Source organism: Methylobacterium sp. GC_Met_2, assembly GCF_026540795.1.
GTDB lineage: Bacteria > Pseudomonadota > Alphaproteobacteria > Rhizobiales > Beijerinckiaceae > Methylobacterium.
The window spans coordinates 1-56,573 of sequence record NZ_JALNUM010000023.1 but is presented as its reverse complement, the minus strand read 5'-3'; the positions used below and the strand labels follow the sequence as shown (position 1 = coordinate 56,573).

At 68.6% G+C, this 56,573-nt stretch carries 53 protein-coding genes (1 of these 53 running past the window's edge); 19 read left to right on the top strand and 34 right to left on the bottom strand.

Annotated elements, in window-relative coordinates; all coding sequences use genetic code 11:
- From OXS49_RS10935 to OXS49_RS10920, 4 genes are all read right to left on the bottom strand, one after another.
- A protein-coding gene (locus OXS49_RS10935) for a YoaK family protein (protein WP_267424083.1) crosses the window boundary here: on the bottom strand, positions 1–106 show its start. It extends 593 nt beyond the left edge of the window; only the first 106 of its 699 coding nucleotides appear in the window; its start codon is at positions 104–106; the stop codon falls past the left edge of the window.
- Between the two features lie 181 nt (positions 107–287).
- A complete protein-coding gene (locus OXS49_RS10930) occupies positions 288–677 on the bottom strand; it encodes a hypothetical protein (RefSeq protein ID WP_267424082.1) in 390 nt (129 codons plus the stop codon).
- A gap of 105 nt (positions 678–782) precedes the next feature.
- Positions 783–1,016, bottom strand: coding sequence for a hypothetical protein (locus OXS49_RS10925; RefSeq protein ID WP_244000746.1), 234 nt, complete (start codon positions 1,014–1,016; stop codon positions 783–785).
- Positions 1,017–1,164: 148 nt separating this feature from the next.
- The gene (locus OXS49_RS10920) at positions 1,165–1,803 is read right to left on the bottom strand and encodes a carboxymuconolactone decarboxylase family protein (protein ID WP_267424076.1); all 639 of its coding nucleotides are present in this window, start codon (positions 1,801–1,803) and stop codon (positions 1,165–1,167) included.
- Between the two features lie 156 nt (positions 1,804–1,959).
- Here OXS49_RS10920 and hrpB point away from each other — a divergent pair, with 156 nt between their 5' ends.
- The 7 genes from hrpB (at position 1,960) to OXS49_RS10885 (ending at position 9,027) form a co-directional block, all read left to right on the top strand.
- Positions 1,960–4,413, top strand: coding sequence for an ATP-dependent helicase HrpB (gene hrpB, locus OXS49_RS10915; protein ID WP_267424074.1), 2,454 nt, complete (start codon positions 1,960–1,962; stop codon positions 4,411–4,413).
- Between the two features lie 45 nt (positions 4,414–4,458).
- A complete protein-coding gene (locus tag OXS49_RS10910) occupies positions 4,459–4,884 on the top strand; it encodes a PaaI family thioesterase (protein WP_267424072.1) in 426 nt (141 codons plus the stop codon).
- A 77-nt stretch (positions 4,885–4,961) separates the two neighbouring features.
- Positions 4,962–6,185 (top strand): SMP-30/gluconolactonase/LRE family protein, encoded by a 1,224-nt coding sequence (locus OXS49_RS10905; protein WP_267424070.1) that lies wholly within the window; start codon positions 4,962–4,964, stop codon positions 6,183–6,185.
- A gap of 87 nt (positions 6,186–6,272) precedes the next feature.
- Positions 6,273–6,851, top strand: coding sequence for a DUF1285 domain-containing protein (locus OXS49_RS10900; RefSeq protein ID WP_267424068.1), 579 nt, complete (start codon positions 6,273–6,275; stop codon positions 6,849–6,851).
- Positions 6,848–7,519 (top strand): CoA pyrophosphatase, encoded by a 672-nt coding sequence (locus tag OXS49_RS10895; protein ID WP_244000759.1) that lies wholly within the window; start codon positions 6,848–6,850, stop codon positions 7,517–7,519. The genes OXS49_RS10900 and OXS49_RS10895 overlap by 4 nt, the downstream gene beginning before the upstream one ends.
- A 12-nt stretch (positions 7,520–7,531) precedes the next feature.
- Positions 7,532–7,789: a DUF6111 family protein gene (locus OXS49_RS10890; protein ID WP_244000761.1), complete on the top strand. Its 258-nt coding sequence runs from the start codon at positions 7,532–7,534 to the stop codon at positions 7,787–7,789.
- A complete protein-coding gene (locus OXS49_RS10885) occupies positions 7,786–9,027 on the top strand; it encodes a CCA tRNA nucleotidyltransferase (RefSeq protein ID WP_267424066.1) in 1,242 nt (413 codons plus the stop codon). Before OXS49_RS10890 ends, OXS49_RS10885 begins: the two co-directional genes overlap by 4 nt.
- A 94-nt stretch (positions 9,028–9,121) precedes the next feature.
- Here the strand turns inward: OXS49_RS10885 and OXS49_RS10880 are convergent, their stop codons facing one another.
- The 7 genes from OXS49_RS10880 to OXS49_RS10850 form a co-directional block, all read right to left on the bottom strand.
- The gene (locus tag OXS49_RS10880) at positions 9,122–9,523 is read right to left on the bottom strand and encodes a F0F1 ATP synthase subunit epsilon (RefSeq protein ID WP_244000765.1); all 402 of its coding nucleotides are present in this window, start codon (positions 9,521–9,523) and stop codon (positions 9,122–9,124) included.
- Positions 9,524–9,674: 151 nt separating this feature from the next.
- The gene (gene atpD, locus OXS49_RS10875; RefSeq protein ID WP_267424063.1) at positions 9,675–11,132 is read right to left on the bottom strand and encodes a F0F1 ATP synthase subunit beta; all 1,458 of its coding nucleotides are present in this window, start codon (positions 11,130–11,132) and stop codon (positions 9,675–9,677) included.
- A 42-nt stretch (positions 11,133–11,174) separates the two neighbouring features.
- The gene (locus OXS49_RS10870; RefSeq protein WP_267424061.1) at positions 11,175–12,065 is read right to left on the bottom strand and encodes a F0F1 ATP synthase subunit gamma; all 891 of its coding nucleotides are present in this window, start codon (positions 12,063–12,065) and stop codon (positions 11,175–11,177) included.
- A 131-nt stretch (positions 12,066–12,196) separates the two neighbouring features.
- On the bottom strand, positions 12,197–13,729 hold the full coding sequence (atpA, locus tag OXS49_RS10865) for a F0F1 ATP synthase subunit alpha (RefSeq protein ID WP_243916995.1): 1,533 nt from the start codon (positions 13,727–13,729) through the stop codon (positions 12,197–12,199).
- A gap of 54 nt (positions 13,730–13,783) precedes the next feature.
- On the bottom strand, positions 13,784–14,356 hold the full coding sequence (locus OXS49_RS10860; protein ID WP_267424059.1) for a F0F1 ATP synthase subunit delta: 573 nt from the start codon (positions 14,354–14,356) through the stop codon (positions 13,784–13,786).
- Positions 14,357–14,573: 217 nt separating this feature from the next.
- Positions 14,574–15,263, bottom strand: coding sequence for a DsbA family protein (locus OXS49_RS10855; protein WP_267424109.1), 690 nt, complete (start codon positions 15,261–15,263; stop codon positions 14,574–14,576).
- Between the two features lie 107 nt (positions 15,264–15,370).
- On the bottom strand, positions 15,371–15,997 hold the full coding sequence (locus tag OXS49_RS10850) for a 2-hydroxychromene-2-carboxylate isomerase (protein ID WP_267424057.1): 627 nt from the start codon (positions 15,995–15,997) through the stop codon (positions 15,371–15,373).
- Positions 15,998–16,196: 199 nt separating this feature from the next.
- On the opposite strand from OXS49_RS10850, the gene OXS49_RS10845 reads away from it, so the two are divergent.
- The gene (locus OXS49_RS10845; RefSeq protein WP_244000771.1) at positions 16,197–17,435 is read left to right on the top strand and encodes an argininosuccinate synthase; all 1,239 of its coding nucleotides are present in this window, start codon (positions 16,197–16,199) and stop codon (positions 17,433–17,435) included.
- Positions 17,436–17,439: 4 nt separating this feature from the next.
- On the opposite strand, the gene OXS49_RS10840 is transcribed toward OXS49_RS10845, so the two are convergent.
- On the bottom strand, positions 17,440–18,090 hold the full coding sequence (locus OXS49_RS10840) for a hypothetical protein (RefSeq protein ID WP_267424055.1): 651 nt from the start codon (positions 18,088–18,090) through the stop codon (positions 17,440–17,442).
- A 404-nt stretch (positions 18,091–18,494) separates the two neighbouring features.
- Positions 18,495–19,145, bottom strand: a complete 651-nt coding sequence (gene mtgA / locus OXS49_RS10835; RefSeq protein ID WP_244000830.1) for a monofunctional biosynthetic peptidoglycan transglycosylase — start codon at positions 19,143–19,145, stop codon at positions 18,495–18,497.
- Positions 19,146–19,301: 156 nt separating this feature from the next.
- Here mtgA and OXS49_RS10830 point away from each other — a divergent pair, with 156 nt between their 5' ends.
- Positions 19,302–20,273, top strand: coding sequence for a polyprenyl synthetase family protein (locus OXS49_RS10830; protein WP_267424053.1), 972 nt, complete (start codon positions 19,302–19,304; stop codon positions 20,271–20,273).
- 154 nt (positions 20,274–20,427) lie between these two features.
- Here the strand turns inward: OXS49_RS10830 and mmsB are convergent, their stop codons facing one another.
- The 4 genes from mmsB to OXS49_RS10810 all read right to left on the bottom strand — a co-directional run bounded on the left by mmsB (position 20,428) and on the right by OXS49_RS10810 (position 25,608).
- Positions 20,428–21,594, bottom strand: a complete 1,167-nt coding sequence (gene mmsB / locus OXS49_RS10825) for a multiple monosaccharide ABC transporter permease (protein ID WP_267424051.1) — start codon at positions 21,592–21,594, stop codon at positions 20,428–20,430.
- Positions 21,595–21,650: 56 nt separating this feature from the next.
- Positions 21,651–23,186: a multiple monosaccharide ABC transporter ATP-binding protein gene (gene mmsA / locus OXS49_RS10820; protein WP_267424049.1), complete on the bottom strand. Its 1,536-nt coding sequence runs from the start codon at positions 23,184–23,186 to the stop codon at positions 21,651–21,653.
- A 194-nt stretch (positions 23,187–23,380) separates the two neighbouring features.
- Positions 23,381–24,451: a multiple monosaccharide ABC transporter substrate-binding protein gene (gene chvE, locus OXS49_RS10815; RefSeq protein WP_267424104.1), complete on the bottom strand. Its 1,071-nt coding sequence runs from the start codon at positions 24,449–24,451 to the stop codon at positions 23,381–23,383.
- A gap of 407 nt (positions 24,452–24,858) precedes the next feature.
- Positions 24,859–25,608, bottom strand: coding sequence for an SDR family oxidoreductase (locus OXS49_RS10810; protein WP_267424047.1), 750 nt, complete (start codon positions 25,606–25,608; stop codon positions 24,859–24,861).
- Positions 25,609–25,935: 327 nt separating this feature from the next.
- Between OXS49_RS10810 and OXS49_RS10805 the strand changes: the two genes are divergently transcribed.
- The 5 genes from OXS49_RS10805 to mutS all read left to right on the top strand — a co-directional run bounded on the left by OXS49_RS10805 (position 25,936) and on the right by mutS (position 32,219).
- Positions 25,936–27,669, top strand: coding sequence for a patatin-like phospholipase family protein (locus OXS49_RS10805; protein ID WP_267424045.1), 1,734 nt, complete (start codon positions 25,936–25,938; stop codon positions 27,667–27,669).
- A gap of 115 nt (positions 27,670–27,784) precedes the next feature.
- The gene (locus OXS49_RS10800) at positions 27,785–27,946 is read left to right on the top strand and encodes a hypothetical protein (protein ID WP_267424043.1); all 162 of its coding nucleotides are present in this window, start codon (positions 27,785–27,787) and stop codon (positions 27,944–27,946) included.
- Positions 27,947–27,987: 41 nt separating this feature from the next.
- On the top strand, positions 27,988–28,845 hold the full coding sequence (locus tag OXS49_RS10795; protein ID WP_267424041.1) for an alpha/beta fold hydrolase: 858 nt from the start codon (positions 27,988–27,990) through the stop codon (positions 28,843–28,845).
- A 218-nt stretch (positions 28,846–29,063) separates the two neighbouring features.
- Positions 29,064–29,357 (top strand): hypothetical protein, encoded by a 294-nt coding sequence (locus OXS49_RS10790; protein ID WP_244000789.1) that lies wholly within the window; start codon positions 29,064–29,066, stop codon positions 29,355–29,357.
- A gap of 147 nt (positions 29,358–29,504) precedes the next feature.
- Positions 29,505–32,219 carry a DNA mismatch repair protein MutS gene (gene mutS / locus OXS49_RS10785; RefSeq protein ID WP_267424039.1) on the top strand — a complete coding sequence of 905 codons (2,715 nt, stop codon included), beginning with the start codon at positions 29,505–29,507 and terminating at the stop codon, positions 32,217–32,219.
- A 240-nt stretch (positions 32,220–32,459) separates the two neighbouring features.
- Here mutS and OXS49_RS10780 read toward each other — a convergent pair whose 3' ends face one another.
- Both OXS49_RS10780 and OXS49_RS10775 read right to left on the bottom strand, forming a co-directional pair.
- Positions 32,460–32,891 (bottom strand): response regulator, encoded by a 432-nt coding sequence (locus tag OXS49_RS10780; protein WP_267424038.1) that lies wholly within the window; start codon positions 32,889–32,891, stop codon positions 32,460–32,462.
- A gap of 68 nt (positions 32,892–32,959) precedes the next feature.
- Positions 32,960–33,964 carry a histidine kinase dimerization/phosphoacceptor domain -containing protein gene (locus tag OXS49_RS10775; protein ID WP_267424102.1) on the bottom strand — a complete coding sequence of 335 codons (1,005 nt, stop codon included), beginning with the start codon at positions 33,962–33,964 and terminating at the stop codon, positions 32,960–32,962.
- A gap of 270 nt (positions 33,965–34,234) precedes the next feature.
- Here OXS49_RS10775 and OXS49_RS10770 point away from each other — a divergent pair, with 270 nt between their 5' ends.
- The 3 genes from OXS49_RS10770 (at position 34,235) to OXS49_RS10760 (ending at position 37,332) form a co-directional block, all read left to right on the top strand.
- The gene (locus OXS49_RS10770; RefSeq protein WP_267424100.1) at positions 34,235–35,623 is read left to right on the top strand and encodes an AmpG family muropeptide MFS transporter; all 1,389 of its coding nucleotides are present in this window, start codon (positions 34,235–34,237) and stop codon (positions 35,621–35,623) included.
- 25 nt (positions 35,624–35,648) lie between these two features.
- Positions 35,649–36,590, top strand: a complete 942-nt coding sequence (locus tag OXS49_RS10765) for an EcsC family protein (RefSeq protein WP_244000796.1) — start codon at positions 35,649–35,651, stop codon at positions 36,588–36,590.
- 82 nt (positions 36,591–36,672) lie between these two features.
- Positions 36,673–37,332, top strand: coding sequence for an MgtC/SapB family protein (locus OXS49_RS10760; protein WP_244000837.1), 660 nt, complete (start codon positions 36,673–36,675; stop codon positions 37,330–37,332).
- A gap of 13 nt (positions 37,333–37,345) precedes the next feature.
- Here OXS49_RS10760 and ilvA read toward each other — a convergent pair whose 3' ends face one another.
- The 4 genes from ilvA to OXS49_RS10740 form a co-directional block, all read right to left on the bottom strand.
- Positions 37,346–38,890, bottom strand: a complete 1,545-nt coding sequence (ilvA, locus tag OXS49_RS10755; RefSeq protein WP_267424096.1) for a threonine ammonia-lyase, biosynthetic — start codon at positions 38,888–38,890, stop codon at positions 37,346–37,348.
- Between the two features lie 73 nt (positions 38,891–38,963).
- A complete protein-coding gene (locus OXS49_RS10750) occupies positions 38,964–39,311 on the bottom strand; it encodes a diacylglycerol kinase (protein ID WP_243916940.1) in 348 nt (115 codons plus the stop codon).
- Positions 39,308–40,366: an AbrB family transcriptional regulator gene (locus OXS49_RS10745; RefSeq protein WP_244000801.1), complete on the bottom strand. Its 1,059-nt coding sequence runs from the start codon at positions 40,364–40,366 to the stop codon at positions 39,308–39,310. The genes OXS49_RS10750 and OXS49_RS10745 overlap by 4 nt, the downstream gene beginning before the upstream one ends.
- Positions 40,367–40,512: 146 nt before the next feature.
- Positions 40,513–41,448, bottom strand: coding sequence for a LysR substrate-binding domain-containing protein (locus OXS49_RS10740; protein ID WP_244000803.1), 936 nt, complete (start codon positions 41,446–41,448; stop codon positions 40,513–40,515).
- Between the two features lie 135 nt (positions 41,449–41,583).
- On the opposite strand from OXS49_RS10740, the gene OXS49_RS10735 reads away from it, so the two are divergent.
- Entirely contained in the window at positions 41,584–43,173 is a 1,590-nt protein-coding gene (locus OXS49_RS10735) for a catalase (protein ID WP_267424035.1), read from the top strand.
- Between the two features lie 129 nt (positions 43,174–43,302).
- Here OXS49_RS10735 and OXS49_RS10730 read toward each other — a convergent pair whose 3' ends face one another.
- Positions 43,303–43,806, bottom strand: a complete 504-nt coding sequence (locus OXS49_RS10730) for a BA14K family protein (protein WP_267424033.1) — start codon at positions 43,804–43,806, stop codon at positions 43,303–43,305.
- Positions 43,807–44,161: 355 nt separating this feature from the next.
- Between OXS49_RS10730 and OXS49_RS10725 the strand changes: the two genes are divergently transcribed.
- Positions 44,162–44,647, top strand: a complete 486-nt coding sequence (locus OXS49_RS10725; protein WP_267424031.1) for a cupin domain-containing protein — start codon at positions 44,162–44,164, stop codon at positions 44,645–44,647.
- Here OXS49_RS10725 and OXS49_RS10720 read toward each other — a convergent pair.
- The 10 genes from OXS49_RS10720 to tsaB form a co-directional block, all read right to left on the bottom strand.
- Positions 44,617–45,861 carry an MFS transporter gene (locus OXS49_RS10720; protein WP_267424029.1) on the bottom strand — a complete coding sequence of 415 codons (1,245 nt, stop codon included), beginning with the start codon at positions 45,859–45,861 and terminating at the stop codon, positions 44,617–44,619. The genes OXS49_RS10725 and OXS49_RS10720 overlap by 31 nt on opposite strands.
- Entirely contained in the window at positions 45,858–47,522 is a 1,665-nt protein-coding gene (gene lnt / locus OXS49_RS10715; protein WP_267424027.1) for an apolipoprotein N-acyltransferase, read from the bottom strand. The genes OXS49_RS10720 and lnt overlap by 4 nt, the downstream gene beginning before the upstream one ends.
- Positions 47,523–47,541: 19 nt before the next feature.
- Entirely contained in the window at positions 47,542–48,672 is a 1,131-nt protein-coding gene (locus tag OXS49_RS10710; RefSeq protein ID WP_244000815.1) for a hemolysin family protein, read from the bottom strand.
- 36 nt (positions 48,673–48,708) lie between these two features.
- Positions 48,709–49,188, bottom strand: a complete 480-nt coding sequence (gene ybeY / locus OXS49_RS10705) for an rRNA maturation RNase YbeY (RefSeq protein WP_244000839.1) — start codon at positions 49,186–49,188, stop codon at positions 48,709–48,711.
- Between the two features lie 2 nt (positions 49,189–49,190).
- A complete protein-coding gene (locus OXS49_RS10700) occupies positions 49,191–50,207 on the bottom strand; it encodes a PhoH family protein (protein WP_267424092.1) in 1,017 nt (338 codons plus the stop codon).
- Positions 50,208–50,319: 112 nt separating this feature from the next.
- Positions 50,320–51,657, bottom strand: a complete 1,338-nt coding sequence (gene miaB, locus OXS49_RS10695) for a tRNA (N6-isopentenyl adenosine(37)-C2)-methylthiotransferase MiaB (protein ID WP_267424024.1) — start codon at positions 51,655–51,657, stop codon at positions 50,320–50,322.
- 166 nt (positions 51,658–51,823) lie between these two features.
- Complete coding sequence (locus OXS49_RS10690) at positions 51,824–53,560, bottom strand: L-lactate permease (protein WP_267424022.1); 1,737 nt, start codon at positions 53,558–53,560, stop codon at positions 51,824–51,826.
- A gap of 134 nt (positions 53,561–53,694) precedes the next feature.
- Entirely contained in the window at positions 53,695–54,561 is an 867-nt protein-coding gene (locus OXS49_RS10685; protein WP_267424020.1) for a lysophospholipid acyltransferase family protein, read from the bottom strand.
- Between the two features lie 4 nt (positions 54,562–54,565).
- Positions 54,566–55,081, bottom strand: coding sequence for a GNAT family N-acetyltransferase (locus OXS49_RS10680; protein ID WP_244000822.1), 516 nt, complete (start codon positions 55,079–55,081; stop codon positions 54,566–54,568).
- A complete protein-coding gene (tsaB, locus tag OXS49_RS10675) occupies positions 55,078–55,758 on the bottom strand; it encodes a tRNA (adenosine(37)-N6)-threonylcarbamoyltransferase complex dimerization subunit type 1 TsaB (RefSeq protein ID WP_244000824.1) in 681 nt (226 codons plus the stop codon). Before tsaB ends, OXS49_RS10680 begins: the two co-directional genes overlap by 4 nt.
- Between the last annotated feature and the right edge of the window lie 815 nt (positions 55,759–56,573).

Sequence of the window (56,573 nt, the reverse complement as noted above, 5' to 3'; positions counted from 1 at the left end):
CCGCGTAGAACCCCGCCGTGTTCAGCGCGCCGGCCACAGCGGCGAGCGACAGACCGAGCTTCCGATCGGCTTCGGGGGTGCGCGTTGCGCCTTCGTGGACCAGCATCGAATCGTCTTACTGCGCGGACGCTGAACCGACCATTCACGTCCGGCGCGTCGGCCGAGCGCGCTTTAAAGCGGTTTCCAATCACAGTGCAATCGGGAACCGCTCGAAGCCTTCGTCAGCACGCACGCCCTGTCGCCGCGCCGAGCGCTTTCAAGCGGCGCCCTGGGCACCAGCCATCCGCTTACCAGCCGTCATAGGCGCGACGGCCGTAGCCGCGGTATCCGCCGTCCCAGTCATGGTGCCAGTGACGGTCGTATCCGACCGGCACGCGCTCGTAGGTGACGGTCCGGCGGGTGGCGTAGACCGGGGCGTCCTCCTCGTAGACGCGGTAGGCCGGCGCCGGGCGGACCACGACGGGCGCCGGCGGGTAGCCGTAGCCGCCGTAGCCCTCGTCATACTCGTAGGCGGGGGCCGCATGGGCCTGGGTCGCGGCGCCGATCAGGGCGCCGGCCGCAAGGCCGCTGATGATGCCGGCCGCGATGGCACCGCCGCCGCGCGCCTCCGCGGTCGAAGAGGCCAGGGTGCCCACGCCGATCAGCGCGGCGGCCGAAAGCAAAGCGAAGCGTTTCATGACCTGTCTCCGAGTGAAGCGGGCGGTTCGAACCGTCCCGGATCATGGAGAAGACGATGCAACGGCCGCGCTGCATCGCGCCTGAACTGCGTTTGCAGCAACGGTTCAGCTTGCAGGACTACGCGCGGGGTTCGGCGCCTCCCGGACATACCCCCTGGAGATCAAGCGGCTGCGCTCCCGGGTGCGTCGCTCGGCCTCCATGAGGTCGGACAATGCGTCGGCGATCGCGCAGCGCAGCGCGATTTCGGCATCGCCACCCGCGAAGCCGAGATAGGCGCTGCTGATCGCCTCGACGGGACAGGCGTGATCGTCGCGCACGGCATCGGCTGCAATCCGCATCGTGTTCTCCTCCTCGCGCTGGGAACAGAAAGAGAACAAGCCATAAAGGTTAACGTTTCGTCAACGCGCCGGCGTCAGCCCCGTCGGCGATCGCCATAGCCTGTGGACAACGCGGTTTCACCTCCCTGAGGTCTGTGGATAGGACGGCTCAGTCCGGCAATCGCGGCAGGGGTTGGCCGTCCTTGGGGATCGCATAGCGAGCCGCGTTCAGCTCCATGGCGAGCAGCGTGTAGTAGCCCGAGATCGCCGCGAGATCGACGAGCGCCGGCTTGCCGAAGCGGGCCTCGGCTCGGGCGAAGGTGGCGTCGGAGACGCGCTTGGTGTCCTGCAACTCGGAGGTGAAATCGTACACGATCGTCTCGTCGTCGCTCATCCGGGCCGGCCGGCGCCCATCGCGGATCGCCCCGATGATTTCGGCCGAGATCCCCGCCTTCTCGGCGATCGGGGCGTGGACGTACCATTCGTAATCCTGGGTCCAGCGCCGCGCCGTCATCAGGATCACCAGTTCCGACAGGGTGGTGCCGACCTTGGGCTTGAAGCGCAGGTAGTCGCCCATCGAGCGCTCCAGCGTCATGACCTCCGGCGAGTACATCAGCGGCTCGAACGGGCCGAAGGGCGGCTTGCCACGGGCCTGCGCGAAGGATTCGGCCGCCTGCTTCTGCTCGGGCGTGTAATCCTGCGGCGGGATCGTGGGCAGCCTGTCCTGCGCGTGGGCAGCGCCGAGCGCGAGGGGCAAGGCAGCGAGGGGTAGGGCGGCCAGGGCCAGGACGGTCCGGCGAAAGCGCATCGTTTCACTCCCGATTATCTTAAATTCGCCCCAGCTTCGCGGTTGGCCGGCGCGGAGGCCAGCACCCGGTGGCCGGATCGGTATCGAACGCCGCTTGCCGTCACCGGATGGCGGGGCTGTTGCGCGCGGCGGCGCTCCGCGTCATCAGCGGCACCGATGCCCGATCTCCAGACTGCATTGCCGATCGAGGCGGCGCTGCCCGCCCTGCGCGCAGCCCTCGCCGCACGCAACGCCGGCGTACTGGTGGCGCCGCCGGGGGCCGGCAAGACCACGCGCGTACCGCTCGATCTGCTCGACGCGCCCTGGCTCGACGGCCGTAAGATCATTCTGCTGGAGCCGCGCCGGCTCGCGGCCCGGGCCGCGGCGGCCCGCATGGCGCAGACACTGGGCGAGCCGGTCGGCGGCACGGTCGGCCTGCGGGTGCGGCTCGGCTCGAAGATCACGGCCCGGACCCGGATCGAAGTGGTGACCGAGGGCGTGTTCACGCGGATGATCCTCGACGATCCGGAACTGTCCGGCATCGGCGCGGTGCTGTTCGACGAGTTCCACGAGCGCTCCCTCGACGCCGATCTCGGCCTCGCCCTGGCGCTGGACGCACAGGGCGGCCTGCGCGAGGATCTGCGTCTCCTCGTTATGTCGGCGACGCTCGACGGCGCCCGGGTCGCGCGGCTGATGAACGACGCCCCGGTCGTCACGTCGGAGGGTCGCGCCTTCCCGGTGGAGACCCGCTACGTCGAGCGCGATCCGAACCGGCGGATCGAGGAGGCCGTGGCCGAGGTCACGCTGCGCGCCCTCCGGGCGGATCCGGGCTCGGTGCTGGTGTTCCTGCCCGGACAGGCGGAGATACGCCGGACCGCCGACCTGCTGACCGGGCGCGTCGATCCCGGCGTGGTACTGGCCCCGCTCTACGGCGCCCTCCCGCCGGCCGAACAGGACCGGGCCGTCGCCCCCGCGCCGCGTGGGACCCGCAAGGTTGTGCTGGCCACCAGCATCGCCGAGACCTCGCTGACCATCGAAGGCGTCCGGATCGTGATCGATTCCGGGCTCGCCCGGGTGCCGGTCTACGAGCCCGGCCTCGGCCTGACGCGGCTCGTGACCGCGCGCGCCTCCCGGGCCTCCGTGGATCAGCGGCGGGGCCGCGCCGGCCGCACCGAGCCGGGCCTGTGCTGGCGGCTCTGGTCGGAGGCCGGCACCAACGCCCTCGAACCGTTCTCGCGGCCGGAGATCCTGTCGGCCGATCTGGCAGGCCTGCTCCTCGATTGCGCCGCCTGGGGCCTCGCCGACCCGCGGACACTCGCCTTCCTCGACCCGCCGCCCGCTCCCGCGCTGGCCGAGGCTCGCACCCTGCTGGCCGAGCTGGCCGCCCTCGATCCGGATGGACGGCTCACCGAAACCGGCGCACGCCTGCGCGCCCTGCCACTCCCGCCGCGACTGGCCCGGATGGTGACGGTCGCGGCGCGGTCCGGGAAGGCCCAGGCCGCCGCCGACCTCGCAGCCGTGCTGGTCGAGCGCGGCCTGGGCGGCGACACGGTTGATCTCGACGCGCGGGTCGAGCGGTTCCGCCGCGACCGGGGCGGCCGGGCCGCGGACATGCGCCGGCTCGCCGAGGGCTGGGCGCGGATCGCGCGGGGCGGCCCGGATACAGGCCCGTCAACGGCCGGCCACCTTTTGGCGCTCGCCTATCCGGACCGGGTGGCGCGGGCGCGGGGCCGCGACGGCGAGTTCGTGATGGCGAGCGGCCGGGCGGGCCGCCTCGACCCGGCAAGCCCGCTCGCCCAGGAACCCTATTGCGTCGTCGCCGACCTCGTGGGTTCGGCCGGCAACGCCCGCATTTTGGCCGCGGCGGCGATCGAGGCGACGACCATCGAGGCGCTGTTCGCCGACAGGATCGAAGCGCGCACCGAGATCACCTTCGACCCCCAATCCGCCGCCCTCCGGGCCCGGGCGGTGCGGCGGCTCGGCGCCATCAGTCTCGGCGCCAAACCGCTGCCAGTCCCGGCCGACCTCGCCAGCGCGACGATCCTGGCCCGGGGTATCGTGGCGCTGGGGATCGAGCGGCTCCCCTGGACGCCGGCCTTGTCGCAGTGGCGCGCCCGGATACGCTTCCTGCACGCCGCGGAGGGCGGCGTGTGGCCCGACCTGTCGGACGCAGCTTTGGCCGAGACCGCGGAGACGTGGCTCGCCCCCGCCCTGGTCGGGCGCGCGTCCCTGGCCTCGGTCACCGCCGACGACCTCACCGGCGCCCTTCAGGGCCTGCTGCCCTGGGAAATGCGCGCCCGCCTCGACACGGAGGCTCCGACGCATGTGGCGGTGCCGACCGGATCGCGCATCGCGGTCAATTACGACGCCGACGAACCCACCCTGTCGGTGCGGGTGCAGGAGCTGTTCGGCCTCGACCGGCACCCCAGGGCCGGCGGACGGCCACTCGTCCTGCACTTGCTGTCACCAGCCCAACGGCCGATCCAGATCACCCGCGACCTTCCGGGCTTCTGGCGCGGATCCTGGGCCGCGGTGCGCGCCGAGATGCGTGGGCGCTATCCCCGCCACCCCTGGCCGGAGGATCCGCTGGCCGAGGCGCCGACGCGCCGGGTCAAGCCGCGGGGAACCTGACGGCCCTTGCCGGTTTCCAAAGCCGCGGCACAGACGGACGGCACGATGATCACCGAGACCGATCCCTTCGACCCGACCGACGCCAGTTGGGCGCCCATCGCCGACGCGGGCTTCATCGCGCTCGTCGGCCCGGTGCACCGGCGCGCCTCCGATGGGGCTTACGCGTTCCGGGCGGAGCAGAAGCACGCCAACCTGATCGGCGTGGTCCATGGCGGCATGCTGATGAGCTTCGCCGACCGCGCACTCGGCGAGACCGCCATGCGGGCGGCCGACGGCGCCAATTGCGTGACGATCCAACTCGAGATGAAGTTCATCGATGTCGGCCGCCTGGGCAACTGGATCGGCATCCACCCGCAGGTGGTCAAACGGACCGGCTCGCTCGTTTTCATGCGCGGCGACCTGCGCGCGGAAGGCCGGCTGCTGGCCTCCGCGGACGGGGTCTGGAAGATCCTGCGGCGCCGGCCCGATTGACGGAGGCAGGATAGTCGTCCCAGGTTCGGACGTAGTTCGCGCAGAGTTGTCGTGCGGACGCGAGCCGGGGGGATCGCATGCGTCAGGTGGACATAAACCAATCCGAATCTGAGCCGTCATGCGGGTTTGCCCCGCCCTCGCGCCGTTCGGTCCTCGCCGGGTTCGGCCTCACGCTGGGCTCGGTCGGCCTGGCTGTTGCCGAGCCGGTACCGCCCAGCACGGTGACGAACCCGCCGCGCGACTTCCGGCCCAGTGCCGCTCCCACCACCTACTTCACCGATCCCGACGTGCTGGCGGTCGATCCGTCCTTCGCGGCCTACATCGTGCCCAACAGCGCGATCCGCCGCCTCTGGACCGGGGCGCTCTGGGCCGAGGGCCCGGCCTGGAACGCGGTCGGCCGGTTCCTGGTGTGGAGCGACATTCCCAACGACCGTCAGCTGCGCTGGCTGGAGGAGGACGGGCACGTCTCCACCTTCCGCGCGCCCAGCAACAATTCGAACGGCAACAGCTTCGACCGGCAGGGCCGGCAGCTCTCCTGCGAGCACGCCACCCGCCGGGTGGTCCGCTACGAGCTCGACGGCTCGGCGACGGTGCTGGCCGACCGATACGAGGGTAAGCCGTTCAATTCACCGAACGACGTGGTCCAGCATGCGGATGGGTCGTACTGGTTCACCGATCCGCCCTATGGCGGCCAGCTCTACGAGGGCCTGCCGGACGAGGCGGGCGGGCCGTCGAATCCGCAGGGCCATCTGAACCCCCGCCTGGGCCAACCGGCCGGGGTCGTGGCCTTCCGACGGGAGCTCCCCAACGCGGTTTACCGGATCGACCCGTCCGGACGGATCGACCGGGTGCTCACGGACGAGCAGGTGCCGGATCCGAATGGCCTGTGCTTCTCCCCCGACCAGAGCGTCCTCTATGTCTGCTCGACCGGCAAGGGCCCCGGCGATACCGGCCCCGGCGGCAAGGGCGAGATCTACGCCTTCAACGTTGCGGAGGGCGGCAAGCTCTCGAATTGGCGCCTGTTCGCGGATTGCGTGATCGACGGCATCAAATGCGGGCCGGATGGCTTGCGCACCGATGTCGACGGAAACGTCTGGGCGTCGAGCAACGCGGGCCGGGCCGTCGGCTACAACGGTGTCACGGTCTGGAACCCGGCGGGCAAACTGATCGGGCGGATCCGCCTGCCGGAGTCCTGCGGCAACATCACCTTCGGCGGCCCGAAGCGAAACCGCCTGTTCATGGCGGCCAGCCAGTCGCTCTACGCCGTGACGGTGAACACCCAGGGTGCCGGTCCCGCGTGAGGCCCTGACCGCACGGCCAAATTCGCATTGGGTCGGTCCGGTACTCGCCATGGCTGTCGGACCCTCGGGACGCTATCTGTAGCGGGCATGAGCGAGGATTCGACCGACCCGACCCTGAACCGCCTCAGCGCCGCCCTCGGCGACCTGCCGAGCCGGGGGCTGCCGCCGGTGGAGCGCTGGAACCCGCCGTATTGCGGCGCCATCGACATCCGCATCGCGGCGGATGGGACGTGGTATCACGACGGCACGCCGATCCGCCGGCCGAAGCTGGTCCGGCTCTTCTCCACCATTTTGCGGCGCGATCCGGATGGGCGCATCGTCCTGGTGACGCCGGTTGAACGCGTCGGCATCATCGTCGAGGACGCGCCCTTCGTTGCGGTCGAGATGGCGGTGGACGGGTCCGGCAAGGACCGGCGCATCAGCTTCCGGACCAATGTCGACGACCTCGTCCCGGTCGATTCCGAGCACACCCTGCGCTTCGAGGAGGCGGCGGACGGGGCCCTGAAGCCCTATCTCCACGTTCGGGGCGGTCTGTGGGCGCTCGTCTCCCGGGCGCTCACCTACGACCTCGTGGAACTGGCCGAGGAGGGCACCCTCGACGGGGAGACCTGGCTCGGGCTCTGGGCCGGCGGCCTGTTCCATCCGATCGCGCCGGCCGCCGCGTGAGCGACGCCATCGCCGAGTTCCTCGCGCGCGCGGCCGCCGGCCTGTCGCCGCATCCGCCTGGGCCGGACGATCCGACCTCCAACCCGCGCGGGGACCACAATCTCGATCCGGACGGCTCGGCCGTGATCCCGCCGCCGCCGCATCGTCGGGCGGCCGTTCTGGTGCCCGTGGTGTTTCGGCCGGAGGGGCCGAGCCTGATCCTGACGCAACGGGCAGCGAACCTGCGCGACCATTCCGGCCAGGTCGCGCTTCCGGGCGGCAAGATCGACCCGTCCGACCCCGGTCCCGCCGCCGCGGCCCTGCGCGAGGCCGAGGAAGAGATCGGCCTCGACCCCGCCGCAGTGCGTCTCGTCGGCTATATCGATCCCTACCTGTCGGGGACTGGTTTCCTGGTCACGCCGGTGATCGGCCTCGTCGCGCCGGAGGCGACGTTTCGGCCCAACCCCGCCGAGGTGGCCGACCTGTTCGAGGTGCCGTTGCCAGTACTGATGGACCGGGAGCACTACCGTCTGCGCTCCCGCGCCTGGCAGGGCCGCACCCGCTACTTCTACGCTTTGACCTTCGGTGAGCGGCTGATCTGGGGCGTCACCGCCGGGATCCTGAACAACCTCCGCGAGCGGCTCTATCCGGATCTGGAACCGGACCAGATCCACCGCTCGGCCGGGTAGGGATGAACCATCATGTTGCGACGCGTCCTCGAAGAGTTCGGCCTCTTCCTCATCCCCTTCGCGCTGTTTCTGGTCTACCTCGTGCTCGCCGGTCGCAACCCGCTGCGTCGCGTCCACTGGGATGCCCACCTCTTTCGGCTCGTGCTCGCCGGATTGACCATCGTGATCGCGACGCTCGTCTACGAGGGCCTGTTCTCGGACCGCCACGCCGGCGGCTACGTGCCGACGCATATGGAGAACGGGCGGCTGGTCCCCGGTGTCTTCCGGTGAAGCGGGTTCTCAATTCCGGCGGCTTGGTGGCACTCCTCGACCGCCCGGGCGTCTGCCGGGCCCTCGCGGCCCTGGATGAGGCGGGCGCCGAGACCCGGCTGGTCGGCGGCTGCGTCCGCGATGCCCTGCTCGGGATTGGTGCCGCCGACATCGACCTGACCACCACGCTGCGGCCGGAGATCGTCATGGCGCGGGCGCGGGCAGCGGGCCTGAAGGCGGTTCCGACCGGGATCGAGCACGGCACCGTTACCCTGATCACCGAAGATGGGCCGCTCGAAGTCACCACGCTCCGCGAGGATGTCGAGACCGACGGCCGCCATGCGGTGGTTCGGTTCGGAAGCGATTTCGCCCGGGACGCCGAACGCCGCGACTTCACGATCAACGCCCTGTCCCTCGGCCGAGACGGGCGGCTGCACGACACGGTCGGCGGGTTGGCGGATCTGGAGGATGGGCGGGTGCGCTTCATCGGCGATCCCGCGACGCGGATCCGGGAAGACGCCTTGCGGATCCTGCGCTTCTTCCGCTTCCATGCGCGCTTCGGCAGCGAGGCGCCTGAGGCGGCGGCGCTCACCGCTTGCGTGGCCGCGCGGGACAGCCTGCGCCGGCTCTCGCGGGAACGGATCCGCGACGAATTCCTGAAACTTCTGGCGTCGACCGGCGGCCCGCCGATGATATCGATCTTGAGCGGGACCGGCCTGCTTCAGCGGATCACCGGTGGTGTCGGCGAGCTCGGACGGCTTGAGCGCGCTGCCGAAGCCGGCTTGTCGCCCGTGATGCGGCTGGCGGCGCTGGCGGTTGGCGCACGACACGATGCGGATCGCCTGCGCGAGCGTTTTCGGCTCTCGAATCCGGAGCACGGCCAGCTCACCGCCTATGCCGCCGCGCTGGCGGGCCTCCACGGCCGAACCTGGGTCGACGCTGCGGCGGCACGGGCCTGCGCGGCCGAGCATGGCCTGTCGCTCGTGACGGAGACGCTGGCGGTTCTCGCAGGCGAGCCACGGCCCGACGTAACCGACGCGGGGCGCCAGGCGCTCACAGCCTTGCGGGAGGAAGGTGGACCGCCAGCATTTCCGATTGCGGGGGCCGATCTGGTCGCCGCCGGGATCTCACCGGGTCCAGCGATCGGCCGCGCTTTAGCAGCTGCCCGGCGTCTGTGGCTGGAACGCGGATGTCCGTCCGGCGCGGATGCGAGAGCGGCATTGATGGAGGCCGCACTGGCCAGCGCACACGTGCTGTAGATTTACTGCATCAAGGCAATGGCTCGGCGCCCCATCCGACGTTGCGCACTGAGCCAAAACTACATGCAGATGCCACGTAAGGGAGCGTCGCGCCTCAGAGCTTCAGGAGCGCCTTGGTCTCCCGGAGCTGGACGATCTGCCCGTTCAGCTCCTCGCGCTTCTGCAGATCCTCGGTCGCGTCGCGCTGGATCTCGACGGCCTCGATGTCGCGGTCGAGCGAGTCCTGGGTCAGCTCCTCGATCGGCGCGGCGCGCTCGGCCAACACGGTGACCGCCGTCGGTCCGATATCGGCGAAGCCGCCGCGGACGTAGATCCGCTTGCCGCTGCCCTGACTCTCGGTGACCACGATCACGCCGACCCGCAGGGAGGTCAGCACGGGCGCGTGGCCCGGCATTACGGTCATCTCGCCCTCGGTGCCTGGCAGCTGAACGGCGGTCACCTCGCCGGAATACAGCGTCCGCTCGGGGCCGACGAAATCGAAGTGGAAGGTGGCCATGGCCTCAAGCTTTCCCGCATCCGCAACATGCTCTCCTCCCCCTTGCGGGGAGGAGCTGGAGGTGGGGGTGGTACAGAAGGGACCGGATCGCTCAATCCTGTGCCACCCCCACCCCTAACCCCTCCCCACAAGGGGGAGGGGATGCCCGCACTTACGCCGCCTTCAGCTTCTTGGCCTTCTCGTGAGCCTGCTCGATCGTGCCGACCATGTAGAAGGCGGCCTCGGGCAGGTCGTCGTAGTCGCCGTTCACCAAGCCCTTGAAGCCCTTGATGGTGTCCTCTAGCGGCACCTGCACGCCCGGCGAGCCGGTGAACACCTCGGCGACCGAGAAGGGCTGCGAGAAGAAGCGCTCGATCTTGCGGGCGCGGGCCACGGTCAGCTTGTCCTCCTCGGACAGCTCATCCATGCCCAGGATCGCGATGATGTCCTGAAGCGCCTTGTAGCGCTGCAGGGTCTGCTGGACGCGGCGGGCCACATCGTAGTGCTCCTCGCCCAGGATCGCGGGCGAGAGCATGCGCGAGGTCGAGTCCAGCGGATCCACCGCCGGGTAGATGCCCTTCTCGGCGATCGAGCGCGACAGGACGGTCGTGGCGTCGAGGTGGGCGAAGGAGGCGGCAGGCGCCGGGTCGGTCAGATCGTCGGCCGGCACGTAGATGGCCTGCACCGAGGTGATCGAGCCCTTGTTGGTGGTGGTGATGCGCTCCTGCAGGGCGCCCATGTCGGTGGCCAGCGTCGGCTGATAGCCCACCGCCGAGGGGATGCGGCCGAGAAGCGCCGACACCTCGGAGCCCGCCTGCGTGAAGCGGAAGATGTTGTCCACGAAGAACAGCACGTCCTGGCCGTCGTCACGGAACTGCTCCGCGATGGTCAGGCCGGTGAGTGCCACCCGTGAGCGGGCGCCGGGCGACTCGTTCATCTGGCCGTACACCAGGGCGCACTTGGAACCCTCGGCCGAGCCGCCATTCTCCTTCGGGTCCAGGTTCACCTTGGACTCGATCATCTCGTGGTAGAGATCGTTGCCCTCACGGGTCCGCTCGCCCACGCCGGCGAACACCGAGTAGCCCGAGTGCACCTTGGCGATGTTGTTGATCAGCTCCATGATCAGCACGGTCTTGCCGACGCCGGCGCCGCCGAACAGGCCGATCTTGCCGCCCTTGGCGTAGGGGGCGAGCAGGTCAACCACCTTGATGCCGGTGACGAGAATTTGCGCCTCGGTCGACTGGTCGGCGTAGGAGGGGGCCGGCTGGTGAATGGCGCGGTAGGTGTCGGTCACGACCGGACCGGCCTCGTCGATCGGCTCGCCGATGACGTTCATGATCCGGCCGAGCGTGTTCATGCCGACCGGAACCTTGATCGGCTCACCGGTATCGGTGCATTCCTGGCCGCGGGTCAGGCCCTCGGACGTGTCCATCGCGACGCAGCGGACGGTGCTCTCACCAAGCTGCTGGGCCACCTCGAGGACGAGACGGGCGCCGTTGTTCTTGGTCTCCAGGGCGTTCAGGATCTCGGGCAGGTGGCCGCTGAACTGGACGTCGACCACGGGGCCGATGACCTGGATGATCTTGCCGACCTTGCTGGAGCCGGCGCCGGGGAGTGCGGTGTTCGCCATCGTGTACCTACCCTTCAAGCTGTGCGGTCGGGAAACGGCGCCCTAGAGGGCTTCCGCACCCGAGATGATCTCGATGAGTTCTTTGGTGATCATGGCCTGACGCGTGCGGTTGTAGATCAGCGTCTGCTTCTTGATCATCTCGCCCGCGTTGCGGGTGGCCGAATCCATGGCGCTCATGCGCGCGCCCTGCTCGGAGGCGGCGTTTTCCAAAAGCGCCCGGTAGATCTGCACCGTCAGATTCTTCGGCAGCAGCGTCTCCAGGATCGCTTCTTCGGAGGGCTCGAATTCCAGAGCGGCGTTGCCGATGGTGGCCTTCGCGGGGGTGTCGGCCGCGGGCAGCTCCGCCGGGATCAGGCGCTGCGCGGTCGGGATCTGGGAGATGACAGACCGGAACTCGGAATAGAACAGCGTCGCGACGTCGAACTCACCGGCCTCGAAGCGCGTCAGGATCTTGTTGGCGATCTCGGCCGCGAACTCGTAATCGACCGGGCGGTTGCCGCGGATATCCATGCTCTCGACGATCTGATCGCGGTACAGGCGCCGCAACTGGTCGTTGCCCTTCTTGCCGACCGTCATGATCTTGACGGTCTTGCCCGCCGCCGTGAGCTTCAGGATGTGTTCCCGGACCGCCAAGCGGACGATCGAGGAATTGAACGCACCGCACAGGCCGCGGTCGCCGGTGCAGACGACCAAGAGGTGGACCTGCTCGGCACCGGTGCCGGAGAGCAGCTTCGGGGCGCCGACGCCGCCGACCAGATTGCCCGCGAGGTTGCCCAGCACCTGAGACATCTTCTCGGCGAAGGGACGGCCGGCCTCGGCAGCCATCTGCGCCCGGCGCAGCTTGGCGGCGGCGACCATCTGCATGGCCTTGGTGATCTTCTGCGTCGCCTTCACCGAGGTGATGCGGTTGCGCAGGTCCTTCAAACTCGCCATCGGGTGAGGTCCAGGTCCGTTCTATGGGCCTCTCCTTCCCTCAGCGGGAAGGAGCCGGAAGTTCGGGCGGTGCAGGCGGTCGAAGCCCCATGCACCGCCCAAGATCCCTCCCCGAGGGGAGGGGCCTCACATCAGGCGATCGACTTGACCACACCCTCGACCACGCTCTTCAGCTTGCCGGCGTTCTCGTCCGACAGGTCCTTGGAGGTGGCGATGGCGTCCAGCAGATCCTTATGCTTCGTGCGCAGCGTGCTCAGCAAGCTGTCCTCGAAGGGGCGGATCTTGGCGACCGGAAGCTTGTCCAGGTAGCCGTTGACGCCCGCGTAGATCACCGCAACCTGCTCTTCCATCTTCAGCGGCGAGAATTGCGGCTGCTTCAGGAGCTCGGTGAGCCGCGAGCCGCGGTTTAGGAGCTGCTGGGTCGAGGCGTCGAGATCGGAGCCGAACTGCGCGAAGGCCGCCATCTCGCGGTACTGCGCCAGCTCGCCCTTGATCTTGCCGGCGACCTTCTTCATCGCCTTCGTCTGGGCCGAGGAGCCCACCCGCGAGACCGAGAGGCCGACGTTCACCGCCGGGCGGATACCCTGGTAGAACAGGTCGGTCTCGAGGAAGATCTGGCCGTCGGTGATCGAGATCACGTTGGTCGGGATGTAGGCCGAGACGTCGTTGGCCTGGGTCTCGATGACCGGGAGCGCGGTCAGCGAGCCGTTGCCGGCGGCGTCGCCCATCTTGGCGGCGCGCTCCAGCAGGCGGCTGTGGAGGTAGAACACGTCGCCCGGGTAAGCCTCGCGGCCCGGCGGGCGGCGCAGCAGCAGCGACATCTGGCGGTAGGCCACGGCCTGCTTGGACAGATCGTCATACACGATCACCGCGTGCATGCCGTTGTCGCGGAAGTACTCGCCCATGGCGCAGCCGGCGAACGGCGCGATGAACTGCATCGGCGCGGCGTCCGAGGCGGTGGCCGCGATGACGATGGAGTATTCCATCGCACCCTGATCTTCCAGAACCTTCACGAACTGGGCGACCGTCGAGCGCTTCTGGCCGATGGCGACGTAGATGCAGAAGAGCTTCGCCTTCTCGTCGCCGCCTGCGGCGTGGCCCGGCTTCTGGTTGAGGATCGTGTCGAGGGCGATGGCGGTCTTGCCGGTCTGACGGTCGCCGATGATCAGCTCGCGCTGGCCGCGGCCGACCGGGATCAGGGCGTCGATCGCCTTCAGGCCCGTGGCCATCGGCTCATGCACCGACTTGCGCGGAATGATGCCCGGGGCCTTCACGTCGACCCGGCGACGCTCGGTGGACTGGATCGGGCCCTTGCCGTCGATCGGGTTGCCGAGACCGTCGACCACGCGGCCGAGCAGTCCCTTGCCGACCGGCACGTCCACGATGGCGCCGGTGCGCTTGACGGTCTGGCCTTCCTTGATCTCGCGGTCGGAGCCGAAGATCACGATGCCGACGTTGTCCTGCTCGAGGTTCAGGGCCATGCCCCGGACGCCCGACTCGAACTCGACCATCTCGCCGGCCTGGACGTTGTCGAGACCGTAGGCGCGGGCGATGCCGTCGCCGACGGACAGGACCTGTCCGACCTCGGACACCTCGGCCTCCTCACCGAAGTTCTTGATCTGCTCTTTCAGGATCGCGGAGATCTCGGCGGCGCGGATGTCCATACTCGGGCCTCTGTCGCTAAAGCGTCTATGAGTGTTCGGGTCGGATGGGGGCGCTTACGGCGCAGCCCGCATCGCGAGGCGGATACCGTTGAGCTTGGTCCTGAGCGAGGCGTCGACCATGCGCGAGCCCATCTTCACGATGAGGCCGCCGATCAGGCTCGGATCGACCACGAGGTCGACATCGACCTCGGCCTTGGCGATGTCGCGCAGGGACGCTTTGATCTCCTCGATCACGGTGTCGGACGGCTTTTCGGCCACCCGCACCTCGGCGCGGACGATGCCCTTCGAATCCTGCACCAGGGCACGGAACGCGGCGATCATATCGGGCAGCGCGAAGAGCCTGCGGTTCGACGCCGCCAGCCGGATGAAGTTTCCGGCGAGCCCGCCGATCCCGGCCTTATCGAGCACGGCGACGATGGCGCCCGCCTGCTCCTCGGCGCTGAAGACCGGGCTGCGGACGAGGCGACGGAGATCCGCGCTCTCCTTCAGCAGCGTGTCAAAGCGATTGAGGGACTCGGCGACCGCGTCGACCTGGCGCTCGTCGCGCGCGAGTTCGAACAGGGCGGAAGCGTACCGGCCCGCCACGCCTGCGACCAGGGGACCAGCCTCGGAACCGTTCTGCGCCACCCGTCGCTCTCTTCTCTGGTTGCCCGCCCGCTCCGCGCGCTCCGGCAGGAGCGCGGTGCGTGACCGTTCGGGACGTGGGATCGCGCCGGCAGCGGACAGGGTCGAGAACCATCCTCGCGGCGCGGCGACCGCCTAGCATGCCAGCATGGCCGCGCGCAACACGGCAGGCGCGTCTCGCAGCGCGTGAGGACGGCAGAAGTGTGACGCAGGCCCCGTCTCAGCAGGCCAGCCGGTCGCAGCGCCGCATGCTGGCGATCATCTTCGCCAGGGCACGGGCGCCCGGATGACCGAGGATGCCGCTGTTTCCGAGTACGTAGGAGGGCGTGGCATAGAGCCCGAGATCAGCGGCCATGCGCATCTGGCTCTTGAGCGCCATGCGCACCTCCTCGCTGTCGGCAATCTCCTCGACTTCCGCCTGCGGGATCCCAAGGGCAGCCGCGGCCGTCAGCGCACCCGGCCCGTCGATGCGGCCGGGCTTGCCCAGCAGCGTCCGATAGAAGCCCCAGGCGGCCTCCGAACCCAGCCTGCGCTGGACCGCCAGCATCACCTTGGCGGCCTGCGCCGATTGCGGCGACAGAATCGGATTGTGGACAAGCCCGATCCGCAATTCGCCGTCGCTGCCGTGCAGCGCCACCATGTCGGCGGCGGCCTTCCGGCAATACGGGCAGTTGAAATCGTAGAACTCGTAGAGCGTGGTCCCGGCCTCGCGCGGTCCGACATAGGTGACGCCGCGCAGGGCAGAAATCTGGCCGGTGATCTCGCCGGGCAGGATCGTGTTGGCGACCGCCCGTCCGTCGTCGCCGGTGACGGCGACGCGCTGCCCATAGGATTGCGCGGCCGCATGGCCGAGACCGGAACCCAGCGCGGCACCAGCGGCTGCGATGAAAAGACGTCGGGAGACCGGCATGGGGTTCGTCCAGGGCATCACGGGTCCGCCCGGACCTTGCCGGGGCAGGCCTGAGCGAAACCAGGGGCTCGCGTCGGTTTGATGGCCGAACCGCGTGAATACGCGGCCTACCGTAAGCCCTTCGGCCGGTCACCCGCCGCCCAGGCCAGGGCCTGCTCCAGCCGGTCGTTGCCCCAGAACAGCTCACCGTCGTCGACCAGGAAGGTCGGCGCCCCGTAGATGCCGCGCGAACGCGCCTCCTCGACGTTGACGCGGAGCTTGGTCTTGTTGGCCTCCGCGGCGGCGGCGCGCACGGTCTGGGTGCCGTCGAGGCCGAGCGTGTCGAGGATCTCGGCGACTGCCACAGGCTCCGCGATGGAACGGCCCTCGGCGAAACTCGCGGTGAACACCGCCTTCGAGAAGGGCACCAGCCAGTCCTGATCCTGGCCGAGCACGGCGACGCGCACGGCGCTCAGGCTGTTCTGTGGGAATTGCGCGGGCTTCGTCAGCGGCGGCAGGCCGAGGCGCGCGGCCTCGCGCTCCACGTCACGCCACATGTTCTTGCCCTTGGCCGCGTAGAGATTGAACGGCGAGGTGGTCCAGCCCTGGGAGGCAAAGAGCGGCCCGACCAGGAACGGCCGCCACCGGATCGCCACATCGGCCTCCGCGGCCGCCGCCTCGACGCGCATCGCCGCGAGATACGAGTAGGTCGAGGCGAATTCGTACCAGAACTCCAGAATCGGCTGGCGCGCCATAGACTTCGCTTCTCCGAATGCACTTTCGCGGCGGTGATCACAGGCAACGCCCGCGCCGTTTTTCCACGGCCGCAAGGCCGCCGTGAGGCGAAACGCGGCCGATCCTTCGGCAAAGGCTACGCGCCAAGCGGCACGCCGGTTGCAGGCCAATCCCACCCGCGATAAGCGGCACAAGCCCTCTCCCAGTTCCGGAAGCCGCATGTCCGTTCCCGCGAAGAGCCCCGTGAAGAAGGTCGTGCTGGCCTATTCCGGGGGGCTCGACACATCGATCATCCTGAAGTGGCTGCAGACCACCTACGGCTGCGAGGTCGTGACCTTTACGGCCGATCTCGGCCAGGGCGAGGAGCTGGAGCCGGCCCGGCGCAAGGCCGAGCTGCTCGGCATCAAGCCCGAGAATATCTACATCGAGGACCTGCGCGAGGAATTCGTCCGCGACTACGTCTTCCCGATGTTCCGAGCCAACGCCGTCTACGAGGGCGTCTATCTTCTCGGCACCTCGATCGCCCGGCCGCTGATTGCCAAGAAGCAGATCGAGATCGCCGAGCGCGTCGGGGCCGATGCGGTCTGCCACGGCGCCACCGGCAAGGGCAACGATCAGGTCCGGTTCGAGCTCGGCTACTACGCCCTGAAGCCGGACGTGACGGTGATCGCACCCTGGCGCGAGTGGGACCTGCGCTCCCGGGAGCAGCTCATCGCCTTCGCCGAGCAGCACCAGATCCCGATCGCCAAGGACAAGCGCGGCGAGAGTCCGTTCTCGGTGGACGCCAACCTCCTGCATGCCTCATCCGAAGGCAAGGTGCTGGAGGATCCAGCGGTCGAGGTGCCGGATTACGTCTACTCGCGCACCCTCTCTCCCGAGGAGGCGCCCGACCAGCCGACGGTCATCACGATCGGGTTCGAGCGGGGCGACGCGGTTTCGATCGACGGCGAGGCGCTGTCCCCCGCGAACCTGCTGGCGAAGCTGAACGAGCTGGGCCACGCCAACGGCATCGGCCGGCTCGATCTCGTGGAGAACCGCTTCGTCGGCATGAAGAGCCGCGGCATGTACGAGACGCCGGGCGGCTCGATCCTGCTGCCCGCCCACCGGGCCATCGAGTCGATCACCCTCGATCGCGGCGCCGCGCACCTCAAGGATCAGCTCATGCCGCAATACGCGGAGTTGATCTACAACGGCTTCTGGTTCTCGCCGGAGCGCGAGATGATCCAGGCGTTGATCGACCGGAGCCAGGAGAAGGTCACCGGCACGGTGCGGCTGAAGCTCTACAAGGGCGGCATCCACGTGATCGGCCGCGAGAGCCCGCACTCGCTCTACGACCAGGATCTCGTGACCTTCGAGGAAGGCGCCGTGGCTTACGACCACCGCGACGCGGCGGGCTTCATCAAGCTCAACGCGCTGCGGTTGCGGACCCTGGCGCAGCGCAAGAAGCGCGAAGGCTGAGGCGTCAGGCCGGCTTCCAGACCGCGGGTGATCCCGCGCACTGGAAGTCGCCCGGCCCGAGATCGGCATACCGCAAAAAAATCTGGAGGGCCGGCTGCATCTCACGGTGGAGCCGGACCTGATGCCTCTCCGCGTCCTCGTCGTCGTTGGCCGCCACCTCCGGTACCGCCGCGAGATGGCGGCCCATGGCGGCGGTGTAGGTGTCTCCGACACCATAGGGCCGGGCCGGATCCACCCGCGGTACGTCCCCCGCCGGATCCCAGTCGAAGGCGAGATGCGGGATCAGTGCGAGGTGCTCGGCGGTCACCGCGAAGGTGATGTGCTCCGGCGTCTCGCCCGTCTGCGCATCCCGGAAGACATCGCCGACCGTACCGTGGTCGAGCTTCGCCAGACCGTTGTGATACTGGTAGCGGCCGGGCTTCAGCTGCGCGTTCTGGACGAACACCGCCAGCCCCTTTTCCAGCGCGCGATGCTCATCCGCGGCCCCCTCGTCGTCGCCGGTGACGTTGGCGATGTCGCCGTCCCGGTCGAGGCTGCCGTAGGGGGCATCCGGATGAATGGTCGGCGCGCCCGGCTCGGCGCCGCCCCAGGCTACGACCATGCGGCGGAGCAAGGCGATGCGCTCCAGGGTCAGGTCGTAGACGGCGTCGCTCATGGGTGTCGGCTCTGGCTTCGGTTCTGGCGCATGTCTTACAGACCGGTTTCGGCGGCTGCTACCGCCGCCGGCCGTTGTTTCCGTCGCGGTTCTTCCAGCAACCGGCGTTTCGTTTCTCGGGTTGAGACGACGTTTGCCGTGCCGGTCCGAGCCGGGCCACCGAATTCCCGGTCGCCCCGCACGTCTCTCGTTCAAGCCCTATTGGCTCCTCCTAGTGCTCTGACGCATTCACCTCGTTCATGCGAGTGAGCACGAGTTCTTTGGTTTTGTATCAATTTTTCCAGACTCGGCTGACGCCCCCGTCTGGATCGATGCACTAGTCCGCCCGGTGAGCGGTCTCATCCGGCGGCGCATGCTCGCCGCGATCAAGCGAGACAGCGCGCGTCCTTCGAGCCCGGGACAGGTCATCGCCGCAGGCAGCCCGTAAGTCCCTCCACCTGACCCATCATGGCCTGGATCCGCGCGGCGCGGCGGCGCACGCCGGGGGAGGGACGTCCGGCGCTGCGCAGGATCGGGTTCGGCAGGACGGCGGCCAGAAGCGCGGCCTCGCCTCGGCTCAGGCGACTCGCATCCTTGCCGAACCAGTGCCGGCTCGCAGCCTGGGCGCCGTAGATCCCGTCGCCCCACTCGGCAACATTCAAATAAATCTCCATCATGCGCCGCTTGCCCCAAAGGGTGTCGAGGGCAAACGCCAGCGGGATCTCGACCGCCTTGCGGATGTAGGAGCGGCCGGGCCAGAGGAAGACGTTCTTCACCGTCTGCATCGCGATGGTGGAGGCGCCGCGGCTCGGCGAATCCTCGTCCTCCACCACATCGCGGATTGCCGAGACATCGACGCCGTGATCGAGGCAGAAACGCTGATCTTCGGAGGCGATCACAGCCAGCACCAGGGCCGGGGCGATGCCGGACAGTGGAACCGGATCGCGGCTGACCGGCTGAAGCGTCAACCACCGACCCAGCATCAGGGTCGACGGCGGCATCACCGCGCTATAGACGAGCGCCAGACCCAGCACGAGGACGAAACCGATGGCGGGGAGCAGCAGCAGCGTCCCCACGATCTGCCGGACCCGGCGGGAGCGCCGCGGGCGGGCGCGCGGAAGATTGCGTTCCGCCGCCCCCGCCATGCTGCCCACCCCGCTCACCGCGATTTCGTTCCCGTACAACTGACACTCGATTGGTTTTCGCAAGGCCAGGACCGGACGTAGCGCCCGATGACCCCGACATCCTCAACGCAGGCCCCGACCGGTTCGGTCAAGGCTGGCACGCAAGCCGTCGAGTTTACCCACAGGTTGACTGAGGTCGCCGGGACGGTCGAGACCTTCCTGGTGGAGCGCCTCGGCCCGGAGGTCGGCCCCGGTGAGATCGCCCGGCCGCCCCGCCTGATGGCGGCGATGCGCCACGCGGTTTTGGGCGGCGGCAAGCGCCTGCGCCCGTTCCTCGCGATCGAGACCGCCCGGATGCTCGGCGGTTCCGAAGCGGCGGCGTTGGCGGCCGGCGCCGGGATCGAGCTGGTGCATTGCTACAGCCTCGTCCACGACGACCTGCCCGCCATGGACGACGACGATATGCGCCGCGGCAAGCCGACGGTTCACAAGGCCTACGACGAGGCCACCGCGATCCTGGTCGGCGACTCACTTCAGACCCTGGCCTTCGAGATCGTGGCCGACCCGACCTGGCAGCCGGATGCGCGGATCCGGGCCGACCTCGTGCTCGGTCTCGCCCGGGCCTCGGGCCTCGGCGGCATGGTGGGCGGCCAGCTCCTCGACCTGACCGCCGAGGGCCGGTTCGGCGCGGCCAACATGGACGTGGACGACACCCTGCGGATGCAGGCGATGAAGACCGGCGCGATCCTGGCCTTCTCGGTGGAGGCCGGCGCGATCGTGGGCGGTGCCGACGAGGGCCAGCGCGCGGCCCTGGTGCGCTACGGCCTCGCCCTCGGGCAGGCCTTCCAGATCGCCGACGACATCCTCGACCGCGAGGCGTCCCCCGAGGCGATGGGCAAGGCCACCGGCAAGGACAAGGACGCCGGCAAGGCGACGCTGGTCGACCGCCTCGGCATCGACGGCGCGCGGGCCGAATGCGACCGCCTCGTCGGCGTCTGCGAGGACGCGGTCGGTTCCTGGGGCGAGAAGGCCCGCATCCTGCGGGACGCCGCCCGGTTCACGGTGGCGCGCAAGACCTGAGTATGGTTTCGAAAGGTCGAGAATTTCGCGGGTCCAGGGCAGAGCCCTGCAGAATAGCTTAGGGCTCTGCTCTGAGCACCCGCCAAGAGGCTGAGCCCTTTGGAATCCCGGAATCATCGTTCGAGCGGCGCCGACCGTGCCGGCGCCCGCCCGATCAGGCCTTGTTCTTGTTGTAGACGTCGAGACAGACGGCGGCGAGCAGCACGATCCCCTTGATCACCTGCTGGTAGTCAACGCCGATGCCCATAATCGACATGCCGTTGTTCATCACCCCGATGATGAAGGCGCCGATCACCACGCCCGAGACCTTGCCGATGCCGCCGGAGGCCGAGGCGCCGCCGATGAAGCAGGCCGCGATCACGTCGAGTTCGAAGCCCACGCCCGCCTTTGGAGTCGCGGTGTTGAGCCGGGCGGCGAAGATCATCCCGGCGAGGCCCGCCAGCGCGCCCATATTGGCGAAGGTCAGGAAGGTGAGCCGCTCGGTCTTGATACCGGAGAGCCGCGCCGCCTTGAGGTTGCCGCCGAGCGCGTAGATCCGCCGCCCGATCGTGGTCCGCGTCGTGGCGAAGCGGTAGAGCATCACCAGCACGAACATCACGAGCAGCACGTTCGGCAGGCCGCGATAGGCACTCATCTGGTAGGCGAAGGCGAGGATCACGATGGTGGTCACGCCGTTCCGGAAGATGAAGGAGGCCCAGGAATCCGCCTCCCCGCCGTTGCGGACCCGCGCCACGCGGCGGCGCCAGTTCAGGCTGACCAGGATCAGCGATAGGGCGACCGCGATCAGCAGCGCTGTCCAGGGGCCGGCGAAATTGGTGAGGAATCCCTTGGAGAGGAGCTGGAATACCTCCGGGAACGGGCCAATCGAAGCGCCCTGCAGAAGGGCCAGCGTCATGCCGCGAAACACCAGCATGCCGGCCAGCGTCACGATGAAGCTCGGGATGCCGAGATAGGCCACGAAGTAGCCCTGCAGGCCTCCGATGGCGGCGCCCACGGCCAGGCATATGATCGTCGCAGTGAGCGGATCGAAGCCGAACCGGACCATCAACATGGCCGCGAGCGCGCCGACAAGGCCGACCACCGAGCCGATCGACAGGTCGATATGGCCCGCCACGATGATGAGGAGCATCCCCAGCGCCATCACCACGACATAGCTGTTCTGCAGGATGAGATTGGTGAGGTTCAGCGGCTGGAACAGCACGCCGCCGGTCGTGTACTCGAAGAACAGGGTGATGACCGCGAGCGCGAAGACCAGCCCGTAGTCGCGCAGCTGCGCCATCGACAGAAAGCCCCGCTGAACACGGGACGCATTGGCAGACATGGAGGCGGAACGTCCTTCTGTGGCCGGGATCATGGGCTTGCTCACGGGGATATCGGTCATCCGTTCAGGTCCTTGGAGCGCATGATCGCGCGCATGATCGCCTCCTGGCTGGCCTCCTCGCGCTGGAATTCACCCACGAAGCGCCCCTCGTTCATCACGTAGATCCGGTCGCACAGGCCGAGCAGCTCGGGCATCTCGGACGAGATCACCAGCACGCCCCGGCCCTCGTCGGCCAGCTCATTGATGATGCTGTAGATTTCGTACTTGGCGCCGACATCGATGCCGCGCGTCGGCTCGTCCAGAATCAGCACCTTGGGCTGGGTGAACAGCCACTTGCTCAGCACGACCTTCTGCTGATTGCCGCCCGACAGGTTCACCGTCTGCTGCGCCACGCCGAAGGAGCGGATCCGCATCTTGCTCCGGTAGCCGCTGGCGACCCGGTGCTCCGCGTCCTCATCGATCACCGTGGCCTTGGATACGCCCGGCAGGTTGGCCAGCGTGGTGTTCTTGGCGATGTCTTCGCCCAGGACGAGACCAAGCTGCTTGCGGTCCTCGGTGACGTAGGCGATCCCCGCGGCGATCGCCTTCTCGATCGTCGAGACGTCGACGTCCGCGCCGTCGATCCGCACGGTACCACTGATGCCCTGCCCGTAGGAGCGCCCGAAGAGGCTCATGGCGAGCTCGGTCCGGCCCGAGCCCATCAGGCCGGCGATCCCGACGATCTCGCCCCGGCGTACGGTCAGGTTGACCCCGCGCACCATTGTCCGGTCGGGATGGATCGGGTGGTGGGCCGTCCAGTCCCGGACCTCCATCAGAACGTCGCCGATCTTCGGCTCACGCACCGGATAGCGGTTCGCCATCGTGCGACCGACCATGCCGCGGATGATGCGGTCCTCGTCCACCGCCTCGCTCCGGCAATCGAGTGTCTCGACGGTGGTGCCGTCGCGCAGGACGGTGATCCGGTCGGCGACCTTCGAGATCTCGTTGAGCTTGTGCGAGATCAAGATCGACGCGATGCCCTGATCCTTGAAGCGCAGGAGCAGCTGCAGCAGCGCCTCGCTGTCGGTCTCGCTCAGACTCGCGGTCGGCTCGTCGAGAATAAGCAGCTTGACCTTCTTGGACAGCGCCTTGGCGATCTCCACGAGTTGCTGCTTGCCGACGCCCAGATGCGTCACCAGCGTATCGGGGTTCTCGTCGAGCCCCACGATGGCCATCACCTCACGGGATCGGGTGTAGACGCGATCCTGGTCGATGATGCTGAAGCGGGCCGGCTCGTTGCCGAGGAAGATGTTCTCGGCGATCGACAGGAACGGCACCAGCGCGAGTTCCTGGTGGATGATCACGATCCCCAAGCGCTCGCTGTCGGAGATGTCCCGGAAGTGGCCCGGGCGGCCCTCGTAGACGATCTCGCCCTCATAGGAGCCGTGCGGATAGACGCCGCTCAGCACCTTCATGAGCGTCGACTTGCCGGCGCCGTTCTCGCCGACAAGGGCATGAATCTCGGCGGGCGCGACGGTGAGGTTGACGTCGCTGAGGGCCTTGACGCCGGGGAACGACTTGGAGATCCCCCGCATTTCGAGGACGGGCTGCATGCGACTCTTTCCGGCTCGGTCTGCGTCGCGTCGTTCCCCCCTGCAGCGGCGATGGGAACGACGCGAAATCCTTGATTTGACGCACGCTCACGCCGCACCGGCGTCCGGTTCGGCGGAAAGCGCTTCGGATGGGACCGCACCGGCGCGACGCCGGCGCAGGATCGAAAGGGCCGGCATCCCCGGCCCCGCGGCGCTTACTTCAGCTGGTCAGGGGTGTAGTAGCCCGAGTCGACCAGAACTGGCTTCCAGTTGTCCTTGGTCACGATCACCGGTGTCAGCAGGTAAGACGGGACGACCTTCTTGCCGTTGTTGTAGGTCTTCGTATCGTTGACCTCGGGTTGCTTGCCGGACTCGATGGCGTCGATCATCGCCACCGTCACCTTCGCGAGCTCGCGGGTGTCCTTGAAGATCGTCGCGGTCTGCTCGCCCGCGATGATCGACTTGACCGATTGCAGTTCGGCGTCCTGACCGCTGACCACGGGCAGCTTCTGATTGCCGGAACCGTAGCCGACGCTCTTCACCGACGAGATGATGGCCGTCGAGATACCGTCATAGGGCGACAGCACCGCGTCGAGGCGGGCGTTGCCGTAATAGGCGGAGAGCAGGTTATCCATCCGGGCCTGGGCGGTCGCCGGGTCCCAACGCAGGGTCGAGACCTTGTCCATGCCGAACTGGCCGGAGCGCACGACGAGCTTCTTCGAATCGATGTAAGGCTTCAGCACCGACATGGCGCCGTCGTAGAAAAAGTATGCGTTATTGTCGTCGGGCGATCCGCCGAACAGCTCGATATTGAACGAGCCCTTGCCGTCCTTGAGGCCCAGCGCATCGACGATTGAAGTCGCCTGCTGCACCCCAACCTTGAAGTTGTCGAACGTGGCGTAATAATCAACGTTGGGCGTTCCCTTGATCAGGCGATCGTAGGCAATCACCTTCACGCCGCGCTCGGCCGCTTTCGACAGGACGTCACCGAGGGTTGTCCCATCAATCGATGCAACGACCAAGAGCTTCACGCCCTTCGTCAGCATGTTCTCGATCTGGGCAAGCTGGGTCGGGATGTCATCGTCCGCGTATTGCAGGTCCGGCTTGTAGCCCTTCGCCTGGAGCAGCTTCACGATGTTGTTGCCGTCATCGATCCAGCGCTGAGACGACTTCGTCGGCATGGCAACCCCGATCGGGTCGCCGCCCGCGGCCTGGGCCGACGATAAGGCACTCCCGAGGAGCGCGGCCCCGAGGATCAGCTGGCGTAACGTCTGCTTGGCGAACATGACTCCCCCTTGTTTATCGTGCGGCAGTACAAGGCTTTTTGCGCCTTTTGCCACCGTGTTCCATCACCATCGGCGAGAATCCGAATCATAACCAATTATGCTTTAAGCATAGATCTGACACGGATCGACGCTATCCATCTCCAGTATTTGAAGTGGATATTGATAATCTGCCGATGTGCTGAATTCTATCAAGCGCGGATAGCGATCGTTTGCGGAATCACCGCGAAGTGGACGCCGAGGTGGCGGAATTCCTTATCCCAGCGTGTGAACGGGTTCGACCCCATCCGTTCTTCGTTGCTGAATTTGTATGAGTTATAGAACGGGACGTCAATCGTGTGCGCGGGGGCAGGCCGCGCTGCATCTGGGAATGCACAGCGAAGGCGGAGAGGCGGCTGCGGCCGCCAGGCTCAGCCGCGTCCGACGAACGGCATCTTGGTGGCCATGATCGTCATGAACTGCACGTTGGTGTCGAGCGGCAGGCTCGCCATGGTGAGCACCGTCTGGCCGACATGGGCGGGATCCATCACCGCCTCGGCCCGCAGCGAGCCGTCCGCCTGGGGAACCCCGGCCTTCATCTTGCCGCCCATAGGCGTGTCGGCATTGCCGATATCGATCTGCCCGCAGGCGATGTCGTAGGCACGGCCGTCCAGCGAAGTCGCCTTGGTCAGGCCGGTCACCGCATGCTTGGTCGCCGTGTAGGCGATCGAGTTCGGCCGCGGGGCGTGGGCCGAGATCGAGCCGTTGTTGATGATCCGGCCGCCACGCGGATCCTGGTCGCGCATGATCCGGAAGGCGTGCTGGGTGCACAGGAACAGGGCGGTGAGATTGGTATCGACCACCTGGCGCCACGTCTCGAGCGGCAGATCCTCCAGGGGCACCGGCGGCGCGCCGATGCCGGCATTGTTGAAGAGGAGATCGAGGCGGCCGTACTGCGCCCGGGTGCGGGCGAACAGGTCGGCGATCGAATCGGGGTCGGTCACGTCGGTGGGCACCACCAGCGACCGGTCTCCCCCGATCTCGGCCGCCACTTCTTCGAGGGGCGCCGGCCGCCGACCCGAGAGCACCACGTGCCACCCGGCGCCGGCGAGCGCCACGGCGGCGGCCCGGCCGACTCCGGTTCCGGCTCCGGTCACGATTGCGATCCGATTGCCCGCCATGGATGCCTCCCGCTTCTGTGTCACGGCGCTGTACCGGATGGCGGCGCCAGCGCGAAGGGATCGGCATGTCAGAGGCGGCGCGCGGTTACATGTGGGACGGTCGGTATCGCGCCCGGGGATACGTGCTGCACATCGGAACCGGACAGCGGCGTCCGTGTTTCGAGCCCCCGTCGTCTTGACCGCGAGCGCTAACGGCCTCCTTTCGGGGCTAGACACTCGAATGGCGCTCAAGTCAGTCGAAGGCAGGTCAAATCCAGTGGAGATCGGGAAGAAGAGACGGTGGATGATGGCCGAACGGCCCGAAGCGATCCACGGAGCGGGGCGAGTTTGAGCGCGACCGAGATTCCGTTCCTGGCCGGGCTCGACCCAGCGGCCGTCGAGGCTGTACGCGCGCGCATGGTTCCGGTGACTGTGCCGGCCGGCCGGATCCTGTTCGAGCAGGGCACGCCAGGGGATGCGCTTTTCATCCTTGTCTCCGGCGTCGTCGGTGTCTCGGCCCGCGACCATACCGGGATGCCGACCCGGATCGCGCGGCTGCGCCCTCCGGAGATCTTCGGCGAGATGGCGCTTCTCTCCGACGCCCCACGGGCGGCGACGGTGATCGCCCTGCGCGATGCGCAACTTCTGCAGCTCACCCGCGGCGCCTTCGAAGCGGTGATCGCCGAGTATCCGCAGACACTCCTTTACCTGTCCCGCATCCTCGCCGACCGCCTGCGTCACATCTACGACGGCCGCTCGGTGCATCACGCGCCCCGGATCTTCACGATCCTGTCGGTGACGGACGGGCCGGAGCCGGCGGATTTCGCCCATCGGCTCGCCGCCGCCTTCGACGCTCTGTTGCCCGGCGAGACCGGCTGCCTGACGGATTGGCCGGACGGCGCCGACGAGGCGTGGTTCCAAGCCTACGAGGCGCGGCATGCGCGCGTGATCTTCGCGGCCCGCGAGATCGATTGCCCGTGGTGCCGGCAGAGCCAACGCCGGGGCGACCATGCGCTGCTGCTGGCCGATCCCGGAGCCCCGCCGCGGCCCGCGGCGGCAGCCTATCTGGAGCGGGTGCGCTCTGACTGGATCCGCATGGACTTCGTCGTCCGGCAGGATCCCGGGGCGCGGCGCCCGAAGCCGCTGCATCCGGCGGTCGCCAAGCTGCCCGCTTCCCTGCGGATCCAGCTCCGCGACGGTGAGCAAGCCGATCTGCACCGGCTCGCCCGGCTCGCCAGCGGCGCGGCCAGGGGCCTCGTGCTCGGCGGCGGTGGCGCCCGCGGGCTCGCCCATCTCGGCGTCCTGAAGGCCCTCGACGAAGTGTCGTGCGCCCCTGATTTCGTCGGCGGGACGAGTATGGGAGCAATCATCGCGGCAAGCGTCGCCATGGGCTGGAGCCTCCCCGAGATTCAGAGTCAGATCGAGGCGTTCTTCGCCACCAGCAACCCGATCAACGACTACACGCTGCCGCTCCACGCCCTGACACGGGGTGCCAAGGTCGATGCGGGCCTCGCTGCCCGCTACGGCGGCGCACGCATCGAGGATCTGTGGCTGCCGTTCTTCTGCGTCTCCTCGAACCTCACCACCGGCAGCACGATGATCCATCGCTCCGGCGACCTGACGCAGGCTCTGCGCGCCAGCATCGCGATCCCAGGCCTGCTTCCACCGGTGCTCTGCGACGAGGGCGTGCTGGTCGATGGCGGCATGATGAACAACCTCCCGGCCGACGTCGCTGCCGACCTGGAACGCGGACCGGTGCTCGCCGTCGATGTCGGCAGCGACCGCGCGTTCCAGGACATGCCCGCGCGCGGCTGGACCGGCCGCTTCGTGCGCAAGCTGATCGGCTCGCCGCTGGCGATGCCGGGCCTCGCGCCGCTGCTGCTGCGCGCCGCCACCGTTTCGGGCGACGCGCAGAGCCTGATGGCGGCGACTCATGCTACGGTGGTGCTCAAACCCCAGCTTTCCGGCATCGACCTGCGGGCATGGTCGCGGTTCCGCGAATCAGCTGAGCTCGGCTACCGCGAGACCCGCGCCGGCCTGGAGAACGGCAGCCTCGCGCGCTGGGTGGACCCGGTGCGTTGAGATGTCCGCGTGCGGCAGCGCACAAGGGCATGACCTCCCCTGTAACCCCGTCGGCCCGGCAACGATCTTTCCCACAGGATCGCCATCGGAGTTCAATATCGTGCTCACCCCCGCCATGACCGAATCTCCCCGAAACCCGCCCGTCGCCGATCCGACCCGGGGTCTGCTCGAGGGAGCGGCCTTCGTCCTGCTCTGCCTGTGGACCCGGACAGCACCGGAACGCCTGCGTAATCAACTCTCGCCAGAAGCCGGCGCCTGCGCCACTCTGGGCTTCTGACGGCCAAGCAGGCCACCCGCTGGAGCGGAGCATCGACGACGATGGATGTTGCGGGTGTGACCTTCCGGCGGATCGCGCTCCCGGAACTCAGCCTGCACGTGGCCGAGGCCGGTCCGGATGCCGGCGCGCCGACCATCCTGCTGCACGGTTTCCCGGAATTCTGGTATGGCTGGCGCCACCAGATCGGCCCACTCGCTGCAGCGGGCCTGCGGGTCATCGCGCCGGATCAGCGCGGCTATGGCCTCAGCGACAAGCCGGCGGACCTCGAAGCCTATCAGCTGGACCGCTTGGCCGGCGACGTGATCGCGCTCGCGGATGCCTTTGGCTTCCCGACGGTGCGGCTGGTCGGGCACGATTGGGGCGGCCTGGTCGCGTGGTGGGTGGCGAGCCACTACCCGGACCGGATCGAGCGACTGGCGATCCTGAATGCGCCGCATCCCGGCATCGTCGGTGACTATATGCGGCACCATCCGGGCCAGATGCTCCGCAGCTATTACATTGGTCTGTTCCAACTTCCCGGTCTGCCGGAACGCCTGCTCACCGCGGATCGGTGCCGGGCGCTGCGGCGGGCGCTCACCACCACCAGCCGTCCCGGCGCCTTCGCAGCCGCCGATCTCGACCGCTACGTCGAGGCCTGGCGTCAGCCCGGGGCGATGACCGGCATGCTGAACTGGTACCGAGCCCTGGTGCGGCTCCCCCGGGCGAAGCCGCCCCGGGTTCGCGTGCCCACCCTGATTCTCTGGGGCCGGCGGGACACAGCCCTGCAGGCAGGCTTGGCGGAAGCGAGCCTCGCAATCTGCGACGAAGGACGGATTCGCTGGTACGATCGCGCCAGTCACTGGCTCACACACGAGGAGCCGGCCGCGGTGAATGCCGATCTCATCGCCTTTCTCGCCTGAGCCGCCGCTGTCCGCTCCATAAAATTGCACTGATAAAACGATTTCACTTTACAGTCATTGCAAGTCGACAGGGAGCCAAACCTTAACACGCAGCAGGCACTGCTTTAATCCATATTCTTTCCAAGGTATATTTCAATGTTTCCTGCACTAAGACGGAACCGTCCGATCGTTTCCGGATTGGGGGATGGCTTCTGAAAGCCGATCGGAGATTTGAGACCATGTCGTTTCGCACCCTGCTGACCGCGGGCCTGTTCGCCGGCAGCCTCTTGGCCGGCTCGGCGGTGGCTCATGCTGCCCCCGCAATGCCGCAGCCCGGCTTGGCCGATAGCGGCCTGACCCAGAACGTCGTGATGCATCACCATCACCGGATGCATCGCCATCATTCCACCCGACACGAACGCCGGATGCGACGCCTCAACACGATGCGCCACGGTAACCCGAACGCCCGAAACCCGTCGCGGCCCGGCTACCAGCAGCAGCTCGGCAATACCACGGGCGGCCCCCGCTACTGAGCGATCTCCGCTGACGGGGACGCCGGTCCGGCGCAAGAGCGCAGGCCATATCAAAGAGTGAGCGCCATCCACTGCCGCCGCGGCTTCTCCCCAGCCGCGGCGGTGCGCGCCTCCTGATTCGCGGGCTGCGCTCTGCTAAGACGCGCCATGGCCCGCACCGCCGTCCGCCCCGCAGAGCTACCGCCCGCCCCGGGCCTCGATCCGGTCGGCGCCACGCCGATGATGGCGCAGTACATCGAGATCAAGGCCGCCAACCCGGACTGCCTGCTGTTCTACCGGATTGGCGACTTCTACGAGCTGTTCTTCGAGGATGCGGAGATCGCCTCCCGGGCCCTGGGCATCGTGCTGACCAAGCGCGGCAAGCATGCGGGCGGTGAGATCGCGATGTGCGGCGTGCCGGTCGAGCGCTCCGACGACTACCTCAACCGCCTCATTGCCCTCGGGCACCGGGTGGCGGTGTGCGAGCAGACCGAGGATCCCGCCGAGGCGAAGAAGCGCGGCCCGAAATCGGTCGTGCGGCGGGAGGTCGTGCGCCTCGTCACCCCCGGCACGATCACCGAGGACCGTCTGCTCGATCCGGCTCAGGCCAACCTCCTGCTGGCGATCGGACGCCGCAAGACGGGGGAGGGCGCGGTCGCCTACGGGCTTGCGGCGGTGGATATCTCGACAGGCCGCTTCTCCCTGAGCGAAGTTCCGGCCGGCGACCTGATTGGCGCCATTGCCCGCCACGACCCACGGGAGATCGTCCTGTCGGAGGCGATCCACGCCGATCCGGCGCTGGCGCGGATCTGGCAGGAGAGCCGCGCCGCCATCGTCCCCCTGGCGCAGGCGGAGTTGGAGCCCGCCGCCTCCGAGCGGCGCCTGCGCGAACAGTACGGCGTCTCGACCCTGGAGGGCTTCGGCCAATTCACCCGCGCCGAGATTGCGGCGGCCGGGGCGGCGCTCCTCTACATCGCCCGCACGCAGCTTGCGGCCCGCCCGACCCTGGCAATCCCGACCCGGGAGGATGCAGGCGCGACGCTCGCCATCGATGCCGCTACCCGGGCCAATCTCGAACTCACCCGCACCCTGTCGGGGGAGCGGACGGGAAGCCTGCTCGCAACGATCGACCGCACCGTGACGGCCAACGGGGCACGGTTGCTTGCCGAGCACCTCGCGGGCCCGCTGACCGACCTCGAGGCCATCGCCCGCCGGCACGAAGCGGTGGCGCACCTCGCCGAGAACGGTTCCCAACGTGCCGGCCTGCGCGATGCGCTTGCCCGGGCGCCCGACCTCGCCCGCGCCTTGTCGCGCACCGGCCTCGGCCGCGCCGGGCCACGGGACCTCGCCGCCATCGGCGCAGGTCTGGCCGTCGCGGCAGATCTTGGTGCACGATTGTTCGACACCCCGGACCTGCCCGAGGATCTCTCCCGACTGGCCGACCATCTGGCGCGAGCAGACGCTGCGTTGATCGCCACGTTGTCGGCCGCGCTCGCCGACGAGCTTCCCCTGAACCGGCGGGACGGCGGCTTCGTGCGCGCCGGCTATCACCCGGAGATCGATGAAGCCCGGACGCTCGGCCAGGATTCCCGCAAGGTCATCGCCGCCCTCCAGGCCCGATACGCCGAGCAGACCGGGTGCCGGACCCTGCGCATCAAGCACAACAACTTGCTGGGCTATTTCATCGAGGTCCCGCAATCCGTCGGCGAGGCCTGTCTGAAGGGCCTCCAGAGTGAGTTCGTCCACCGACAGACGATGGTGGACGCCATGCGCTTCACCAGCGTCGAATTGGGGGGCCTCGAATCCAAGATCTCGGGGGCCGCCGACCGGGCGCTGGCCCTCGAAGCAGCCGTGTTCGACGATCTCGCGGCGCGCGTGCTCGCACAGTCCGAAAACATCGCGGAGGTGGCGGAGGCGCTGGCCGGTCTCGACGTGGCGGCCAGCCATGCCGAACTGGCGGTCGAGCTCGACTGGCGCCGGCCCATCGTGGACGATTCCCTGAGCTTCGTCGTGGTCGGCGGGCGCCATCCGGTGGTCGAGGCGGCTTTGCGCCGGGCGGGCGAGCCGTTCATCGCCAACGCGTGCGATCTCTCGGGCGACACGCGGGGCCGGATCCGGCTGATCACCGGCCCCAACATGGGGGGTAAGTCGACCTTCCTGCGCCAGAACGCGCTGATCGTGGTGCTGGCTCAGATGGGGGCCTTCGTGCCGGCCACGGAGGCGCGGATCGGGCGGATCGACCGGCTGTTCTCCCGGGTTGGCGCCGCCGACGATCTTGCCCGGGGGCAATCGACCTTCATGGTCGAGATGGTCGAGACCGCCGCGATCCTGAATCAGGCCACCCGCCGCTCCCTGGTGATTCTCGACGAGATCGGCCGCGGCACGGCGACCTTCGATGGCCTGTCCATCGCCTGGGCCTGCTTGGAGCATCTGCACGAGGTGAACGCCTGCCGTGCGCTGTTCGCCACCCATTTTCACGAGCTGACCGCACTGGGCGACCGCCTCGCCCGGCTGGAGAATGCGACACTGAAGGTCGCCGAGCACCGGGACGGCGTCGTGTTCCTGCACGAGGTGGTGGCCGGTGTGGCCGAGCGCAGCTACGGATTGCAGGTGGCGCGGCTTGCCGGTCTGCCCGGCAGCGTCGTGGCGCGGGCCGGGGCAATTCTCAAGAGCCTGGAGAAGGCGGAGCGCGGCCGACCGGCCCGCGCCCGGATCGACGACCTGCCGCTCTTCGCTGCCCTCGCACCACCCCCGCCGCCGGAGCCCCCGCCCGAGGATCCGCTCGGGGCGCTCCTCGACGCCATCGATCCGGACGCGTTGACGCCCCGGGAGGCGCTGGACGCACTCTATCGGCTCAAGCGCGCGCGCGCGGGGAGGGGGTGAGGTGCGAATGTCGAAGGAAGCTCAGACGCCGCCGCGTCATTTCTTCACCCTCTGCGGGCTTGCCGAATCCGCCATCAGGACCCGTCACATCCATTCAAAATCGGGCGCAAGTCCCTCTATCCCGAACGGGAGAGGGGGCAGGTCACGCTCTGCCGCGAGCATCGATGTCCGTCAGAGATGCGTGAACAGTGTGGCCTTTGCTGGGGCTGGGGGGAGGGCCTGCCATAAACCCAGGAAACCTCAAACCGGCGCCGGCAAGAAGCCGTCCGGGCAGACCTCTCCGCTCCGGCCGGCGCGCCGGTCGGCCACGTAGTCGAGGGTACTGGCGACCACCCGCTCGGAATACGGCTTGGCGATCACCCCGATGGCGCCCGCGAAATCCGACGGGATGCGCTTCGCGTTGGCTGTCATGAACACCACGGTGGTGCAATGGTCCTTCGAAAGCGCCCGGGCGACCTCGACCCCGGTCGGGCCATCGACGAGATGAATATCCACGAGGGCGACGTCGGGCGCCATGGAGCGGCCGAGCGCGATCGCCTCGGCCGAGGTTCCGGCGATGCCCACCGTGACATGACCGAGATCGTCCAGAAGGCACTCGAGCTCCAGGGCGATCAACGCTTCGTCCTCGACCACGAGGATGCGCAGCGCGGCCCCCGCGTTTCTGGTCCCCATTCCGTCTCCGTGCTCCGACACCGCGAACGCAGACGCTTCGGCGAGCGTGGCGTGTTGGCGCTGAATACTCAAGACGCAGGCTGCAGCGGGATGTCGATCTCGACGGTCGTGCCCGGCACGGCATCCATCCAGGCGATGGTCCCGCGCATCTGCCGCACCACCATTTCCACGAGGTTGCGCCCGAAACCCGCCGGGTTCGGCGGCGCCGCCGCGAGGCCGACCCCGTCGTCCCGAATCGTCAGGTGCATCCCTCGCTCGGTCCGCTTGGCCGCGATCGAGACCCGTCCCTCGCGTGCGTCCGGGAAGGCATGGCGCAGGGCGTTGGCAGTAAGTTCATGGATCAACAGAGCGAGCGGCGCCGCCATCGCGGCCGCCACCGAGATCGACTCCACGTCAGCCTCGATCCGATGCCGCTCCGGGTCGAGGCCCGCATTCATGTCGGATAGGAACTCGGACGCGAATTCGCCGAGATTGAAATGGGCGCAGTCCCCCTCCGAGTAGAGCAGCCGGTGCGCGGTCGATAGTGCTCCGATCCGTTCCGCCATGCCCTGAAGCGCATCACGCGCCTCGCCCTCGGGGGTACGACGGGCCTTCAGTAGCATCAGTGAAGAGATCACCTGGAGATTGTTCTTCACCCGGTGATCGACCTCGTGCAGCAGCGCGGTCTTCTGCTCCAGCGCCGCGGTCAGGGCGTGCGTGCGGGCATCGACGAGGCGCTCAAGCTCGTCGTTGGTGCCACGCATCGTGTCTTCGAGCTGGTGGGTGGGGGTCATGTCCGCCTGGGCGGCGTAGTAGAACGCCACACCCTGCGCGTCGCTCACCGGCGTGATCGTCATCGCGTTCCAGAACGCCGTGCCGTTCTTTCTGTAATTGAGCAGCTCGACGGAAATCGGCTCGGCCGCCTCAATGGCCGCGCGAATCCGCTCGACCGTTGCCCGATCCGTGGCCGGCCCCTGAAGCATGCGGCAATTACGCCCGACGATCTCCGTCGCGTCGTAGCCAGTGGCCTGGAGAAAGGCATCGTTGGCCCAGGCGATCGGGTTATCGGGCGCGCGGGCGTCGGTGATCACCATCGGCGACAGGCTGCGTGCGAACGCGTCGACCAGAATCGCGGGTGGCGGAGTGGGCTCCAATCGGGCACTCACCGCATCATTCCACACCGTGTAACGCGACGCGTCCGCCCAACGGCCACCAGCCCCGATCCACGGTGCATGGAGATTGCGTTAACCAAGCTTCGATCAAGATCGAGGCGACCTGCATCACAATCCAGCGAGCATCACCGCGGCGCACAGTTGCCACGATTTCGCGGGATCAAGGCCATGAACGCTCAGGAGTTCCATGCCATGGGCAACCAGCCACAGGCTTTGCGCCGCTTCCGCCTCCGCGACATCGTAGAGGACCGGCGCATTATCCTGATGCTTGCGCTCGGGTTCTCGTCGGGTCTGCCGCTGCTGCTGGTGCTGGGGACCTTCACGCTCCGGCTCGCCTTCTCAGATATCGACGTGCGCGCCATTGGGCTATTCAGCTACGTGGCGCTGCCCTACTCGCTGAAGTTCCTCTGGGCGCCGGCGATCGACCGCCTGAACGTACCGGTCCTGGGCGCGCGGCTGGGTCGCCGCCGGGCCTGGATGGTGACGACGCAGGCCGCCGTCGCGCTGTGCCTCGTCCTGATGGCCTTCTCGGATCCGAAGACCAATCTCGCGCTGCTCGGGTTCGGGGCCTTCCTGGTCGCGTTCTGCGCGGCGAGCCAGGACGTGGTCATCGACGGCTGGCGCATCGACGCCGCCGGCAGCGACTTCCAGGGCATCCTGGCGGCGACATCGAACCTCGGCTACCGCCTCGGACTGATCACCGCGGGCGCCGGCGCGCTGTTCATCGCCGCGTCCGGGGGCTGGATGCTGGCTTACCTGATCATGGCCGCGCTCATGCTGGTCGGCATGGTGGCCGCCCTGCTGGCGCCCGCCTTCGACGCGCCCCGGGCGATCGTGGCCGACACGCCCGGCCATTCGCGGCTCTGGTCGATGCGCCGTGCCGTGCTGGAACCGCTGATCGAGCTGCACGGCCGCTTCGGGAACGCCCTGTGGGGCATCCTGCTGCTCGTGGCGCTGTTCCGCCTGCCGGACTTCCTCTCGGGGGTGATGGCGAGCCCGCTCTACCGGACGCTCGGTTTCGACCTAAAGGAAATCGCGACCGTTACCAAGCTCTACGGCATCTGGGTCGGCATTGCGGGCGGCTTCGCGGGGGGCTGGGCGCTCGCTCGGCTCGGTCTGTTCCCGACGCTGCTGCTCGGCGCCTTCCTGGCGGCCGCCTCGCACCTCGCCTTCGCGTGGCTCTCGGCCGGTGCCCCGGAGCTCTGGCGCTTGACGGTGGCCATCTCGATCGAGAATTTCTGCGGCTCCTTCGCGGGCATCGTGCTCATCGCCTACATGTCGAGTCTCACCAGTCCGGCCTACGCAGCAACGCAATACGCGCTGTTCTCCTCGCTCTACGCGCTGCCCGGCAAGCTGATCGCGGGTGCCTCGGGCTTCATCGTCGCGGCCATCGGCTACCCGGCCTTCTTCGTACTGACTTCGCTGGTCGGCATTCCGGTGCTGGCACTGTGCCTCGCCGTCGGGCGTCGCAGCGGCAAAACGGTCCCGGAGGCTCCGCTCGCATCTGGGCCGAACGCGGTGGGGAACCGCGCGACGGGCGCAGAACTTCCTTCCACGGCGCGCGCCCCGGGGGCCGTGTGACCGGAACAGATCCAGGGATCCTTGGATGACCACGACCGATATCTCCCGCGCCGATACGACGCTGCCGACGGTGACCGGCGAAACAATCCTCAGCGACGCGGATCTCGCCGCCCTGCGCCGGGCCGTGCAGGCTCTGGAACGGCCGAGCCTCGCAGCCCGCCTTTCCGCGGCCGCCGGGGCGCCGCTGGACATCATCGGACGCTCGCTGCCGGCACCCGTGACCGAGGTGGTGAGTCGCAGCACCGAGGCCGCCATGCGCGGCGCCCTCCGAGTCGCCCTGGCGACGCTGCCCCGCACGGAACTCGCGCCGGCGACGGCGGGCGAGACCCTCGGCACGGCGAGCGCCAAGGCAGAGAGCCGGATCACGCGGCTGCTCGGCTCGGGCGATGCCAAGCACAAGGCCTATGCGGCGCTGTCCGGCGCCATCGGCGGCGCGTTCGGCCTCTCGACGCTGGCGGTCGAACTGCCGGTCTCGACGACGCTGATGCTCCGCTCGATTGCCGAGATCGCCCGTGAGGCGGGCGAAGACCTGGAAACGCCCGAAGGCGCGCTGGCCTGCGTGCAGGTCTTCGCCCTGGGCGGCCGGGCGCCGGCGATCACGGAGGCGGGTTCGGCGCTCACCGAGAGCGGCTACTTCGCGGTCCGTGCAGCCCTGGCCAAGACACTGGCGGAGGCCGCGCGCTACGCCGGAAGCAAGACCCTTCTCGACCAGTCGGCCCCCGCGTTGATCCGCTTCACCGCGCAGATCGCGGCCCGCTTCGGCCTCGTCGTCTCGCAGAAGGTTGCCGCGCAAGCGGTGCCGATCCTCGGGGCGTTCGGGGGGGCAGCCGTCAACACCGCGTTCATGAACCACTTTCAGGCGACGGCGCGGGCCCACTTCACGGTCCGCCGCCTGGAGCGGGCCTACGGTCCGGACGTCGTGCGGGCGGCCTACGAGGTCGAGAAGGCGGCGCTGGGAACGAGTTGATAAGTCGGCTCATCATCGTCCAGGATCGGCGCATTCCGCATCACGCGGATGAGCGGAGAGGGTCTTGATCGGCAACGGTGAGATGGTGGCGCGGCTGGCGCTGGCGGCCCTGTTCGGCAGCGTGATTGGCCTCGAGCGCGAACGGTTGCTCTGGGCGGCAGGCCTGCGGACCCACATGCTGGTCTGCGTCGGTTCCTGCCTGATCATGCTGGTCTCGGCCTTCGGCTTCGGCGACGTGCTGGGCGCCGAGCATGTCGTGCTCGATCCGTCCCGTATCGCAGCCCAGGTCGTGTCGGGGATCGGCTTCCTGGGGGCGGGGACGATCCTGCTGCGCGGCGAGGTGGTGAAGGGGCTCACCACGGCGGCGAGCCTCTGGGGCGTAGCCGCGATCGGACTCGCGATCGGCAGCGGGCTCTACGTGCCGGCCATCGCCACGACGGCGCTGATCGTCGGTATCCTGGCCGGCGTGAAGCCGTTCGAGGAGCGCTGGCGCGACCGGATGCGGGCGCGGACGCTCCGTTTGACTGCACGCGCGGGCAGGTTGTCGATCGACACCCTTCAGATGGCGACGGGCGAGCGCGCCTCCCGGGTGCGGACCTTCGCGGTCCGCCCGAGCGTGAACCCGGATTTCGACGACGTTACGGTCACCTTCGTGCGTCTGTCGCGGACGAGCGTCGCGGCGATCGCCGAGAAGCTGCGGGCCATGCCGGACGTGACTGCGGTGGAGGAGGAGTCCGAATAGACCGGGTCCAGCCTCACGCCGCCCCGGCCATCTCGCCGTCGAGAAAAAGACGGTAGGCCGGGTTCTCGGTCTCGTCGGTGGCCGGGTATCCCAGCGCCTCAATGACCGCATCGAACCGCGCCCGCTCGCCCGGGGGGACCGCGATGCCGGCCAGCACGCGGCCGTAATCCGCACCGTGATTGCGGTAGTGGAACAGCGTGATATCGAAGTCGGGCCCCAGCACGTCGAGGAACTTCATCAGCGCACCGGGCCGCTCCGGGAACTGGAAGCGGAACAGCCGCTCGTGCGCGACGCCCACCGCCCGGCCGCCCACCATGTAGCGGACGTGGACCTTGGCCATCTCGTTGTCGCTCATGTCGAGGACGCGGTAGCCGGCCTCGCGCAGGGAACCGATCAGCGCCTGCTTCTCGTGCCTGCCGCCGGTGACATTGATGCCGACGAAGATCTGCGCCTCGGCGCCTGGGGCATGGCGGTAGTTGAACTCAGTGACGGCGCGCGGCCCCAGGGCATTGATGAAGGCCCGGTAGGCGCCGGGCCGCTCGGGGATCGTAACGCCGATCAAAACTTCCCGCTGCTCGCCGATCTCCGCCCGTTCGGCGATATGGCGCAGACGGTCGAAGTTGAGATTGGCCCCCGACGAGATGGCGATCAGCGTTCCGTCGCCGCCCTCGCGCTCGGCATAGAGCTTGGCACCGGCGAGGCTTAGCGCGCCAGAGGGTTCCGACACCGCGCGGGTATCGTCGAAGATGTCTTTGACGGCCGCGCACATGGCGTCGGTATCGACGGTGATGACCTCGTCGAGGTGCTCGCGGCAGAGGCGGAAGGTTTCCTCGCCGGCCTGCCGCACGGCAACGCCGTCGGCGAACAGCCCGACCGTGGGCAGGCTGACCCGGGTCCCGGCAGCCAGCGCCGCGGCCATGCAGGCGGCGTCCTCCGGCTCGACGCCGATCACCTTGGTGCCCGGGCGCAGGTACTTCACGAAGGTGGCGATGCCGGCGGCGAGCCCGCCGCCGCCCACCGGCACGAAGATCGCCTCGATCGGACCGGTGTGCTGCTCCAGGATCTCCTTACCGATCGTGCCCTGGCCGGCGATCACATCCGGATCGTCGAACGGATGCAGGAAGGTCAGGCCCTGCTCGGCTTCGAGGATCTTGGCCTGGATCAGCGCCTCGTCGAAGGCGTCGCCGTGCAGCATCACTTCGGCGCCGCGGGCCCGGCAGGCATCGACCTTGATCGACGGCGTGGTGCGCGGCATCACGATCACGGCCCGCGCCCCGAGCTTGGCGGCGGCGAGCGCGACGCCCTGGGCATGGTTGCCCGCCGAGGCGCAGACCACGCCGCGGGCGATCTGCTCGGGGCTCAGGCCCGACATCTTGTTGTAGGCGCCGCGGAGCTTGAACGAGAAGACCGGCTGCAGATCCTCACGCTTCAGCAGCACCGGTCGACCGAGCCGCTTCGTGATACGCGGCATCGGATCGAGTGGGCTCTCGATCGCCACGTCGTAGACGCGGGCGGTGAGGATCTTGCGGATGTAGTCCGTCACGGTGCGGGATCTCAGGCGGCGCGCTTTGATAGGCCCGGCAGATAGACCCTCACGGCCAGAGAAGCGAGCGCCGGACAAGCAGGGCAGGTCAGCCCAACCGCTCGACCAGTGCGGCCACCCACACCAACAGCGCCGCCACCTGCGCCATGAACGTCCCGGCCGAGGCGAGATCCTTCACCCGGCCGATCATCGGATGGTGGCTCGGATGGACGTGGTCGCAGAGCTTCTCGACGGCGGTATTCAGGAACTCGGCGGCCAGCATCAGCAGCAGGCTCACCATCAGCGCGACACGCACCCACAGGGTCGCGCCGAGCAGCAGCGCGACCGGCACGCCGACCGCCAGCAGAACCAGTTCCTGCCGGACCGCCCGCTCGGTGCGCGCGCCATGGCGCAGGCCGCGCCAGGAGTTGAGAAAGGCCAGGACCAGAGCGTTCATCGAGCCGCGCCCTCCGGCACGGACCGGCTGATCCACTTGGCGAGCAGCGGGCCGGTCAGCAGAACCACGAACAACCGCAGGGTCTGGACCGCCAGCACGAAGGAGACGTCGGCCTTCGAGCCGACCGCGATGATCGCGACCGAGTCGAGCCCCCCCGGGCTGGTGGCGAGCACGGCGGTCAGCAGGTCGATCGGCAGCAGCAGGGTCAGCCCCCAGCCCCAGGCACCGCAGAGCGCGATCACCGAGAAGGTCGCCACCAGAATCCCCGGCAGCGCCGTGACGGTGCGGCGCAGGGTCTCGCGGGTGAAGCGCAGTCCGACATAGATGCCGATGCAGGCATAGGCGAGTTCGAGGATCGGCACCGGGAGGGCCATCCGGACGACGCCGGTGGCGTGGAGGAGGCTCCCCAGCACCATCGGGCCGATCTGAGCGCCGGCCGGCACCCGCAGGGCGAGGGCCGCCCCCGCGCCGATCACCGCCACCGCGAGGGTCGCCAGCAGGGAGAGCGGCTCGACCGCCTCGGCACCACCCGATGCACCGGCGGCAGCCGGGTTCTCCATGAGGAACCGGGCCGCCAGCGAGGCCGAGAACACCACGGCGGCCACGCGGACATACTGCATGAAAGCCACGAGCCGCGGATCCGCGCCGAAATCCTCGGCCATCGCCACCATGGCGGAGGCGCCGCCCGGTGAGGAGCCCCAGGCCGCGGTGGTACCGGGCAACACCCGCAGGCGCGTCAGGACCAAGCCGACGACGCCGCTGACCGCCACCGTCACGAACACGACGGCGACGATGAGCGGGCCATCCTCCAGCAGGGTCTGGGCGATCTGCCCGGTGACGGCGTGAGCCACGAGGCAGCCGATCATCGCCTGAGCGGCGTTGAAGGCGGGCCGCGGCACGTGGAGCCGCGACCCGCCGACACCGAAGCCGATCGCACCGATCATCGGCCCGAGCAGCAAAGCCGCCGGGAAATGCGCGTGCGTCAAGCCGTACGAGATGGCCGCGGACACGGCGACGAGGGCGGCCCAGAGGCCGATGGAGCGAAGGGAGGGCAAGGCGATCGGTGGGGCGGGGCCCGGACGGACGGTCGGGCTTCCTCCGCGCGCTACACGGCAATATTGGCCCTGTCACGGCAAAGATTCGGCATCGCGGCCCCGCGCGGATGTCAGGGCTTACGCCTCCAAGGTTTCGCGCACGCCGCTCAGATCCGTGGAGTCCCGTCGCGGCAGGCCGCCGTACCGGGCGGCGCGTGGGCCCGGAAGAAGGCCGCCAAGCTCGACAGGCCGGGCGCACGGGGATCGCTGGTACGCCAGACGAGGGCGATGGTCCGGCCCGGACCGTCGAGGTCGAACGCCCGCGTGACGATCAGCCCGCTCGGGTCGGGTCCGGCCGGCACCGCTAATGCGGGGAGCAGGGTGTATCCGGCTCCGGCCGCCACCATGGAGCGCAGGGTCTCCAGGCTCGTGGCGTGGCGGCCGATCGAGGAGCCGGCGCCACAGGCCGCGATCGCCTGATCGCGCAGGCAGTTGCCCTCGTCGAGGAGCAGCAGGTCCGGGCCCGCGATCTCGGTCGCCGACAGGGCGCCGCCGCGGGCGAGGGCGTGCTCGGCCGGGCAGGCCAGCCAGAAGGGCTCGATGAATAGGGGCGACGCGGTCAAGCCGTGCTGGGGCACCGGCAGCGAGACCAGGGCCGCGTCGATCCGCCCGTCACGCAGGCCCTCGATGATGTCGGCGGTGCGGGATTCCTGCAGGGAGAGCGTCAGCAGCGGATATTCCTCGCGCAGCGGCCGCAGCACCAGCGGAAAGAGGTAGGGACCGAGGGTCTGAATCGCGGCGAGGATCAGGCGCCCGGTAAGCGGCGAGCCGCGTCCCTCGCTGGCGAAGGCAAGCAGGCGCTGTGCCTCGACCAGGACGACGCGCGCCTGCCGCACGATCACCTGGCCTGCTTCAGTCAGCAGGATCCGGCGCTTCGAGCGCTCGAACAAAACCACCCCGAGGGCGGTTTCCAATTTGCGGATCTGCACGCTCAGCGTCGGCTGGCTGATGTTACAGCGCTCCGCCGCCCGGCTGAAATGGCCCTCATCGGCGACGGCGATGACGTATTCCAAATCGCGCAGGGACAGGCCCGACAAGTTCATAGACCCCCTCTATCACGACGTTTGTGACGATGCATTTGCCTCGGGGTCACGGCAGGGTCATAACCAATCACGAGAACGGTTCCAGGTTGTCCCCGGTGTCAGCCACGAGCCTTCGCAAACGGAGAGACGGTACGTATGACCGATCAACGCCCGATCCTGACCACCCGCCAGGGCCATCCGGTCCGCGACAACCAGAGCACCCGCACGGTCGGTGAGCGCGGGCCGGCGACGCTTGAGAACTACCAGTTCATCGAGAAGATCACCCATTTCGATCGCGAGCGGATCCCGGAGCGCGTCGTTCACGCCCGCGGCGCCGGCGCCCACGGCTACTTCGAGGCCTACGGCAAGATCGGCAACGAGCCCGCTTCCAAGTACACCCGTGCCCGCGTCCTGAACGAGACTGGTGTGAAGACGCCGATGTTCGTGCGCTTCTCGACCGTCGCCGGCGCGAAGGAGAGCCCCGAGACCGAGCGTGACCCGCGCGGCTTCGCGGTGAAGTTCAAGACCGTCGACGGCAACTGGGACCTCGTCGGCAACAACCTCAAGGTTTTCTTCATCCGCGACGCGATCAAGTTCCCCGACATGATCCACGCGTTCAAGCCGGACCCGGTGACGAACCGTCAGGAGGCGTGGCGCTTCTTCGATTTCGTGGCCCAGCACCCCGAAGCGATCCACATGGTGACACACCTGAAGTCGCCCTGGGGCATCCCGGCCAATTACCGCGAGATGGAAGGCTCGGGCGTCAACACCTACAAGCTGGTCAACGACCAGGGCGAGGCGGTGCTCTGCAAGTTCCACTGGATCCCGAAGCAGGGCGTCCGCAACCTGACCTCGGCCCAGGCCGCCGAGATCCAGGGCAAGGATGTCGGGCATGCCACCCGCGACCTCTACGACAACATCAAGGCCGGCAATTTCCCCGAGTGGGAGTTTGCGGTGCAGATCATGCCGGACGGCCCGAACGATCACCTGTCTTTCGACCCGCTGGACGACACGAAGCTGTGGCCGGTGGACCAGTTCCCGCTGCTGCCCTGCGGCCGGATGGTGCTCGACCGGGTGCCGGACAACTTCTTCGCTGAGGTCGAGCAGTCGGCCTTCGGCACTGGCGTGCTGGTCGACGGCATCGACTTCTCGGACGACAAGATGCTTCAGGGCCGGACGCTGTCCTACTCGGACACGCAGCGTTACCGGGTTGGCGCCAACTACCTGCAGTTGCCGATCAACGCGCCCCAGCCCGGCGTGAAGGTCTATTCGAACCAGCGGGACGGCCAGATGACCTATTCGGTCGACGGCACGGGGCCGAACAAGCACATCAACTACGAGCCCTCGACGCTGGCCGAAGGCCTGCAGGAAGCCCCGAAGCCGGCCCGGGACTACCACCAGCCGGTCCAGGGCAATCTCGGCCGCTACCAGACCTCGCGGACCGAGGACGACTACACACAGGCAGGCGTGCGCTACCGCTCGTTCGAAAACTGGGAGCGCGACGACCTCATCGCCAACTTGGTCGGCGACATGAAGCAGTGCCCGGAGCCGATCCAGTTGCGGATGGTCTGGCACTTCTGGCACGCCGACGAGGATTACGGCCGTCGCGTCGCCGAGGGTGCGGGCATCGACCTGGAGAAGGCCAAGGCCCTGCCGCCGCTGCCGGGCCGCGCCGCGCCGGGCAAGCGCCTGCAATCAGAGACCTACACGGACGGCTCGCAGGCCCACCGGGTCGCTGCGGAGTAAGGTCTCGTAAAACCGACGGCCGGGAGGCCCCGCGAGCACCAGCTCGCGGGGCCTTTTCGTTGATTCGAGGCTGAGGCCCTTACGCGGCGAAAGTTGGCGGTGCCGGCCCCCCCCCGCCACGATGGCTCCTCACGGGCAGGGGCGCCGCACGTAGCCCTTGCCGATATAGGTCTGCGTGCTTGGATCGTAGGTCTTGAACCGCCGCGCGCAGACCGCGATGGTAGTTGGATCGCCCGTCACCACCTCCGTCTCGACCGGCATCACGTAGACCGGCGGTGTGTACACGTAATCGTCGTCATACCAGGGGTCGCTGTAACTCTCGAATAACCCACCGAGGCCCAAGCCGAGCCCGAGTCCACCCAGCCCGTAGCCGTAGCCCGAGTAGCCGCGATGCCAGTGCCGATGGGCATAGGGAGGCCGGCCTACGAATCCGGGCCGGGCAAAGCCGCCGCCGGGAGCGAAGCCCGGCCGAACCGGTCCCAGCGGGCGACCCCAGCCGCCGACCTGCGGCCCGACCGGGCCAGCATGGAAACCGCCGCCGAACCCACGCGCCTCGGCCCCCGTCGACGTCAGCCCCAAGGTGAACAGCGCCGCGAAAAGCAGCCGGCATCCTATCCTATCGATTCGTTCCATGCTCATCACCCGACGCGGAAGGCGGCCACCACGGCGAGCCCATGCCGCAATACTCCGAGTAACCGTGCTTGTTGATTGGGGGCAGTCAAGGACGTTCGGGATGCAGGTCGAGAGGTCAGACCTCAGCAGTCATGCAACTGCAGAATGCCGGCCCTCTAGGAAGCATGAGTGCGTTTAATTTCACTTTTGCATCTGTCAATCTGAAGGCGGCATCGCGTCTACAGATTATCTGAGGCCGACAGCCTTCGGGGGTTCATTGCCGCTGCCGATATTTCAACTCGGCAAGCCCCGTGTCGAACTTCTCCGAGTATTGCGACCCTATGGCCCGTACCGCATGATGCGGAGGCAGGCCAGCATGAGTCTGGAGCGCTGGGAGGACGCCATGGCAACGATCGTCCGGAACGATGCGAAGCCCGACGCGGTGATCGGTGGGATGCGGGTCACTTATCTCGCGCGCGGCGATGCGACCGCCGACGCGATTGGCATCTACCGAATCACGATGGATCCGCGCACGCCCGGAGCCGGGCTGCACCGGCACGCCCGGCTCACCGAAAAGTTTGCGGTGGAAGCCGGCGCCCTCATCCTACACCTTGACGGGACCGACATCGATCTCGGGCCCGGCGACTTCGCGCTGGTCCGACCGGGTACGCCGCACGCCTTCGCCAACCGCGGCGACGAGCCGGTCCGCTTCACCCTGAGCTTCGCGCCGGCGCTCGCCCGCGAGGGCTTCTTCGAGGGCTTGGCGGATCTCGCCGCCGCGGGGCGCTTGTCGGAGGCCGAGGCGATGGAAGACCTGATGCTGCGCTACGATCAGGAGCCGCTGGCCGGGTTCGACGGCTGAAGCGCACTCAGCGACTGAGCCACCGGGCCAGGGAACTCCGGCTCCACCGCGCTGACCTTGCGGTCACGGCCCGCCGCGAGGCCGATCAGGATCGCGGCGGTGGCGATCCCTGCGAACAGGATGCCCGGGATGCCCCACCCCCCGGTCGCCTCGTGGGCGAGCCCGAAGGCCAGCGGTCCGAGGCAAGCCCCCGCGTAGCCGATGCCCTGCGCCATGGCTGACAGGCCGGCGGCACTCGCCGCATCTGCCGCGCGGAGCACGATCAGGGTGAGTCCCAGGCCGAAGCAGCCGCCGATCCCGAAGCCCAGCGCGCAGGCGGCCGGGATGCGCAGAGCGTCAGGTCCGAAGGCGAGAACGAGGAAGGCGCCGGCGGTCAGGCCCGGGATCGCGACGATCCAGGCCCGCTGATCGCGGGCACGGGCGGCCAGCATGGCGATAAGCAACGCGCCGGGCGCCTGGACCAGCGTCGTTAGCGAGGCGAACAAGCCGGCATCCAGCGGCGACAGACCGCGCCCCTGCAGCAGCAGCGGCAGCCAGCCGAACAGGATGTAGGCCAGCGAGGATTGCAGGCCCATGAAGCCCGTCACCCACCACGCGAGGGGGTTGCGGAGTAGACGCCCGGCCGAGGGCGCCGCACGTGCGCTCGGCCGGCGGGCAAACGGGATCCAGACCAAGCCGGCAACCAGCGCCGGCAAGGCCCAGATCGCCAGGGCGGACGGCCATCCGCCCCCGAGGGCGTGCTCGACCGGGATCGCCGCACCCGCGCCGGCCGCGGCGCCGAGGCAGAGGGTCATGGTGTAGAGGCCGGTCATGAGGCCACTGCTGCCGGCGAAGTCGCGCTTGACCAGAGCGGGCAGCAGGACGTTGTCGAGGCCGATGCCGATGGCGGCGAGCGCCGTTCCGGTAAACAGCGGCACGAGGCCGCCGAGGCCGCGCAGCGTCAGCCCAGCCGTCAGGATGGTGGTGCCAGCAAGCACCGCGAGATCGGCCCCGATCCGCCGGATCAGCGGCGCCGCCAGCGCGCAGGCGATGCCGAGGCACAGGACCGGGAGGGTGGTGAGGATCGCGGCACCGCCCGCGCCGAGGCCGGTTTCGTCCCGAATGGTCGCCAACAGGGGCCCGACTGTGCTGAGCGCCGGCCGCAGGTTGAACGCGACCAGCATCAGCGCGAGCACGAGCAGAATCCGGCGCCCTCCGGCGGATCCCGCACTCATATCCGTCGCCCGGCCGTCACCGCCCCGACGAGGCAGGCGGCCAGCATCAGCGCGAAGGCCGCGTCGCCGAACCGGCCGTACAGGGTGCCGCCCACGATCCGCGCGGGCAGATCGGCGTCGAGCCACGTCTCCTGATCGAGCGGCGTTTCGGCGATGATGCGGCCGTGCGGGTCGATCACCGCGGAGATCCCGGTATTGGCGTCGCGGACCAGGGGCAGCCCCTCCTCGACGGCGCGCAGGCGCGCCTGGGCAAGATGCTGGCGCGGGCCCGGCGTGTCGCCGAACCATGCATCGTTGGTGACGTTGAGAATCAGCCCCGGGGGATGGGCGGCAGGCGCGGTGTGGCCCGCGGGCAGGATCGCGCCCGGAAAGATCGCCTCGTAGCAGATCGTCGCCGCCACCGGCGGCAGTCCGGGCACCGCCAGGATCCGCTGCGCGGCAAGCGCACCGGCCGAGAAGCCGCCGGGAACCGCCACGAACTGGCGCAGGCCCAGCGCCCGCAGCGCGGCGTCGAGGGGGCCGGGCAGGTACTCGCCGAACGGGACAAGGTGGACCTTGTCGTAGCTGTCGGAGATCACGCCATCCGGCCCGATCACCAGGATCGCGTTGAAGTAGCGCAGGCGCTCGCCCGGCAGCGGTTCCTCGGCCCGGGCCGCGCCGGTGACGAGGTGCTGCCCAGGCTTGAGACCGGCCGCCACTTTGGCCAAAGCCTCGGGATCGCGCTGGATCAGGAACGGGAAGGCGGATTCCGGCCAGACGATATGGGTCGGCTCAGGCTCGCCCGCTGCCACCGGACGCTGGCTTAATTCGATGTAGCGGTCGACGATGTCGGCGCGATTCTCCGGCCTGAACTTGGCGTCCTGCGGCAGGTTCGGTTGGACGAGGCGCAGGCGGACACCCGCAGCCACCGGATCCGCCGACCCCAGGCGCTCGGCTCCGAACAGGGCCATACCGGCAAACAGCAAGGCGGCGGCCACGCTCGGAGCGAACCGGCTGCGCGGCTGCGAGCCGGTGGCGAGCGTCGCGGGGGCGGCGCAGATCAGGATGGCCAGCACGGTGAGGCCATAGAGGCCGATCTCGGCGGCCCACTGCATCAGCCAAAGGTTCTGGGCGAGCGCCATGCCGAGGGTGTTCCACGGGAAGCCCGTGAACAGGTGGCCGCGCAGCCATTCCGCGCCGCCGATTCCGAAGGCGAGGGCGGCGATCCGCCCCGACCCCCGGCACCATAGAAGGCCTGCGGCGCCAAAACCCGCGCCGTAGAACAGGCCGAGCCCGAAGGGCAGGCCGACGACGCCGAGCGGCAGCGCCCAGAGAAACTCGTCGGCCTCCACCAGAAAGGCTTGGCCCAGCCACCACAGGCCGGCGGTGAGATAACCGAAGCCCCAGGCCCAGCCGATCAGGAAGCATGGCCAAAGGCGGCGCGGGGCAGGGCGGTCCGCAGCGGCCCCGTCCAGGAGCCAGACCATGACGGTCAGGGAGAGGATCAGGGCGGGCAGAGCCCCGAAGGGGGGCATTGCCAGCGCACCCAGCGCACCCACGAGCCACGCCAGCCCGAGGCGACGCCAGCCGGTCAGACCCATGATGGCCCGCACGAAACCCGGTATCCAGTCATGCGTCGGCGCGCCCGGCGCTGCGGAAGCCCGGGCGTACCCCGCCGTCATGCGCGTCACGCCGGGACCGTCACGGGCGAGGCGTCTCGGCTGACGCTGGATTGGAGGGCGGGGGCAGGGCGAGCGGCACGACGGCACCGATCCGCGCCGCGCCCTTGTGGAAGCGCAGCCTCTTCAGGCGGCGTGGATCCGCATCGAGCACCTCGAATTCGAGATTGCCGGGTCCGGCGATCAGTTCGCCGCGGGAGGGGACGCGTCCGGCCAGCGTCACGATCATCCCGCCGAGCGTGTCGATCTCCTCGGCCATCTCACCAACTGCGGCGGCCAGATCGACGCCGGTCGCCTCCGAGACTTCGGCCAGCGGTGTGCGCGCGTCGGCCACGAAGACATCGCCTTCGCCATCGACCCTCTGAACGTAACTGGCCTCGGCGACGTCGTGCTCGTCCTCGATGTCGCCGACCACCACCTCGATCAGGTCCTCGATGGAGATCAGCCCGTCGGTGCCGCCATATTCGTCGATCACCAGCGCCATGTGGGTGCGCGTGGCCTGCATCCGCACCAGCAGATCGATCGCCGGCATCGAGGGCGGCACGAACAGGACCGGCCGCTGGATACGCGTCGCCGCCAGGGTCGTGGTCAGGTCGACCTTGCCGAGGTCGAGGCTGCGCGGAAGCCGTGGCGCCGGACGGCGGACGCGCGGCGCTGCCGCCGCATCGACCGCGCCGTCGATCCCCGGCTCCGCAGGCTTGACAGCCGGGACGCTGCGCCGGGTCGGCTCGGCCTTGGCGGCGATGTGATCCACGAGATCGCGGATGTGGACCATGCCGCGGGGGTCGTCGAGGGTCTCACCGTAGACAGGCAGTCGGGAATGGCCGGCAGTGCGGAACAGCTTGAGCAGGTCGCCGAGGCTTGTCTCGTTGGAGACGGCGACGATGTCGGCCCGGGGGACCATCACGTCGTCGACCCGCACCTTGTGCAGGCCCAGCACATTCTTGAGCATCACGCGCTCAAGCGGGGACAATCCGCTCTCGCCGGCATCCGGCTCAGCCAGCGCCTCCTCAAGACCTTCGCGCAGGGAATCGCGCGGTTTGAGGTGAAGCGCCTGGAGCAGGCGGTCGTACCAGGGCTCCCGATTCGGGGATTCTCCCTCGGTGGAACTGGGCGCGGCCAGGGCCGCGCCGCGACTTCGATCGTTGCTCATGTCTCTCGGGTCTGGGGACGTTCGGGCGTGGCGCACTCAGGCATAGGGATCCGGGATACCGAGGGTCGCGAGGGCCGCGACTTCGAGGGATTCCATGGCCTCGGCCTCGGCCTCGCCGATCTCATGGTCCTGACCGAGACAATGCAGGGTGCCATGGACGAGGAGGTGAGCAAGGTGATTCTGGAGCGGCGTCGACTGCTCCGCACTCTCGCGCACCAGGGTCTCGTACGCAAGGACCACATCGCCGAGCGGCGTCGCGACCTGCGCATGCCGTGGCTGCGGGGCGGCCGGGAAGGACAGGACGTTGGTCGGCTTGTCTTTCCCGCGCCACGTCTTGTTGAGCTCTTGAATCGCAGCGTCGTCCGTCAGCAGGACGCTGACCTCGACGGCGCCATCCGGCTTATCAGGGGCGATCGCAAGCCCGGCCTCCACGGCGCGGGTGACGAGCGCTTGGAGGTCGGGAATCGCGGTTTCCCAGCGTTCGTCCTCGACGGCCAGGTCAATCTCGTGCGGCATGCTCACGCTAGCGGTCGGCGCCGGAAATTCGGGTTGCGATCGGCCTCGTCCGTCCCGTGGGCAGCGCTTTCGTAGGCGGTGACGATCCGGCGGACGAGGTCGTGGCGGACCACGTCCACGTCCTTGAACCGCACGCGACCGATCCCCTCGACGCCCTCCAGCACCCGGACCGCCTCCACGAGGCCCGACTTCTGGCCCGGCGGCAGGTCGATCTGGCTCGGATCGCCCGTGATGATCATGCGCGAGCCATCGCCCAGGCGGGTGAGGAACATCTTCATCTGCATGGAGGTCGTGTTTTGTGCCTCGTCGAGCAGCACCACGGCGTTGGTGAGCGTCCGCCCGCGCATGAAGGCGAGCGGCGCGATCTCGATCTGCCCGGTCTGCAGGCCGCGATCGACATGGCGCGCCTCCATGAAGTCGTAGAGGGCGTCGTAGATCGGGCGCAGATACGGATCGACCTTCTCACGCATGTCGCCGGGCAGGAAGCCCAGGCGTTCGCCGGCCTCGACGGCGGGACGCGAAAGGATCAGCTTCTCGGCATGGCCTTGCTCCAGCAGCGAGACCGCGTGACCGACGGCGAGCCAGGTCTTGCCGGTCCCGGCCGGCCCTTCGGCGAAGACCAGCTCGTTGGTGCGCAGGAGCTTGATGTATTCGTCCTGCGCCGGGTTGCGCGCCCGTACGGCCCCACGCTTTCGGGTGGCGATCTGCTCGAAATGCGGCTTGTCGGCCTCGGCGGCGATCGTCTCGGCCGGGAACAGCGTCGCCTGCGCGGTGGCCTCGCGGATCGCGCCATCGACATCGCCAAGCGTCAGCGTGCTGCCACCGGTCCGCACCCGGGCGTAGAGCTTCTGGAACACCCGCCGGGCCTTCTCGGCGGCGTCGGGCGAGCCCTTGATGACGAGGTGGTTGCCGAGCGCCGTCGCGGTGACGTCGAGCCGACGCTCGATATGGGCGACGTTCTGGTCGTATTGGCCGAAGACGAGGCTCGCGAGGCGGTTGTCGTCGAAGGTCAGCGGCACCTCGACCGGCTCGTCCGATCCGGGCGGCCGCGCCGCCGGGCCGCGCCCCTTGAGCGCGCCGCGCGCGCCCGCCCCGTCCGATGCGCTCAAGCCGTCATCCTCGTCATGTGCCTCATGCCGCCACAGCTTCCGAGACGAGCTGTCCGAACAGGCTGTTGGTGCCGGCTTCAATGATGCGCACCGGAACCACGGAACCGATATGGTGCGGGGCCGCGTCGAACTGCACGGCGAGCAGGTGCGGCGTCTTGCCCGCGACCTGCCCCGGATGCCGGCCCGGCTTCTCGACCAGCACGTCGAAGACTTGGCCGGCAGCCGCGCGCTGATAGGCGTAGCGCCGGCTGTCGAGGAGCGCCTGCAGCTCCACGAGCCGCGCCGCCATCACGGGTTCGGGCACCTGATCGGTGCGGTCGGCGGCCGGCGTCCCCGGGCGCGTGCTGTATTTGAACGAGAAGGCGCTCTCGAAGCCGATATCGCGCACGAGCCGCAGGGTCTCGGCGAAATCCGCGTCGGTCTCGCCCGGGAAGCCGACGATGAAGTCGGAGGAGAGGGCGATGTCCGGACGCGCAACGCGGATCCGGTCGATAAGGCGCCGGTACGCGTCGCCGGTGTGCTTGCGATTCATCGCCGCAAGAATCCGGTCCGAGCCTGACTGCACTGGCAGGTGCAGGTAGGGCATCAGGGCCGGTACCTCGGCATGAGCCCGGATCAGCGCGTCGTCGAAATCGTTCGGGTGGCTCGTCGTGTAGCGGATCCGCGCGAGGCCGGGGATCTTTGCGACGGCCCGCACCAGTTCAGCGAGGCCGACCGGCGTACCGTCGGAGCCCGCGCCGTGATAGGCGTTGACGTTCTGGCCGATCAGCGTGATCTCTCGAACGCCGCCCTCGGCGAGCTTTTCCGCCTCAGCCAGCACCGCCGCAACCGGGCGCGAGACTTCGGCGCCGCGGGTGTAGGGCACCACGCAGAAGGCGCAGAACTTGTCGCAGCCCTCCTGAACAGTGAGGAAGGCCGAGGCCCCGAGCGTACGCCGCTGGGGCAGGTGGTTGAACTTGTCCTCGACCGGGAATTCCGTGTCGACCACGCGCCGCTCGCGGGAGCGAGCCAACAGGTCGGGCAGCCGGTGGTAGCTCTGGGGGCCGACGACAACATCGACCGCAGGCTGGCGCGCCTGGATCTCGGCACCTTCGGCCTGGGCGACGCAGCCCGCCACGACGATGCGCGTATCGAGCCCTTTCGCGGTCCGCTCGTTCTTCAGGACGCGCAGGCGGCCAAGCTCGGAATAGACCTTCTCGGCGGCCCTCTCGCGGATGTGGCAGGTGTTGAGGACGACCACATCGGCCTCCTCGACCGAATCCGTCGCCGTGTAGCCCTCGGCACCCAGGACGTCGGCCATGCGGGCCGCGTCGTAGGCGTTCATCTGGCACCCGTAGGATTTGACGTAGGCCTTCTTCAACACGCGCCGTCCCGAACCAATCCGCCCGAACACTGCTGCCTGCCCCGCGGGCCGGGCGCCCAACCCTTAACACGGATCCGGCGGCCCGTCGCGGCGTCCCTGAAACGCGACCGGCCGCCCGAAGGCGGCCGGTGCTGGCGTGCGGCGGGTGTGTCCGCCGCCGGTGTCAGTGCGTGACCGGCGCGGCGGTCGGCACGTCGATCACCATCTGCTGGAAGAACGGCACGTAAGCCTGGAGCATGACGAACAGGCCGACCAGGCAGGCCAACGCGATCGAGTGCCAGAACACGAAGCGCAGGATCTTGCCTTCCTGGCCGAAATAGCCGGTGGCCGTGGAGGCGACAACGATCGACTGGGCGTCGACCATCTTGCCCATCACGCCGCCCGACGAATTCGCCGCCGCCATCAGCACGCCCGGCAGACCGAGCTGCTCTGAGGTGATCCGCTGCAGGCCGCCGAACAGCACGTTCGAGGCCGTGTCCGACCCCGTGAGCGCCACGCCCAGCCAGCCCAGCAGCGTCCCGAAGAACGGGTACAGGATGCCGGTGCCGGCAAACGCGAGGCCGAGCGTGGCATCGACGCCCGCGTAGCGGGTGAGGACGCCAAGCGCGAGCATCGCCGCGATGGTGATCAGCGAGAAGCGCAGGGCCCAGATCGTCTCGACATAGGCCGTGACCAGCCGCAGCGGCGAGAAGCGCATGATCAGGCCCGAGATGAGCGCGGCGATCAGCACGCCGGTACCGGTGTACGACATGTAGGTGAACAGGAAGACCGCGCCCTCGGGGACCGGCTTGGCCACCACCGGCGGCACCTTCATGATCACGTTGTGCAGGCCCGGCACCTCGTACTTCCAGGTAAAGAGCGGGTTGACGATACCCTTGAACCAGCCCGTGCCCCAGATCGCGACGATGATCGAGAGCACGATCCACGGCACCCAGGCCATCAGGATCTCACCCTGCGAGGCGGTGCGGGCGCCGGTATGGACCGGGGGCGTGCCCGGCACGCCGGCGCCGAGCGCCACTGGACGGGGGCCCGCGACGGCCAGCGACGGATCGTGGCCGCGCAGGGCCGGGGAGGTCCAGATCTCGCGCGGCTGCCAGACCTTCAGGAACAGCACCAGCGCCAGCATGGAGGCCAGCGAGGCGCCGATATCGACGATCCACGGGTTCACATAGTTGGAGATCAGGAACTGCGCGACCGCAAAGGTCGCGCCGCAGACCAGGATCGGCGGCCAGACCCGGATCATGCCGCGGAAGCCCGCGAACACCCAGATCAGCCAGAACGGCACGAGCAACGAGAACAGTGGCAATTGCCGGCCGATCATCGCGCCGAGGATCTCGGGCGGGTAGCCGGTCACCGAGGCGAGACCCTGGATCGGCGCGCCGAGGGCGCCGAAGGCGACGGGGGCCGTGTTGGCGATCAGCGACAGGCCGGAGGCGGCCAGCGGCGAGAAACCCAGCCCGATCAGGATCGCGCCGGTCACCGCCACCGGGGTGCCGAAGCCGCCCGCGCCCTCGAAGAATGCGCCGAACGCGAAGGCCACCAGAAGCAGTTGCAGGCGTCGGTCGGCCGTGATGCCGGCGACCGATTGCTGCAGGATCGCGAACCAGCCCTTCTCCACCGTGAGACGGTAGAGGAAGATGACGTTGAGGATAATCCAGCCGATCGGGAAGAAGCCCGTGACCATCCCAAGGATGGCGGCGCGGGTGGCGAGTTCCGTCGGCATGCCGAAGCCGACGATGGCCACCAGCATGGCGAGGCCTAGCGCGATCACGGCCGCGATGTGGGCTTTCACGCGCCCACTGGCGATCATGGCGAGCAGTGCGATGACCGGCACTGAGGCGGCGAGCGTCGAGAGCCAAGCGCTCCCGAACGGATCGTAAACCTGATTCCAGGTTTGCACCGGGCGACCTCCACTAATCCCGCCTGATGCGGGTTGCGGCCTAGCTAGCAGAGAGGTTCGGCCCGCTCAATGCACTGCATCATGTATTACAGCGACCATTTCTACGGATCATCTTGGGTGACTTGCCCGCGCGGTCAGACCGCTGCGACTTCCGGGTCGTGAAGGTCGAGGCCTGGGCGGGCCGGGCTCGCGCTGACCTCAGGCGCGCGGCAACCGCCGGTGCCGATGCCCCGGAGCGCGGCGCGGACCTCGGCCTCCGCGGCTGCGGTGGCGACCTTCCGGTCCGTCGTCGCCTCGAAGGCGATCGGAGCGCCCCAGGCGACATGCACGTCGAGCGGGCCGCCCTGCACGAAGGCAGCAAGGTGCGGGGCCAGTTCCATATCCCCGTACCATGCGATCTCGGCCCGCTCGGCGCGGGTCACCGGCAGTCCGTTGCGCCGGGGATAGGCAATCGCCAGCGGTTGCAGGCGCACGCGGCTGCGGCCCACCTCGGCTTGCAGCGCCGCCCGGGCGGCGCCGACCAGCGAGGAGCGGAACGGCAGCAGCCGGGTGCCGTCGCCGGTCGTGCCCTCCGCGAACAGTACGACCAGCTCGCCCTCGGCCAAGCGATGCCCCATCGCAACGCTCACCGTGGCGGTCGCCCCCCGGCGCTGCCGGTCGATGTAAATCGTCCGCTGAAGCCCGGCGAGGACGCCGATCACCGGCCAGCCGGCGATCTCGGACTTCGCCACGAAGGAGAGCGGCCGCAGCGACCCGATGGCGATGATGTCGAGCCAGGAGACGTGGTTGGCGAGCACCAGGGCGGCCTCGCCGGGGGCGGGCGGCGTGCCGCTCTGCGTCACCCGCACCCCGAACAGGCGCAGGACGACCCGGTGGAACAGGATCGGCGCCAGGGCGGAGCGACGGCCGAGCAGGCGCAGCGCCACCCAGTGCGGCGGCGCCAGCACCACGAAGGCGAGGGCCAGGGCCGCCACGCGGCAGGCGAGGCCGAAGCGGCTCACGGCGTCAGAGGTCGGCGCTCATCGTCAGCGCGGTCGCCCGGCTGCCGTCGGCCTTGAGGTAGTAGCCCGTGCGCGCACCGACCTGCCGGAAGCCGTTGCGGGCGTAGAGGCGCAGGGCCGGCGCGTTGCCCTCGTCGACCTCCAGATGGACCCGGGCGATACCGGTCAGCGCGAGGCTCGACAGGTGCTCGCGCAGCAGCGTGCGGCTGTGGCCGCCGCCCCGCAGAGCCGGCGACAGCACCACGGTCAGGATCTCGGCCTCGTCGACGGCGCGGCGCGAGAGCACGAAGCCGTGGAGCGTGCCGGCGCGCCACAGGGCATGCGCCTGCGTCGAGCGCTCGCAGAGCATCCGCTCGAATTCATGGGTTTCCCAGGGCCGCGCGAACGCGGTGGCGTGCAGCCGGGCCAGCGCCGGGGCTTGCGACGCGTCGGTGAGCGGCGCCACGTAGGGCTCGGGGCTCAGCGCGTCCCACCACGCGGACCACCAGTCGAAGGGCCAGAAGAGAATGGGCCGCGTCATTGCCGGGCGATCCGCGCGTGGTCCTGAGGCCGCGCGTCGGGCCCGCGCAGGTAGAGCGGCCGGGGCAGGGCCTGTTCGGGATCGGCCAGCAAGCCGAGGGCCGCCACGGACGCGATGTCCGGCCCTGTTACGCGGCTGACGCGGGCCTCGACCCCACGCTCCGCCAGTGCGGCCGCGAGCGCCGGCGAACCCGAGCCGGCGAGCCGCACGGGACCCGCCCCGACCAGGCGGTCGGCGACGTCCGCGACGGACAGGTGGGCCGGAACGATGCCGTCGCCCCCCGGGTTGAGGGCCTGGACGTAGAGCGCGCCGTGCCGGGCATCGATCGCCGCAGCGATCGAGCCCTCGATCGTCTCGGCCAGCAGATGGGCCAGCAGGGCCGACAGGGTGCCGACCCCGACCACGGGCTTGCCCGTGGCGAGGCCGATCGCCCGGGCGGCCGAGAGGCCGACGCGCAGCCCCGTGTAGCTGCCCGGACCCACCGTGACGGCGACTCGGTCGATGGCCTCGAAGCCGCCGTCCACGCGGGCCATGACACGCTCGATCAGCGGCAGAAGCGACTCGGCATGCCCCCGCGCCATCGGGAGCGATTCGGTCGAGATCGGCGTGTCGTCGCCCTCCGCCATGACGCAGGCGGCGCAGGTCTCCAGCGCTGTGTCGATGGCCAGGATACGCACGCCCACTCCCACCTGCCGGGCTTCACCGGCCCTCGGCTCCCTGCGCCCCGGAAGGACGCGAAGAGTCGGAATCGATAGAGCAAAATCACGGTCCCGTCAGCGTCGAGCCGGCCGCGCGTCCCCTATCGGCGACGGAGTGTTGCCGGCTTGCGCCGCTTTGCCCCCGGAGCGCCAGCGAGCGATTCTCAGGCGCCAGCCGGTGGATCTCAGGCGGCCCGGATGGTGTCGAAGCGGCGGCGGATCTCGGCATTCGATCGGTCGAACCGGCGCGATATTCAATCCACCACCGCCCAAACAATCTCGATGATCATTCACGATGGGCCTCTCGATCGAGAGCGTATTATTGAGTGCTGTCAGGTCACAGCCCGTCGCGACCCGTCGCTCGAGCTTCGATCCGGGGTTTCCAAAGGGCTGAAGCCCTTTGGTGGGTCGCCAGGGCGAAGTCCTGGCGCGGGCGACGCCCGACAGCAGCGGTCTGCCCTGAACCCGCAAAAGGTCGAAGACCTTTCGAAACCATCGTGTCCGATCAGTGCCAAAAAGATCCCGCGAGAGCAGTCAATTCCACGCTCTAGTAAAAATATCGGTCATATTAAATGCACGATGACATTTCATCTTCTAAAAACGGCAGATCTGCTCGCCGTCCGAGATTTGACCAAGCTCTGCTGCATGGCCCGGAGTAGTAAGCCTCGGACGCGAACGCGCGTGGCGCCGGACATGCGTCATCGTCCCCACCCGCCATTGGCGCCGGGGGCATGGCCCAAGAAAGACAACACGAGGGACGCGGGACGCCGCGGGAACCCAGGTGTCGGCCAAAA

Bases quoted from the DNA above. Each gene is read 5' to 3' on its own strand.
- OXS49_RS10930 (WP_267424082.1), bottom strand. From the start codon at position 677: ATGAAACGCTTCGCTTTGCTTTCGGCCGCCGCGCTGATCGGCGTGGGC.
- OXS49_RS10925 (WP_244000746.1), bottom strand. From the start codon at position 1,016: ATGCGGATTGCAGCCGATGCCGTGCGCGACGATCACGCCTGTCCCGTC.
- OXS49_RS10920 (WP_267424076.1), bottom strand. From the start codon at position 1,803: ATGCGCTTTCGCCGGACCGTCCTGGCCCTGGCCGCCCTACCCCTCGCT.
- hrpB (WP_267424074.1), top strand. From the start codon at position 1,960: ATGCCCGATCTCCAGACTGCATTGCCGATCGAGGCGGCGCTGCCCGCC.
- OXS49_RS10910 (WP_267424072.1), top strand. From the start codon at position 4,459: ATGATCACCGAGACCGATCCCTTCGACCCGACCGACGCCAGTTGGGCG.
- OXS49_RS10905 (WP_267424070.1), top strand. From the start codon at position 4,962: ATGCGTCAGGTGGACATAAACCAATCCGAATCTGAGCCGTCATGCGGG.
- OXS49_RS10900 (WP_267424068.1), top strand. From the start codon at position 6,273: ATGAGCGAGGATTCGACCGACCCGACCCTGAACCGCCTCAGCGCCGCC.
- OXS49_RS10890 (WP_244000761.1), top strand. From the start codon at position 7,532: ATGTTGCGACGCGTCCTCGAAGAGTTCGGCCTCTTCCTCATCCCCTTC.
- OXS49_RS10880 (WP_244000765.1), bottom strand. From the start codon at position 9,523: ATGGCCACCTTCCACTTCGATTTCGTCGGCCCCGAGCGGACGCTGTAT.
- atpD (WP_267424063.1), bottom strand. From the start codon at position 11,132: ATGGCGAACACCGCACTCCCCGGCGCCGGCTCCAGCAAGGTCGGCAAG.
- OXS49_RS10870 (WP_267424061.1), bottom strand. From the start codon at position 12,065: ATGGCGAGTTTGAAGGACCTGCGCAACCGCATCACCTCGGTGAAGGCG.
- atpA (WP_243916995.1), bottom strand. From the start codon at position 13,729: ATGGACATCCGCGCCGCCGAGATCTCCGCGATCCTGAAAGAGCAGATC.
- OXS49_RS10855 (WP_267424109.1), bottom strand. From the start codon at position 15,263: ATGCCGGTCTCCCGACGTCTTTTCATCGCAGCCGCTGGTGCCGCGCTG.
- OXS49_RS10850 (WP_267424057.1), bottom strand. From the start codon at position 15,997: ATGGCGCGCCAGCCGATTCTGGAGTTCTGGTACGAATTCGCCTCGACC.
- OXS49_RS10845 (WP_244000771.1), top strand. From the start codon at position 16,197: ATGTCCGTTCCCGCGAAGAGCCCCGTGAAGAAGGTCGTGCTGGCCTAT.
- OXS49_RS10840 (WP_267424055.1), bottom strand. From the start codon at position 18,090: ATGAGCGACGCCGTCTACGACCTGACCCTGGAGCGCATCGCCTTGCTC.
- OXS49_RS10830 (WP_267424053.1), top strand. From the start codon at position 19,302: ATGACCCCGACATCCTCAACGCAGGCCCCGACCGGTTCGGTCAAGGCT.
- mmsB (WP_267424051.1), bottom strand. From the start codon at position 21,594: ATGTCTGCCAATGCGTCCCGTGTTCAGCGGGGCTTTCTGTCGATGGCG.
- mmsA (WP_267424049.1), bottom strand. From the start codon at position 23,186: ATGCAGCCCGTCCTCGAAATGCGGGGGATCTCCAAGTCGTTCCCCGGC.
- chvE (WP_267424104.1), bottom strand. From the start codon at position 24,451: ATGTTCGCCAAGCAGACGTTACGCCAGCTGATCCTCGGGGCCGCGCTC.
- OXS49_RS10810 (WP_267424047.1), bottom strand. From the start codon at position 25,608: ATGGCGGGCAATCGGATCGCAATCGTGACCGGAGCCGGAACCGGAGTC.
- OXS49_RS10800 (WP_267424043.1), top strand. From the start codon at position 27,785: ATGACCGAATCTCCCCGAAACCCGCCCGTCGCCGATCCGACCCGGGGT.
- OXS49_RS10795 (WP_267424041.1), top strand. From the start codon at position 27,988: ATGGATGTTGCGGGTGTGACCTTCCGGCGGATCGCGCTCCCGGAACTC.
- OXS49_RS10790 (WP_244000789.1), top strand. From the start codon at position 29,064: ATGTCGTTTCGCACCCTGCTGACCGCGGGCCTGTTCGCCGGCAGCCTC.
- mutS (WP_267424039.1), top strand. From the start codon at position 29,505: ATGGCCCGCACCGCCGTCCGCCCCGCAGAGCTACCGCCCGCCCCGGGC.
- OXS49_RS10780 (WP_267424038.1), bottom strand. From the start codon at position 32,891: ATGGGGACCAGAAACGCGGGGGCCGCGCTGCGCATCCTCGTGGTCGAG.
- OXS49_RS10775 (WP_267424102.1), bottom strand. From the start codon at position 33,964: ATGGTGATCACCGACGCCCGCGCGCCCGATAACCCGATCGCCTGGGCC.
- OXS49_RS10770 (WP_267424100.1), top strand. From the start codon at position 34,235: ATGGGCAACCAGCCACAGGCTTTGCGCCGCTTCCGCCTCCGCGACATC.
- OXS49_RS10765 (WP_244000796.1), top strand. From the start codon at position 35,649: ATGACCACGACCGATATCTCCCGCGCCGATACGACGCTGCCGACGGTG.
- OXS49_RS10760 (WP_244000837.1), top strand. From the start codon at position 36,673: ATGGTGGCGCGGCTGGCGCTGGCGGCCCTGTTCGGCAGCGTGATTGGC.
- OXS49_RS10750 (WP_243916940.1), bottom strand. From the start codon at position 39,311: ATGAACGCTCTGGTCCTGGCCTTTCTCAACTCCTGGCGCGGCCTGCGC.
- OXS49_RS10740 (WP_244000803.1), bottom strand. From the start codon at position 41,448: ATGAACTTGTCGGGCCTGTCCCTGCGCGATTTGGAATACGTCATCGCC.
- OXS49_RS10735 (WP_267424035.1), top strand. From the start codon at position 41,584: ATGACCGATCAACGCCCGATCCTGACCACCCGCCAGGGCCATCCGGTC.
- OXS49_RS10730 (WP_267424033.1), bottom strand. From the start codon at position 43,806: ATGGAACGAATCGATAGGATAGGATGCCGGCTGCTTTTCGCGGCGCTG.
- OXS49_RS10725 (WP_267424031.1), top strand. From the start codon at position 44,162: ATGAGTCTGGAGCGCTGGGAGGACGCCATGGCAACGATCGTCCGGAAC.
- OXS49_RS10720 (WP_267424029.1), bottom strand. From the start codon at position 45,861: ATGAGTGCGGGATCCGCCGGAGGGCGCCGGATTCTGCTCGTGCTCGCG.
- lnt (WP_267424027.1), bottom strand. From the start codon at position 47,522: ATGACGGCGGGGTACGCCCGGGCTTCCGCAGCGCCGGGCGCGCCGACG.
- OXS49_RS10710 (WP_244000815.1), bottom strand. From the start codon at position 48,672: ATGAGCAACGATCGAAGTCGCGGCGCGGCCCTGGCCGCGCCCAGTTCC.
- ybeY (WP_244000839.1), bottom strand. From the start codon at position 49,188: ATGCCGCACGAGATTGACCTGGCCGTCGAGGACGAACGCTGGGAAACC.
- OXS49_RS10680 (WP_244000822.1), bottom strand. From the start codon at position 55,081: ATGACGCGGCCCATTCTCTTCTGGCCCTTCGACTGGTGGTCCGCGTGG.